Annotated in this window: 52 protein-coding genes and 7 tRNA genes (2 of these 59 running past the window's edge); 18 read left to right on the top strand and 41 right to left on the bottom strand. The window is 71.6% G+C overall.

What is annotated here, in order from left to right:
- A protein-coding gene (locus tag OG607_RS39105; protein ID WP_405734073.1) for a RelA/SpoT family protein crosses the window boundary here: on the bottom strand, positions 1-1,012 show its 5' portion. 1,430 nt of this gene lie to the left of the window's left edge; the window shows 1,012 of its 2,442 coding nt (coding positions 1-1,012); it begins with the start codon at positions 1,010-1,012; the stop codon falls past the left edge of the window.
- A gap of 351 nt (positions 1,013-1,363) precedes the next feature.
- Here OG607_RS39105 and OG607_RS39100 point away from each other — a divergent pair, with 351 nt between their 5' ends.
- Entirely contained in the window at positions 1,364-1,699 is a 336-nt protein-coding gene (locus OG607_RS39100) for a hypothetical protein (protein ID WP_405734071.1), read from the top strand.
- A gap of 113 nt (positions 1,700-1,812) precedes the next feature.
- On the opposite strand, the gene OG607_RS39095 is transcribed toward OG607_RS39100, so the two are convergent.
- The 14 genes from OG607_RS39095 to OG607_RS39030 form a co-directional block, all read right to left on the bottom strand.
- Positions 1,813-2,373: an adenine phosphoribosyltransferase gene (locus OG607_RS39095; RefSeq protein ID WP_405734070.1), complete on the bottom strand. Its 561-nt coding sequence runs from the start codon at positions 2,371-2,373 to the stop codon at positions 1,813-1,815.
- 34 nt (positions 2,374-2,407) lie between these two features.
- A complete protein-coding gene (secF, locus tag OG607_RS39090; RefSeq protein WP_405734069.1) occupies positions 2,408-3,529 on the bottom strand; it encodes a protein translocase subunit SecF in 1,122 nt (373 codons plus the stop codon).
- Positions 3,529-5,304: a protein translocase subunit SecD gene (secD, locus tag OG607_RS39085; RefSeq protein WP_405734068.1), complete on the bottom strand. Its 1,776-nt coding sequence runs from the start codon at positions 5,302-5,304 to the stop codon at positions 3,529-3,531. The genes secF and secD overlap by 1 nt, the downstream gene beginning before the upstream one ends.
- A 90-nt stretch (positions 5,305-5,394) precedes the next feature.
- Positions 5,395-5,844, bottom strand: a complete 450-nt coding sequence (gene yajC / locus OG607_RS39080) for a preprotein translocase subunit YajC (protein ID WP_405734066.1) — start codon at positions 5,842-5,844, stop codon at positions 5,395-5,397.
- A gap of 134 nt (positions 5,845-5,978) precedes the next feature.
- The gene (gene ruvB, locus OG607_RS39075) at positions 5,979-7,028 is read right to left on the bottom strand and encodes a Holliday junction branch migration DNA helicase RuvB (protein WP_405734064.1); all 1,050 of its coding nucleotides are present in this window, start codon (positions 7,026-7,028) and stop codon (positions 5,979-5,981) included.
- Between the two features lie 32 nt (positions 7,029-7,060).
- Positions 7,061-7,672, bottom strand: coding sequence for a Holliday junction branch migration protein RuvA (gene ruvA / locus OG607_RS39070; RefSeq protein WP_405734062.1), 612 nt, complete (start codon positions 7,670-7,672; stop codon positions 7,061-7,063).
- Complete coding sequence (gene ruvC, locus OG607_RS39065) at positions 7,669-8,274, bottom strand: crossover junction endodeoxyribonuclease RuvC (protein WP_405734060.1); 606 nt, start codon at positions 8,272-8,274, stop codon at positions 7,669-7,671. Before ruvC ends, ruvA begins: the two co-directional genes overlap by 4 nt.
- A 111-nt stretch (positions 8,275-8,385) precedes the next feature.
- Complete coding sequence (locus OG607_RS39060) at positions 8,386-9,144, bottom strand: YebC/PmpR family DNA-binding transcriptional regulator (RefSeq protein ID WP_405734058.1); 759 nt, start codon at positions 9,142-9,144, stop codon at positions 8,386-8,388.
- A 63-nt stretch (positions 9,145-9,207) separates the two neighbouring features.
- Positions 9,208-9,807, bottom strand: a complete 600-nt coding sequence (gene pdxT, locus OG607_RS39055; protein WP_405734056.1) for a pyridoxal 5'-phosphate synthase glutaminase subunit PdxT — start codon at positions 9,805-9,807, stop codon at positions 9,208-9,210.
- 105 nt (positions 9,808-9,912) lie between these two features.
- Complete coding sequence (pdxS, locus tag OG607_RS39050) at positions 9,913-10,860, bottom strand: pyridoxal 5'-phosphate synthase lyase subunit PdxS (RefSeq protein ID WP_405734054.1); 948 nt, start codon at positions 10,858-10,860, stop codon at positions 9,913-9,915.
- Between the two features lie 53 nt (positions 10,861-10,913).
- Positions 10,914-11,447: a hypothetical protein gene (locus tag OG607_RS39045; protein ID WP_405734052.1), complete on the bottom strand. Its 534-nt coding sequence runs from the start codon at positions 11,445-11,447 to the stop codon at positions 10,914-10,916.
- A 15-nt stretch (positions 11,448-11,462) separates the two neighbouring features.
- The gene (locus OG607_RS39040) at positions 11,463-13,433 is read right to left on the bottom strand and encodes a primary-amine oxidase (RefSeq protein WP_405734050.1); all 1,971 of its coding nucleotides are present in this window, start codon (positions 13,431-13,433) and stop codon (positions 11,463-11,465) included.
- Positions 13,430-14,992, bottom strand: coding sequence for an APC family permease (locus OG607_RS39035; RefSeq protein ID WP_405734049.1), 1,563 nt, complete (start codon positions 14,990-14,992; stop codon positions 13,430-13,432). The genes OG607_RS39040 and OG607_RS39035 overlap by 4 nt, the downstream gene beginning before the upstream one ends.
- Positions 14,993-15,054: 62 nt before the next feature.
- Complete coding sequence (locus OG607_RS39030) at positions 15,055-16,011, bottom strand: hypothetical protein (RefSeq protein WP_405734047.1); 957 nt, start codon at positions 16,009-16,011, stop codon at positions 15,055-15,057.
- A 217-nt stretch (positions 16,012-16,228) separates the two neighbouring features.
- Between OG607_RS39030 and OG607_RS39025 the strand changes: the two genes are divergently transcribed.
- Positions 16,229-17,623: a hypothetical protein gene (locus tag OG607_RS39025; RefSeq protein WP_405734045.1), complete on the top strand. Its 1,395-nt coding sequence runs from the start codon at positions 16,229-16,231 to the stop codon at positions 17,621-17,623.
- On the opposite strand, the gene OG607_RS39020 is transcribed toward OG607_RS39025, so the two are convergent.
- The 3 genes from OG607_RS39020 to pgsA are packed head-to-tail and all read right to left on the bottom strand — an operon-like array spanning position 17,586 to position 20,424.
- Positions 17,586-18,746 (bottom strand): glycosyltransferase family 4 protein, encoded by a 1,161-nt coding sequence (locus tag OG607_RS39020; protein ID WP_405734043.1) that lies wholly within the window; start codon positions 18,744-18,746, stop codon positions 17,586-17,588. The two genes, OG607_RS39025 and OG607_RS39020, sit on opposite strands and share 38 nt — an antisense overlap.
- Positions 18,743-19,702 (bottom strand): phosphatidylinositol mannoside acyltransferase, encoded by a 960-nt coding sequence (locus OG607_RS39015; RefSeq protein WP_405734041.1) that lies wholly within the window; start codon positions 19,700-19,702, stop codon positions 18,743-18,745. Before OG607_RS39015 ends, OG607_RS39020 begins: the two co-directional genes overlap by 4 nt.
- On the bottom strand, positions 19,699-20,424 hold the full coding sequence (gene pgsA, locus OG607_RS39010; RefSeq protein WP_405734039.1) for a phosphatidylinositol phosphate synthase: 726 nt from the start codon (positions 20,422-20,424) through the stop codon (positions 19,699-19,701). Before pgsA ends, OG607_RS39015 begins: the two co-directional genes overlap by 4 nt.
- Positions 20,425-20,618: 194 nt before the next feature.
- Between pgsA and OG607_RS39005 the strand changes: the two genes are divergently transcribed.
- Together OG607_RS39005 and OG607_RS39000 are read left to right on the top strand one after the other, a co-directional pair.
- Positions 20,619-22,847: an elongation factor G-like protein EF-G2 gene (locus OG607_RS39005; RefSeq protein ID WP_405734037.1), complete on the top strand. Its 2,229-nt coding sequence runs from the start codon at positions 20,619-20,621 to the stop codon at positions 22,845-22,847.
- Between the two features lie 199 nt (positions 22,848-23,046).
- Positions 23,047-24,771, top strand: coding sequence for a hypothetical protein (locus OG607_RS39000; RefSeq protein ID WP_405734035.1), 1,725 nt, complete (start codon positions 23,047-23,049; stop codon positions 24,769-24,771).
- Positions 24,772-24,874: 103 nt separating this feature from the next.
- On the opposite strand, the gene OG607_RS38995 is transcribed toward OG607_RS39000, so the two are convergent.
- From OG607_RS38995 to OG607_RS38980, 4 genes are all read right to left on the bottom strand, one after another.
- Positions 24,875-25,444, bottom strand: coding sequence for an HIT family protein (locus OG607_RS38995; RefSeq protein WP_405734033.1), 570 nt, complete (start codon positions 25,442-25,444; stop codon positions 24,875-24,877).
- A 59-nt stretch (positions 25,445-25,503) separates the two neighbouring features.
- A complete protein-coding gene (gene thrS, locus OG607_RS38990) occupies positions 25,504-27,486 on the bottom strand; it encodes a threonine--tRNA ligase (protein WP_405734031.1) in 1,983 nt (660 codons plus the stop codon).
- A 106-nt stretch (positions 27,487-27,592) separates the two neighbouring features.
- The gene (locus OG607_RS38985; RefSeq protein ID WP_405734029.1) at positions 27,593-28,792 is read right to left on the bottom strand and encodes a hypothetical protein; all 1,200 of its coding nucleotides are present in this window, start codon (positions 28,790-28,792) and stop codon (positions 27,593-27,595) included.
- Positions 28,789-29,352, bottom strand: coding sequence for a DUF4365 domain-containing protein (locus OG607_RS38980; protein WP_405734027.1), 564 nt, complete (start codon positions 29,350-29,352; stop codon positions 28,789-28,791). Before OG607_RS38980 ends, OG607_RS38985 begins: the two co-directional genes overlap by 4 nt.
- 206 nt (positions 29,353-29,558) lie before the next feature.
- On the opposite strand from OG607_RS38980, the gene OG607_RS38975 reads away from it, so the two are divergent.
- Complete coding sequence (locus OG607_RS38975) at positions 29,559-30,305, top strand: exonuclease domain-containing protein (protein WP_405734025.1); 747 nt, start codon at positions 29,559-29,561, stop codon at positions 30,303-30,305.
- Positions 30,306-30,366: 61 nt separating this feature from the next.
- Here the strand turns inward: OG607_RS38975 and OG607_RS38970 are convergent.
- Together OG607_RS38970 and OG607_RS38965 are read right to left on the bottom strand one after the other, a co-directional pair.
- Positions 30,367-30,438 (bottom strand) — tRNA-Val (locus OG607_RS38970).
- Between the two features lie 38 nt (positions 30,439-30,476).
- Positions 30,477-30,974, bottom strand: coding sequence for an SRPBCC family protein (locus OG607_RS38965; RefSeq protein WP_405737352.1), 498 nt, complete (start codon positions 30,972-30,974; stop codon positions 30,477-30,479).
- Positions 30,975-31,064: 90 nt separating this feature from the next.
- On the opposite strand from OG607_RS38965, the gene OG607_RS38960 reads away from it, so the two are divergent.
- Positions 31,065-33,413 (top strand): SCO7613 C-terminal domain-containing membrane protein, encoded by a 2,349-nt coding sequence (locus OG607_RS38960; protein WP_405734023.1) that lies wholly within the window; start codon positions 31,065-31,067, stop codon positions 33,411-33,413.
- 619 nt (positions 33,414-34,032) lie between these two features.
- Here OG607_RS38960 and OG607_RS38955 read toward each other — a convergent pair.
- The 8 genes from OG607_RS38955 to OG607_RS38920 form a co-directional block, all read right to left on the bottom strand.
- A complete protein-coding gene (locus tag OG607_RS38955) occupies positions 34,033-35,004 on the bottom strand; it encodes a LacI family DNA-binding transcriptional regulator (RefSeq protein ID WP_405734021.1) in 972 nt (323 codons plus the stop codon).
- A gap of 11 nt (positions 35,005-35,015) precedes the next feature.
- Positions 35,016-37,760 (bottom strand): Tat pathway signal sequence domain protein, encoded by a 2,745-nt coding sequence (locus OG607_RS38950; RefSeq protein ID WP_405734019.1) that lies wholly within the window; start codon positions 37,758-37,760, stop codon positions 35,016-35,018.
- 68 nt (positions 37,761-37,828) lie between these two features.
- Positions 37,829-38,389: a hypothetical protein gene (locus tag OG607_RS38945; protein ID WP_405734017.1), complete on the bottom strand. Its 561-nt coding sequence runs from the start codon at positions 38,387-38,389 to the stop codon at positions 37,829-37,831.
- Positions 38,390-38,393: 4 nt separating this feature from the next.
- A complete protein-coding gene (locus tag OG607_RS38940; RefSeq protein WP_405734015.1) occupies positions 38,394-39,254 on the bottom strand; it encodes a carbohydrate ABC transporter permease in 861 nt (286 codons plus the stop codon).
- Positions 39,251-40,240 carry a carbohydrate ABC transporter permease gene (locus tag OG607_RS38935; RefSeq protein WP_405734013.1) on the bottom strand — a complete coding sequence of 330 codons (990 nt, stop codon included), beginning with the start codon at positions 40,238-40,240 and terminating at the stop codon, positions 39,251-39,253. The genes OG607_RS38940 and OG607_RS38935 overlap by 4 nt, the downstream gene beginning before the upstream one ends.
- A 64-nt stretch (positions 40,241-40,304) precedes the next feature.
- Positions 40,305-41,549, bottom strand: a complete 1,245-nt coding sequence (locus tag OG607_RS38930) for an ABC transporter substrate-binding protein (protein WP_405737349.1) — start codon at positions 41,547-41,549, stop codon at positions 40,305-40,307.
- A gap of 280 nt (positions 41,550-41,829) precedes the next feature.
- Positions 41,830-41,901 (bottom strand) — tRNA-Val (locus OG607_RS38925).
- A 63-nt stretch (positions 41,902-41,964) separates the two neighbouring features.
- Positions 41,965-42,408: a TIGR02611 family protein gene (locus tag OG607_RS38920; RefSeq protein ID WP_405734011.1), complete on the bottom strand. Its 444-nt coding sequence runs from the start codon at positions 42,406-42,408 to the stop codon at positions 41,965-41,967.
- 190 nt (positions 42,409-42,598) lie between these two features.
- Here OG607_RS38920 and OG607_RS38915 point away from each other — a divergent pair, with 190 nt between their 5' ends.
- Together OG607_RS38915 and OG607_RS38910 are read left to right on the top strand one after the other, a co-directional pair.
- The gene (locus OG607_RS38915; protein WP_003959770.1) at positions 42,599-43,012 is read left to right on the top strand and encodes an SsgA family sporulation/cell division regulator; all 414 of its coding nucleotides are present in this window, start codon (positions 42,599-42,601) and stop codon (positions 43,010-43,012) included.
- A 170-nt stretch (positions 43,013-43,182) separates the two neighbouring features.
- On the top strand, positions 43,183-43,746 hold the full coding sequence (locus OG607_RS38910) for a CGNR zinc finger domain-containing protein (RefSeq protein WP_405734009.1): 564 nt from the start codon (positions 43,183-43,185) through the stop codon (positions 43,744-43,746).
- Between the two features lie 27 nt (positions 43,747-43,773).
- Here OG607_RS38910 and OG607_RS38905 read toward each other — a convergent pair whose 3' ends face one another.
- Together OG607_RS38905 and OG607_RS38900 are read right to left on the bottom strand one after the other, a co-directional pair.
- Positions 43,774-43,911: a hypothetical protein gene (locus OG607_RS38905; protein WP_329320213.1), complete on the bottom strand. Its 138-nt coding sequence runs from the start codon at positions 43,909-43,911 to the stop codon at positions 43,774-43,776.
- A 201-nt stretch (positions 43,912-44,112) separates the two neighbouring features.
- Positions 44,113-44,547, bottom strand: a complete 435-nt coding sequence (locus OG607_RS38900) for a hypothetical protein (RefSeq protein ID WP_405734007.1) — start codon at positions 44,545-44,547, stop codon at positions 44,113-44,115.
- A 101-nt stretch (positions 44,548-44,648) separates the two neighbouring features.
- On the opposite strand from OG607_RS38900, the gene OG607_RS38895 reads away from it, so the two are divergent.
- On the top strand, positions 44,649-45,149 hold the full coding sequence (locus OG607_RS38895; RefSeq protein ID WP_405734005.1) for a DsbA family protein: 501 nt from the start codon (positions 44,649-44,651) through the stop codon (positions 45,147-45,149).
- Positions 45,150-45,276: 127 nt separating this feature from the next.
- Here OG607_RS38895 and OG607_RS38890 read toward each other — a convergent pair whose 3' ends face one another.
- Genes OG607_RS38890 through OG607_RS38880 form a run of 3 tightly spaced genes read right to left on the bottom strand, consistent with a single transcriptional unit; the run spans position 45,277 to position 48,025 of the window.
- Complete coding sequence (locus OG607_RS38890; RefSeq protein WP_405734003.1) at positions 45,277-46,107, bottom strand: GNAT family N-acetyltransferase; 831 nt, start codon at positions 46,105-46,107, stop codon at positions 45,277-45,279.
- Positions 46,104-46,868, bottom strand: coding sequence for an aminotransferase class IV (locus OG607_RS38885; RefSeq protein WP_405737347.1), 765 nt, complete (start codon positions 46,866-46,868; stop codon positions 46,104-46,106). Before OG607_RS38885 ends, OG607_RS38890 begins: the two co-directional genes overlap by 4 nt.
- A 59-nt stretch (positions 46,869-46,927) precedes the next feature.
- Entirely contained in the window at positions 46,928-48,025 is a 1,098-nt protein-coding gene (locus OG607_RS38880) for a chorismate-binding protein (RefSeq protein WP_405734001.1), read from the bottom strand.
- Between the two features lie 176 nt (positions 48,026-48,201).
- Between OG607_RS38880 and OG607_RS38875 the strand changes: the two genes are divergently transcribed.
- From OG607_RS38875 to OG607_RS38855, 5 genes are all read left to right on the top strand, one after another.
- A tRNA-Gly gene (locus OG607_RS38875) sits at positions 48,202-48,274 on the top strand.
- Between the two features lie 33 nt (positions 48,275-48,307).
- Positions 48,308-48,378: transfer RNA gene (locus OG607_RS38870), tRNA-Cys, on the top strand.
- 4 nt (positions 48,379-48,382) lie between these two features.
- Positions 48,383-48,454, top strand: a tRNA-Val gene (locus OG607_RS38865).
- 31 nt (positions 48,455-48,485) lie between these two features.
- Positions 48,486-48,557: transfer RNA gene (locus tag OG607_RS38860), tRNA-Val, on the top strand.
- A 30-nt stretch (positions 48,558-48,587) separates the two neighbouring features.
- Positions 48,588-48,659, top strand: a tRNA-Val gene (locus tag OG607_RS38855).
- A 121-nt stretch (positions 48,660-48,780) separates the two neighbouring features.
- Here the strand turns inward: OG607_RS38855 and OG607_RS38850 are convergent.
- From OG607_RS38850 to OG607_RS38835, 4 genes are all read right to left on the bottom strand, one after another.
- On the bottom strand, positions 48,781-49,083 hold the full coding sequence (locus tag OG607_RS38850; RefSeq protein ID WP_405733999.1) for a zf-TFIIB domain-containing protein: 303 nt from the start codon (positions 49,081-49,083) through the stop codon (positions 48,781-48,783).
- A gap of 37 nt (positions 49,084-49,120) precedes the next feature.
- Positions 49,121-50,065 (bottom strand): phosphotransferase family protein, encoded by a 945-nt coding sequence (locus OG607_RS38845; protein WP_405733997.1) that lies wholly within the window; start codon positions 50,063-50,065, stop codon positions 49,121-49,123.
- Positions 50,066-50,242: 177 nt separating this feature from the next.
- Positions 50,243-50,446, bottom strand: coding sequence for a hypothetical protein (locus OG607_RS38840; protein WP_405733995.1), 204 nt, complete (start codon positions 50,444-50,446; stop codon positions 50,243-50,245).
- A gap of 480 nt (positions 50,447-50,926) precedes the next feature.
- A complete protein-coding gene (locus OG607_RS38835) occupies positions 50,927-51,169 on the bottom strand; it encodes a hypothetical protein (RefSeq protein ID WP_405733993.1) in 243 nt (80 codons plus the stop codon).
- Between the two features lie 206 nt (positions 51,170-51,375).
- Here OG607_RS38835 and OG607_RS38830 point away from each other — a divergent pair, with 206 nt between their 5' ends.
- The 4 genes from OG607_RS38830 to OG607_RS38815 form a co-directional block, all read left to right on the top strand.
- On the top strand, positions 51,376-52,587 hold the full coding sequence (locus OG607_RS38830) for a protein kinase domain-containing protein (protein ID WP_405737344.1): 1,212 nt from the start codon (positions 51,376-51,378) through the stop codon (positions 52,585-52,587).
- 125 nt (positions 52,588-52,712) lie between these two features.
- Complete coding sequence (locus tag OG607_RS38825) at positions 52,713-53,930, top strand: acyl-CoA dehydrogenase family protein (protein ID WP_405733991.1); 1,218 nt, start codon at positions 52,713-52,715, stop codon at positions 53,928-53,930.
- Complete coding sequence (locus OG607_RS38820; protein ID WP_405733989.1) at positions 53,927-55,057, top strand: acyl-CoA dehydrogenase family protein; 1,131 nt, start codon at positions 53,927-53,929, stop codon at positions 55,055-55,057. The genes OG607_RS38825 and OG607_RS38820 overlap by 4 nt, the downstream gene beginning before the upstream one ends.
- A 319-nt stretch (positions 55,058-55,376) precedes the next feature.
- Positions 55,377-55,832, top strand: the 5' portion of a protein-coding gene (locus tag OG607_RS38815) for a hypothetical protein (protein WP_405733987.1). It continues 1,956 nt past the right edge of the window; 456 of the gene's 2,412 nt are visible here — the first part of the coding sequence; the start codon lies at positions 55,377-55,379; the stop codon falls past the right edge of the window.

Genomic DNA, 55,832 nt, shown 5'->3' with positions numbered 1-55,832 from the left:
CGCGGATGCCCACCAGGTCGTAGATCTCGGCGAAGTCGCGGCCTCGCACGATCATCTTCTGGTAGACGCTGTAGTAGTGCTTCGGCCGTCCGGTGACCGTGGCCTTGATGCGGGCGCCGCGCAGGTCCTGCTGGACCTGGTCGGTCACGACGGCCAGGTACTCGTCGCGCTTGGGGGCGCGCTCGGCGACCAGGCGCACGATCTCGTCGTACATCTTGGGGTAGAGGATCGCGAAGGCGAGGTCCTCCAGCTCCCACTTGATGGTGTTCATGCCCAGCCGGTGCGCCAGCGGGGCGTAGATCTCCAGGGTCTCGCGGGCCTTCTTCTCCTGCTTCTCCCGCTTGAGGTAACGCATCGTGCGCATGTTGTGCAGGCGGTCGGCGAGCTTGATGACCAGGACGCGCGGGTCCTTGGCCATGGCGACGACCATCTTGCGCACGGTCTCGGCCTGGGCGGCCTCGCCGAACTTGACCTTGTCCAGCTTGGTGACGCCGTCGACCAGCAGGGCCACGGAGTCGCCGAAGTCGCGGCGGAGCGCGTCGAGGCCGTACTCGGTGTCCTCGACGGTGTCGTGCAGCAGGCCCGCCATCAGAGTGGCCGGATCCATACCCAGCTCGGCGAGGATGGTGGTGACGGCGAGCGGGTGGGTGATGTACGGGTCGCCGCTCTTGCGCTTCTGGCCGCGGTGCCAGCGCTCGGCGACCTGGTAGGCGCGCTCGATCTGGCGGAGCTGCGCGGTGTCGCCCTTGGGGTCGTTGCTGCGCACTATCCGCAGCAGGGGCTCCAGGACGGGGTTGTACGGGCTTGAGCGCTGCACGCCGAGGCGGGCGAGGCGGGCGCGGACACGGTTGGAGGAAGCCGCGGCGGGGCGTGCCGGGGCGGCGCCGCCAGGGGTGCGTACGGGCCGGGCAGCGGGCGCGGGCGGGTCGGCGGGGGCCGGTGCGGCGGGCGCCACCTGGTCGGCGGCGTCGGCGGCGATGCTCGGCTGGGCCGGCTGGGCCTCGTCGTGCAAGGGCACTCCTCAATGGGTCCGGAAAACCATGGTAGCGATCGACATGGACGAACCGCTTCCGCGCCCCCGCCCGCCCCTTCGCGGCAACGGAAGATCAACTGCGTCTCTTGTCCCGGCAATCGATTGGCAAACCCTGGCGATCCGGCAGGCCGGAGAAAAAGGAAAACACGGGCGGAATCCAGGGTTCCACAGGGTCGAAATCTCCGAAATTTTGCGAAATCACGAACACAAACCACACAAAGGGAAACCGCTTTGCCGGACCCTTCCGTGCCACATAGGATCCCGGAGGATTCAAATTGACCATGAATCCAGGAGAACTAGCTGGGGGATTCTTCCCCGGGGGAGAAAGAAATGAAGCGCATTTCCAAATTCGCGGCGGTCGCAGCCATTACGCTCGGCGCGTGCGGCACCCTGTCGATTCCGGCGCAGGCGGCGACCCCGAACACCGTGGTCGCGAAGTCCAAGCACACCGGCACCAGCGGCTGCTTCAACTGGAGCTGGGCAGACGGCACCTCGACGACCACCATCTACTACCACAACACCTGCAGCACCAAGAAAAGCCTGTGCGTGTGGTGGAAGAGCGGTAACACGGACACCCTGCACAAGCTGACCGCGGCAGGCGGGGCGAAGGGTCACCGCAAGGAAGACGGCTCCATCATCACCGCGGACATCGAGGACTGCTCGTAGCCCGCACAACGCGTACGCGACTCGCACGCGACTCGCACACATGAAATGGGTCTGCCGACCGCGCGTCCAGCGCGGTCGGCAGACCCATTTATGATTTACGAATTCAGCCGCCCTCAGGCCACCAGGATCGCCTCAAGAGGCGCTCCCGACAGCGTCGTCGCCAGCCGGTCCCGCCCGCCGAGGAAGGCGAGTTCCAGCAGAACGGCGACGCCGGCGACTTCGGCGCCCGCCCGGCGGATCAGCTGCAGCGACGCCTCGGCCGTGCCCCCGGTGGCGAGCACATCGTCGATGACCAGCACCCGGTCGCCCGCTGTGAAGGCGTCCTGGTGCACCTCGATCTCGGCGGTGCCGTACTCCAGCTCGTACGACTGCCCATGAGTGAGCCCGGGCAGCTTTCCGGCCTTGCGCACCGGCACGAAGCCCAGACCCGCCCGCGCCGCGGCCGGGGCGGCGAGTATGAACCCGCGCGCCTCCAGACCGCAGATCTTGTCCGCGCCGTGCCGCGCGGCGAGCGCGGCCAGAGCGTCCACCAGCGCGTTGAACGCGACGGGGTCGGCGAGCAGCGGGGTGATGTCCTTGAACATCACGCCCGGCTTCGGGTAGTCGGGCACGTCCCGGATGCGGCTGAGCAGCAGGCTGCGCAGTCCGTCCTGGGCTGCGTCCGTGGTGGTCATATCGGATTGTCCTTGTCGGTCACTGCTGCTGGCCTCAGCGGCGCTTGCCGGAGGGACGGTTCTTGCTCCGGCTGCGCGGGGCCGGCCGGCGCTGTCCGGCGACGGCGGCCGCCGCGTGCTCCTCCCCGTCCTCGTCGTCCTCGTCGGGCTCCTGAGCCGCGTCCTGCGGCTCCTCGGCCCGGCGGGCGTCGGCGGCCCTCTTGGCGAGCACGCGCTTGCGAAGCGCCTGCATCTGCGGGTCGCGCTCCTTGAGGTCCGCGACCAGCGGGGTCGCGATGAAGATCGAGGAGTACGCACCGGCCGCGAGGCCGACGAACAGCGAGAGGGCGATGTCGTTGAGCATGCCCGCGCCGAGCAGTCCGCCACCGACGAACAGCAGCCCGGCGACCGGCAGCAGGGCCACGACCGTGGTGTTGATGGAACGCACCAGGGTCTGGTTGAGGCTGCGGTTGGCGAGCTCGCTGTACGTGTAGCGGTTCTGCTTGGTGATGTCCTTGGTGGTCTCCTTCAGACCGTCGAAGACGACGACGGTGTCGTAGAGGGAGTAGCCGAGGACGGTGAGCAGACCGATGACCGTGCCGGGGGTGACCTCGAAGCCCACGATGGCGTAGACGCCGACGGTGATCGTGAGGTCGTGGATCAGGGCGATCAGGGCGGCGATGGCCTTGCGCCACTCGAAGGCGATGGCCAGGTAGATCGTCACGAGCACCATGAAGATCACCAGGCCCTGGATGGCCTTCTGGGAGATCTCCTTGCCCCAGCTGGGGCCGATGATCTGCTCGTCGACGTCTGCCTTCGGCATGCCGAGGTCTTCGGCGATGCTCGTCTGGATCCGCTTGGCCTCAGCGGTGCTGACGTTGCTGATCTGAATGCGCAGGCTGCCCTTGCCGAGCTTCTGGACCACCGGCTCGCTACCGCCGGTGTGGCCCTCGATCCGGTTCTGGGCGTCGCTGACCGAGATCGAGGTCTTGGGCGTGGTGAACACCGCGCCGCCGGAGAACTCGATGCCCAGCTTGAGCCCGTTCACCGCGAGGCCGACGACGGCCGCCAGGGTGATCAGGATCGAGACGCCGTACCAGATCCTCCGGTTGCCCACGAAGTCGTAGGCGACCTCGCCCCGGTGCAGGCGGTGCCCGAGATTACTGAGCCGGGACATCAGGCCTCCTTGACTTCGGCACGTGCCGGACGGCGGACGCGGCGCAGCGGCGGGGTGACGCCAAGGGACTCCGGGTTGAGCCCGGACCACTTGTGGCCGTCTGCGTAGAACTTGTTCCTCGCCAGGATCGTCATCAGCGGCTTGGTGAACAGGAACACCACGGCGACGTCGAGCAGGGTGGTGAGGCCCAGCGTGAAGGCGAAGCCTCGCACCTTGCCGACCGAGACGATGAACAGCACGGCCGCGGAGAGGAAGGACACGAAGTCCGACACCAGGATCGTGCGCCGGGCACGGGGCCAGCCACGGGCCACCGCGGGCTGCAGCGAACGGCCCTCCCGGAGTTCGTCCCGGATGCGTTCGAAGAACACGATGAACGAGTCCGCCGTGATGCCGATCGCCACGATGGCGCCGCAGACGGCCGGCAGGCTCAGCGCGAAGCCGAGTGCGGGGCCGAGCAGCGTCATGATCGTGTAGGTGAGCACCGCGGAGACGATGAGGCTGAGGATCGCGACGAAGCTCAGGCCCCGGTAGTACGCGAGGAGGTAGAGCACCACGAGCGCGAGCCCGACCGCGCCGGCGATGAGGCCGCCGTGCAGCTGCTCGCCGCCGATCGCCGGGGAGACCGTGGTCTTGTCGGAGATGTCGAAGGACAGCGGCAGCGAACCGTAGGACAGGACGTTGGCCAGGTCCTCGGCGCTCTGCTGGGTGAAGCTGCCGTAGATCTCGGCGCTGCTGCTGAGCGTGGTGTTGACCGAGGGGGCCGAGACGACCTCGTTGTCCAGGGTGATCGCGAACCGGTTGTTCGGGTCGGTCTGGCTGGACAGCTGCGAGGTGATCTTGGAGAAGGCCTTGGAGCCGGCGCCGTCGAAGTTCAGGGTGACGATCCAGCCGTTGCCCTGCGTGGTGTCGAAGCCGGAGCTGGCCTTGCTGACGTTCTTACCGTCGACCGCGGAGACGCCGAGGATGTACTTCTCGGTGCCGTCCTGGCTGCACGCGACGATCTTGTCGGTCGGCTTCGCGTTCAGATTGAGGTTCGCGCGCGCCTTGGCGTTCGAGCAGTCCAGCGCGGTGAACTTCGCCCCGAGGGCATCCGGGATCGTGGTGTCCAGCGTGCCCGTGCTCGCGGTGGCGCTCGCGCTCGGCGAGGCAGAGGCGGCGGCAGCGGCCGAGGCGGAGGCCGACGGGCTGGCGGAGGCGGAGGCCGCCTTCAGGCCCTGGGTGACGGCGCGGCCCTGATTGGTGGAGCTGGCCGAGGGCGAGCCGGACGCGGTGGCGGAGGCCGACGAGGAAGAGGAAGCCGAGGCGGAGGACGACGGCGAGGCCGAGCCCGACGCGCTGCCGGAGGGAGACGCGCTGGCCGAGGCCGAGACGTTCGTCGTCATGGCCAGCACCGGACGGAAGTACAGCTGGGCGGTCGTGCCGACCTGCTTCTCCGCCTGGTCCCCGTTGGTGCCCTTGGGGATGTTGACGACGATGTTCCTGTCGCCCTCGGTCACGACCTCGTTCTCGGACACGCCCAGACCATTGACCCGCTGACCGATGATCGACACGGCGGTGTTCATGTTGGTCTTGTTGATCGCGTTGGGCTGGTCGCTCTTGGCCGTCAGGGTGATGCTCGTACCACCGGCGAGGTCGATACCGAGCCTCGGCGTGGTGTGTCCGGAGAGGAACATCCCCCCGGTGAGCGCCACCATGGCCAGCAGGATCGCTGCCAGAGCCCGTCCCGGGTATCCCTGACTCCCCGAGGACCTGCGGCCCTTCTTGGGTGCTGCCACCTTCTCGTTTCTCCCTGTCCAACCGCCCCGGAGCCTGCGCGCACGGCGGGGCGGCAACGAAGTATGTAGACGGACTGCGGACCTGACTCCCTACTTGGAGTCGGTGCCGTCCGTCTTCGGGCCGTCCTCCGGCTGCTCGTCGTCCACATCCGCGGCGGCAGGCTTGGTGAGGTCGATGCCGTCCTCGGCCTCGTCGGCCTCGTGGGCCTCGGCTTCGGTGCCCTCTTCCTCGGCTTCCTCGGCTTCCTCGTCCGGCTCGATACCGTGCACGATGCGGTCGTACTCAGCCTCGTCCAGGACCGCGGCGATCGCGTTCTTGGCGAAGTACGCGTGCACGCCGTCGGCGAGCTCCAGAAGGACCGAGTCGTCGTTGACCTCCTTCACGATGGCGTACATGCCGCCGATCGTGCGAATACCCGACCCGGGTGCCATCTGGTTGCGCATCTCCAGGGCCTGCTTCTGCTTGTTCTTCGCAGAGCGGGTCATGAGGAACATGGCGCCGAACATGACGACGATGATGAAGAGAAACTGAATACTCACGGTCTGGACGATCCTTCGAGGGATGTGGTTGCCGTTCCGGAGGAAGGGCGTCGGCGGAGTCTAAGCGCTGGCTCGCCGCTGGAACAACGCCAAGCATTGCACTGTGGTTCCTGGCCCGGCGAGTCTCCCCGCCGTCAAGGGCCGAAGAGCCCCTGTTGCCCCGGCCCTCCGCCCTGTTGAGGAGGCACAAGGCCCAGGTGCGACCAGGCCGCGGGGGTCGCGATCCGGCCACGCGGCGTACGCGCCAGCAGCCCCTCGCGCACCAGGAAGGGCTCGGCCACCTCCTCGACCGTCTCCCGCTCCTCCCCCACCGCCACCGCCAGCGTCGACAGCCCCACCGGCCCGCCGCCGAACAGCTTCAGCAGCGCGTGCAGCACCGCCCGGTCCAGCCGGTCCAGGCCGCGTTCGTCGACCTCGTAGACCTCCAGGGCCTGGCGGGCGATCTCCCTGGTGATCCGGCCGTCGGCCCTGACCTGCGCGTAGTCCCGTACGCGGCGCAGCAGGCGGTTGGCGATGCGCGGGGTGCCGCGCGAGCGGCCGGCGATCTCGGCGCCGCCGTCCGGATCGATCTCGACGGCGAGCAGACGGGCGGAGCGGTGGATGACCCGCTCCAGCTCGGCGGGGGCGTAGAACTCCATGTGCCCGGTGAAGCCGAAGCGGTCGCGCAGCGGCGGGGGCAGCAGGCCGGCCCTGGTCGTGGCGCCGACGAGGGTGAAGGGCGGCAGTTCGAGCGGGATGGCGGTGGCGCCGGGGCCCTTGCCGACGATGACGTCGACCCGGAAGTCCTCCATTGCCATGTAGAGCATTTCCTCGGCGGGCCGGGACATCCGGTGGATCTCGTCGAGGAACAGCACCTCGCCCTCCGCGAGGGAGGACAGGATCGCGGCCAGGTCACCCGCGTGCTGGATGGCCGGACCGGAGGTGATCCGGATCGGAGCGCCCATCTCCGCCGCGATGATCATGGACAGCGTGGTCTTGCCGAGCCCCGGCGCCCCGGACAGCAGGACGTGATCGGCGGTCGCACCCCGCGCCCTGGCCGCCCTCAGCACCAGGTCGAGCTGCTGCCGGACCCGCTCCTGCCCGACGAACTCCCCCAGGTCCTTCGGCCGCAGCGCGGCCTCGACCGCCTGCTCCTCGCCGTCGGCGGCGGAGGCGACGATGCGGTCGGTGTCGTCCCAGTTCACGTGGAGGTGCCTTACGTCAGCGGGTCAGCAGGTCAGCGGGTGCGGTTCAGGGTCTGGAGGGCGGCGCGCAGCAGAGCGCCGACGTTCGGCTCGGCGGCAGCCTCGGCCTGCGGGGTGACCGCGGCGACGGCTTCCTCGGCCTCGCGGGGCTGGTAGCCCAGGCCGATCAGCGCCGCGTGCAGCTGCTCGCGCCAGGAGGCAGGGCCGGGGGCGGACCCGCGGGCGGGCGAGGCGGTACCGAGGGGGGCGCCGAGGCGGTCCTTGAGCTCGATCAGCAGCTTCTGGGCGCCCTTCTTGCCGATGCCGGGCACGGAGATGAGCGCCTTCTCGTCGCCGGTGGCGATCGCCATGCGAAGGCCGTCCGGGCTGTGCACGGCCAGCATCGCCTGCGCGAGCCGGGGTCCGACGCCGCTGGCGGTCTGGAGCAGTTCGAAGACCTGCCGCTCGTCGTCGTCCGCGAAGCCGTAGAGGGTGAGCGAGTCCTCCCGTACGACAAGGGAGGTGGCGAGCTTGGCCTGCTCGCCGATGCGGAGTGCGGCCAGCGTGTTGGGCGCGCACTGGACGGCCATGCCGATGCCGCCGACCTCGATGACGGCGGCGTCCGGGGCGAGGGCGGCGACGGGGCCGCTGACAAAGGCGATCATGCGGATCCTCTGCGAGGGCGGACTGGTGTGTGCGGGCTGGTGGACGGCTGCTCGCGCAGTTCCCCGCGCCCCTGCAGGGCGCGTCCCTTCAGGGCGTTGTCGGCTATGGCCTGCTGGAGGCGGTTCGTCGCGGTGCCGCGCCAGATGTGGCAGATGGCGAGCGCCAGCGCGTCAGCCGCGTCGGCCGGTTTGGGGGGTGCGTCGAGCCGCAGGATCCGGGTCACCATCGCGCCGACCTGGGCTTTCTCGGCGCGGCCACTGCCGGTTACGGCGGCCTTGACCTCGCTGGGGGTGTGCAGATGCACCGGCAGGCCGCGGCGGGAGGCGCAGAGCATCGCCACGGCGCTGGCCTGGGCGGTGCCCATGACGGTGCGGACGTTGTGCTGGCTGAACACCCGCTCCACGGCGACCGCTTCGGGGCGGTACTCGTCCAGCCAGGCCTCGATGCCCTGCTCGATCAGGACCAGTCTCGGCCCGATGTCCGCGTCCGCCGGAGTCCGTACGACTCCGACTCCCGCCATTTTCAAGGGCTTTCCGGGCGCGCCGTCGACGACCCCGATCCCGCACCGGGTCAGCCCCGGGTCAACGCCGAGTACGCGCACGGTCCCCCCTTCCAGCCTTCGAATGTCTGTGTCCCCGCAGGTTATCGGGTGCCACCGACAACGACGGCGGGCCGGTGGGGTGTGTCCCACCGGCCCGCCGTATGCCGACTGTCAGGCGTCGACTTTCTCCATGACCTCGTCGCTCACGTCGAAGTTGGCGAAGACGTTCTGCACGTCGTCGCTGTCCTCCAGCGCGTCGATCAGCTTGAAGATCTTGCGGGCGCCGTCCTCGTCGAGCTCCACCTGCATCGTGGGAACGAAGTTGGCGTCGGCCGAGTCGTAGTCGATGCCGGCGTCCTGGAGCGCGGTGCGCACCGGGACCATGTCGGTCGCCTCGCTGATCACCTCGAAGGACTCGCCGAGGTCGTTGACCTCCTCGGCGCCCGCGTCGAGGACCGCGCCGAGGACGTCGTCCTCGGAGAGGGAGTCGTCGCCCTTGGGGACGATGATGACGCCCTTGCGGTTGAAGAGGTACGAGACCGAGCCCGGGTCGGCCATGGAGCCGCCGTTGCGGGTCATGGCGACGCGGACGTCGGAGGCGGCGCGGTTGCGGTTGTCGGTGAGGCACTCGATGAGCACCGCGACGCCGTTGGGGCCGTAACCCTCGTACATGATGGTCTGGTAGTCGGCGCCGCCGGCTTCCAGACCAGCGCCGCGCTTGACCGCGCTGTCGATGTTCTTGTTGGGGACCGAGCTCTTCTTGGCCTTCTGGATGGCGTCGAAGAGGGTCGGGTTACCCGCCAGGTCGGCACCGCCGGCCCGAGCCGCGACCTCGATGTTCTTGATCAGCTTCGCGAAGAGCTTGCCGCGCTTGGCATCGACCACGGCCTTCTTGTGCTTCGTCGTAGCCCATTTAGAGTGGCCGGACATCCGCCTGTCTCCTTCACGTCACCAAATGCTGCACGAACGATTGCCGATCCTACCGGGATCGGATCAGAGTGCGGCGCGCACCATGTCGGTGAACAGCCGGTGCACCCGGTGGTCGCCGGTCAGCTCGGGGTGGAAGGACGTGGCGAGCAGATTGCCCTGCCGTACGGCCACCACCGTGCCGTCGGCGAGCCGGGCGAGGGTCTCGACGCCGCTGCCGGTGGACTCCACCCAGGGGGCGCGGATGAAGACGCCCTCGACAGGGCCGCCCTCGACGCCGGTGATGTCGACGGCCGCCTCGAAGGACTCGTTCTGCCGTCCGAAGGCGTTGCGGCGCACGATCATGTCGATGCCGCCGATGGTCTCCTGGTCGTCGCGGCCGCCGAGGATCTTGTCGGCGAGCATGATCATGCCGGCGCAGGAGCCGTAGGCGGGGAGCCCGCCGCGTATACGATCCCGCAGCGGTTCGAGCAGCCCGAAGATCACCGCGAGCTTGGACATGGTGGTGGACTCGCCGCCGGGGATCACCAGGCCGTCGATCTCGGCCAGTTCCTCCGCGCGGCGCACCGGGCGGGCCTGCGCCCCGGCGCCGGTGAGGGCCGCCAGGTGCTCGCGTACGTCGCCCTGGAGGGCGAGGACGCCGATGGTGGGGGTGCTGCTCGACACGGGCTCTCCGGACCTCTCGGGACTCTCGGGACTCTCGGAAGGGGCGATGGGCAGGCCGTGGCGGCCTGCCCATCATTGCGCCACACAGGGATTGCCGGCCGGGGACTACCAGCCGCGGTTGGCGTACCGCTCGGTCTCGGGCAGGGTGTCGCAGTTGATGCCGACCATGGCCTCGCCGAGGTTGCGGGAGGCGTCCGCGATGATCTTCGGGTCGTCGTAGAAGGTGGTGGCCTTCACGATGGCGGCGGCGCGCTTGGCCGGGTCGCCGGACTTGAAGATGCCGGAGCCGACGAAGACGCCCTCGGCGCCGAGCTGGCGCATCAGCGCGGCGTCGGCGGGGGTGGCCACACCGCCGGCGGAGAAGAGGACGACCGGGAGCTTTCCGAGCTCGGCGACCTCCTTGACGATCTCGTACGGGGCGCGCAGCTCCTTGGCGGCGGCGTACAGCTCGTTGTTGTCGTAGCCGCGCAGGCGGGCGATCTCGTTCTTGATCTGGCGGAGGTGGCGGACCGCCTCGACGACGTTGCCGGTGCCGGCCTCGCCCTTGGAGCGGATCATCGCCGCGCCCTCGGCGATGCGGCGCAGGGCCTCGCCCAGGTTGGTGGCGCCGCAGACGAAGGGGGTGGTGAAGGCCCACTTGTCGCTGTGGTTGACCTCGTCGGCCGGGGTGAGGACCTCGGACTCGTCGATGTAGTCCACGCCGAGCGCCTGGAGCACCTGGGCCTCGACGAAGTGGCCGATGCGGGACTTGGCCATGACGGGGATGGAGACCGCGTCGATGATCTCCTCGATCATGTTCGGGTCCGACATCCGGGCCACGCCGCCGTCCTTGCGGATGTCGGCGGGCACCCGCTCCAGGGCCATGACCGCCACGGCGCCGGCGTCCTCGGCGATCTTCGCCTGCTCTGCGTTGACGACGTCCATGATCACGCCGCCCTTGAGCTGCTCGGCCATACCGCGCTTCACGCGGGCGGTGCCGGTCTCGGGAGTCTGGGTGGTGCTGAAGGACGTGCTGGACACGGGGGACCTCACCGGTAGACGGGGATGCTGCATTGCTATCGCATGGTGACCCGCCGGAAGTGGACCGGAAAAGGGCCAATCCAACCTCAGTGGCCTGCGAACAGCGCGGGCGGCTCGTCGTCCATCTCGAACGTCATCGGCGACGGCGCGTGCCCGGCCAGCCGGAACCAGCGCACCTTGCGGTGCCGGCGCAGCGCGCGGGCCGCGCGTACGGAGTCGTTGTGGAAGCGGCGGGCCATCGGCACCCGGCGTACGGCCTGGGTCAGTTCGCGGGTGGCGTTCTCGCCGCCGGGGGCCTCGCGTACCGCCTCCACCGCGTCGGGCTCGGCGAAGACGGCGCGCAGGGCCTGGCTCAGCTCGCTCTCGGCCACCTCGCGCTGCTCGTCCTCGGCCTGGCGGGCGGCGTGGGCGGCCTCGTACAGGACGATGCTGGCGGCCGGATCCAGGACGCCCGCCGTCGCCAGCTCCTGCGCCACGGAGGCGCGGCGCAGGAGCTGGGCGTCCAGTGAGGCGCGGGACGCGTCGATGCGGGCGTGCAGGCGGTCCAGGCGGCCCGCCGTCCAGCTCAGGTAGAGGCCGACGGCGATGACCGCCACCGCGACCCAGATGAAGGTGGTCACGGGCGGAAGGCTACTTCAGACGGAGCAGTGCCCTTCCCGGGGCGTCTCGGCGGGCAGGTCCAGGGCCGGGTTGCGGTCGAAGAAGCCGGTCGGCTTGAAGGTGAAGCCGCTGTGGTCGACCGGCATCACGGGCCATTCCTCCAGCCTGGGCACATGGGTCGGGCCGAAGGTGTGCCACACCGTCAGCTCGGTGTCCTCCAGCGACTCCCCGCCGGCCGTCCACTCCGGCAGCCCGGCGCCGCCCAGGTGCTGGTTGGGGTAGTCGCCGGCCGGGTAGCGGCGCTCGGGGCTGTGCCGGGTGACCCAGAAGTGCTTGCTGCCGTACCCGAGGCGGCGGGCCACCGCGGAGTCCGGCTGGGCCAGGATCAGCGGTCCGGGCTGCGGGACGAGGGTGTACGCCACCGGCTCGCCCATGCGGTTGCGCGAGGCGGGGTTGGTGATCCGCCAGCGGCGCCCCGTGGCCGGGTCGGCGAGGCGGCCGCCGTCGGCGCTGTCGGTGATCGGGGTGGTCCGTACGGTGAAGGCGTTGCCGTTCGGGTTGTCCGGGCCGGACGGCACGGGGACGACGTCCACCTCCTCCACCGTGTTGGTGAGGCCGTCCACCGCCACGTCCAGGCGTACGCAGAACATGTGCTGGTGGTAGGGCCCGAGCAGCCCGGGGGCCAGCTCGGTGCCGTAGGGCGAGCCCTGCCCGGCCGGGATGGCGGAGGTTTGCACCAGGCCGGTGGACTTGGCCTCGAAGGCGATGGTGCCGTCCTGGTGGAAGTACCAGTAGAAGCCGTAGTCGTAGTTGCCGACGGTGGCGATGTACGAGACGACCAGGCGGCGGGCGCGGCGGCTCTCGGCCTTCATGCCGTCGAACTGGTTGGTGTGCTTCCAGAGCAGGCCGAAGTCCTCCTCGTGGATGCAGATGGCGTTGGGCAGAGTCTCCGGGCGGCCGAAGTCGTCGGACAGGACGGCGTCGAGGTAGCGGATCTCGCCGAGGCAGTCGCAGCCGAGCTTGAGCGCGTTGGCGTTGCGGCCGAGCGCGTACTCGCCCGCGTCGAGGAAGGCCACCCAGTTGCGGTCGGCGCCGGGTTCGGCGTAGCTGACGGCCATCTCGCCCAGGGAGGCGCGGTGCAGGACCGGGCGGTCGCGGTCGCCGTCGCGGTGGCTGATCTGGTGCAGGACCAGGCCCTCGCGGCCGTTGAAGTCGATCCGGAAGCGCCAGTTCTGCCAGGTGAGGAGGTTGCCGGTGAGCTCGAAGGAGGGGCCTTCGGGCTGGATGATCTCCAGCGGGCGCAGGTCGGTGCGGGCCGGGCCGTTGAACTCGGCCTCGTAGCGCGCGCATTCGGCCGGGACCGGCACGGTCCCGGTGTCGATGAGGCGTACGACCTGGCGCTCGACGACGTCGACGTCGGCGACCAGCCCGGCCACCGGGTGGGCGAAGGCGTTGTCGGAGGCGTCGCAGCGCAGCCAGGTCAGCGAGCGCATCAGCCGCCGGCCGCGGGGCCGGTCCTCCAGGCGCAGCGGCCCGGCCCCCATCGGGCCGACGACCGCGAGGTCGAGGTTGTCGATGCCGCGGTCGGCCATGGCCTTGCGCCAGCCGGGGTCGGCCTTGACGATCCGGTCGACGAGCTCCCACTCCTCGAAGGTCACCGGCGGCTGGCCCTCGCGGTCGGTGTCCAGGAGCCGGTACGCCACGACGGCGGCGGCCTGGAGATCCACCACGGCCTCGGCGGCCTCACCGGTGGCCGAGTCGAGGAGGGTGACCCGGACCCGGCGCACCACCGGGTCGCCGTCGCGGTGGGCGGCGGCGGTGTGCCGGGCGGGCTCGTCGAGCAGGACCAGGGGGAATCGGGTGGTGCCGGTGACCTTGCCGTCGGCCTCCAGGATGGTGCGTACGGCGTCGATCTCCGCGGCGGAGAGCGGGTCGAGGGGATGCGGGGCGACGGCCTTCGCCACCTGCTCGGCCTGTTCGCCGTGTTCGTCGTGGCAGCAGCTCATGAGACGCTCCCGGCCCCGGCACCGGCCCCCGCCTCCGCGCCGGCACCGGCGTTGCGGGCCTGCTCGATCTGGTAGACCTCGTTGCCCATCCCGATGCCGGAGTGCACCTCCGGGCGCGCGGCGCGCAGGTAGAGCCCGTATGCCAGGCCGATGACGGCCGTGGCGCCGACGATGCCGGGCAGGATCCACAGCAGCGGCGAGTTCGGGTCGGAGCCGAGCAGTACGTCGAAGTCCCTGACCGTGATGAAGATGATGACCAGCAGCGCGGCCGCCGCCAGCGCCGAGCACGCGATCCGCACCGCCTGGGCACGGGCGGCCCCGCGGCGTACGAAGAAGGCGATGACGGCCACGGAGGCGGTGGCCAGCAGCACGATGATGCCGAGCGCGCCGACCTGGCCACCCCAGGTGAACAGCCGCAGCACGGGAGCAGTCGGGTCGCCCACCGGGCCCTTGTCGGTGACGGCGAACAGCAGCACGGCGGCGAGCGAGACCGCGCTCTGGAGCAGCGAGCCGTACGCGGGGGCACCGCTGGTGGGGTTGGTGCGGCCGAAGGCGGCGGGCAGCAGGCGCTCGCGGCCCATGGCGAAGGCGTAGCGGGCGACGACGTTGTGGAAGCTGAGCAGGCAGGCGAACATGCCGGTCACGAAGAAGACGTGCAGCACATCGGCGAAGCCCGCGCCGAGCCGGTCCTGGGCGAGGACGAAGAGCAGGTCGGTGGCGTGCTTCTGGGACAGGCCCACCACCTGGTCCGGCCCGGCGGCGATGCTCAGCGCCCAGGCGCCCAGCGCGTAGAACACCGCGATGAAGCCGACGGCGAGGAAGGTGACCCGGGCGACTACCAGGTGCGGGCGGCTGGTCTCCTCGGCGTAGACCGCCGACTGCTCGAAGCCGACGAAGCCGGCGATGCAGAAGCACAGCGCGGCGCCGAGCCCCGCGCCGGACAGGGTGGAGGGGTTGAAGGCGTGGAAGGAGACACCCGCCTGGGCGGGGTCGGCAATGGCGGAGATGTCGAAGACCACGACGATGGCGACCTCGATGAGCAGAAGCAGGCCGAGCACCTTGGCGTTGAGGTCGATCTTCAGCCAGCCCAGCGTGCCGACGAGCAGCACGCCCACGACGGCCGGCACCCACCAGGAGACGCTGACGTCGAAGCGCGCCTGGAGCTGGGTGGAGACCTCGAAGCCGAGGAGGCCGTAGGGGGCGAACTGCAGGGCGCTGTACGACAGCAGCGCCAGGAACGACGCCGCGGAGCCGGCGGTACCGCCGAGGCCGCGCGCGATGTACGCGTAGAAGGCGCCCGCGTTGTGCACATGGCGGCTCATCTCGGCGTAACCGACGCTGAACAGCGCCAGCACCACGCCGAGGATCACGAAGATCAGCGGCTGGCCGACAATGCCCATGACAGCCCAGGTGGTCGGCATGACACCGGCCACGACCATGAGCGGGGCGCTCGCGGCGACCACCGAGAAGAGCAGCCCGGGCAGGCCGATCCGGTCCGCGCGCAGGGCTCTCGCACCGCCCTTGAAGGTACTGATGTCCGTGCTTCTGCCGATCGCCATGGCTGGTCGGTCCTTCCTTCGGGGGCATTTCGAGGGGCACTGCGGGTGGTCGTTACGGGTGGCTATGAGAAGCCGGTGCCGAGCGCTTCCTGACGGGCCGCGAGGAACGTCCGGCTCGGGTCGCGGTCGGGATGGCACCAGGGTTCGCGGGTGGCGTGGGTGCCGATCCGGTTGAACAGGGCGGCGGCCTCGGCCGTCCGCCCGAGTACGGACTGGGCGTGCACCAGGTGATTGAGGTCGAGGAAGAGCCGGGGGTGGTCGCGGCCGTCCCATTCGAGCCACCAGTCGAATGCCTGGGCGAGTCCGCGGCGGGCCCGCCAGGTACGCCAGAACTCGGACTGCGCCGGGTCGGCGGCCTCCTTGCCGGCCCGGGCGAGCACCCGGTGCCGTTCGGTGTGCGCGACCAGCGGGAGTACGGCGAGCGGGGAGCCGGGCGAGGCGTCGGCGGAGGCCCATTCGGCGAACTCGTAGACCTCGTGGTGCAGCCGGTCGCTGTCGGATCCCTGGCGTTCGGCGAGGCAGGCGGTCATGAGGTGGTGGGCGTGGTGGTGGCTGCGGTGGCGGGCGCGTACCTGGTCGAAGGCGCGTTCCTGCTCGTCGGGGGTGCCGGTGTGGCGGGCCAGGATCTGGAGGGCGAGCCAGGGAGTGGGGTCGGCGGGGGCCAGCCGGGCGGCGGCGCGGCAGAGTTCGGCGGCCCGCTCGGGGGCGGCCTTGCCCGCGACGGCGCGGAAGGCGGTGGCACAGGCGAGCAGGGCCGCTGCGTCCGCGCTGTCCGGCTCGGCGAGCTGCCAGTCCTCGGCCCAGGCGACGGTGGACGGGGCCTCGCCGAGGACGGTCAGCCGGTGGCCGCGGCGTTCCCAGTCGTCGCCGGTCGCGGCGAGCAGGTCCCGGGTGTCGGTCCAGCGGCCCTGGGACAGGGCGGTGCGGGCGGCGGCGAGTCCGATGTCGTCGAGTGCCGGATCGAAGGCGATCCTGCCCCTTGAACGGCTCAGGCCGAAGGGAGGCGGAGGTGGCGTCATGCTCGGGCTGCCTCCACGGCGCACATCACTTTTCTGAAGAGGGTGGGGGGTGTGTCACAGCACGTCGGGTGCGGTTTCCCGGGACTCGCTGTGATCAGGCACAGCCAACCGGTAGGGAAGGCTCCGCCTCAAGAGCAGAGCTGTTGTCTCGCTGTTGTCCCGCACAAATGTCCGAGTGTCGCTGCGGGGGCGCCGCTTCGGCTGATATCAGGTACCTGTGCCGCACGAGATTCCGAACACGCCGACCCACCCGCTGAGCTACTTACGGCACCGCCATGGCTGGAGCTACCAGGACCTCGCCCGCCTGATCGCCGACAACGCCCGCGCGCTGGGGGTGCCCATGGCCGCGCGGCGGGAGAAGATCTGGCGCTGGGAGCACTGGGGCGTCGTCCCCGAGCGCGACAGCCAGCGCGCCCTCGCCAGGGCCCTGAGGGTGCCGCCGCACGAAATGCGGGCCCGGCCCTGGCCCGGCTGGCTGCCCGCGTACGAGGGCCTGCCCACCGGACTGCCCTGGACCCCGGCCGGGACCGGGGCGGCGCTGCACACGCTGCTGGAGGAGGCCACCCGGGACAACCGGGGCTACCCGATCGCCAGCGGCCCCGGGCTGGGCGAAGCGGCGCGGGAATGGGCCGACGCCGCACTCGGCGCGGCGCGACCCGTGATCCCCCCGCAGCGGCGTCCGGCCGACCCGGCGGAGACCAGCCCGGCGGAGACCGCCGGCCAGACCGTCGAGTGGCTGGAATCCGGTGTCCACGGCCTGCGCAGGCTGGACGACCGGCTGGGCGGCGGCGCGGTGCGCAAGCGGGTCGAGGCCGATCTGTCGATCGCCGCCGGCCTGCTGGCCCTGGGACCGTACGGCAGGGGGCTCGACGCACGGCTGTTCCGCGTCGCCGCCGACCTGGCGCAGCTCGGCGGCTGGGCGGCGGCCGACTGCGGCCACCACAGCGCCGCGCAACGGCACTTCCTGACCGCCCTGCGGCTCGCCCACGACGCCGGGGACGTGCCGCTGGCCACGGGCATCTGGGCCGGGCTGAGCCTTCAGGCGGTCTTCACCGGGCACCCCGGCGACGCCCTGGCCGCCGTCGACGCGGCCGACTCCGCCGCCGGCCGCGCCACCCGCAGGACCCGCGCCATGCTGGCCACCCGCCGGGCCCGGGCGCTGGCCGGGACCGGCGACGAGGCCGCCTGCCGCCGCGCCCTGGACGACGCCCGCGACCTGCTCGCCGACTGCGCCGGGGACACCGGCCACCCGGGCGGGGCCGGTGCCGGCGATCCCGGCTGGCTCTACTGGTTCGACGGCGCCGAACTCGACGCCCAGGCCGGCACCGCCCTGCTCGACCTCGGCCGATCCGCCGAGGCCCTGGAGTTACTGGAGGGCGCCCTCGCGGCCCAGGACCCGTCCCACCTGCGCGACCGCGCCATCTACGCGGCCCGCGCCGCCACCGCCCGCCTGCGCGTCGGCGATCACGACGGCGCGCTCGCCCGGCGGCAGGACGCCGCCCGGTTCGCCACCGGCCTGGCCTCGCCGCGTACGACGGCCGTCCTGGACACCCTCGCGGTCGAACTGCGGGCGGTCAGTCCCGCGCCAGCCCGAAGCGCGCCCGCAGGCTGAGCCGTTCGTCCGCCGCCACATGCGCGGCGCCGGCCGCCACCGTCTCGTACACCGCCAGGATGTCCGCCCCGACCGTGGACCAGTCGAACCGCCGCACATGGCTGCTGCCCAGCTCCCGCAGTTCCGCCAGCCGCTCCGGGTCGCCCAGCAGGCGCAGCGCCGACGCCGCGAGCGCGTCGGCGTCCTCGACGGGGAACAGCTCGCCCGCCGAACCGCCGTCCAGCACCTGCCGGAAGGCGTCCAGGTCGCTGGCGAGGACGGGCGCGCCCGCCGACATCGCCTCGACGAGGATGATGCCGAAGGACTCGCCACCGGTGTTGGGGGCGACGTAGAGGTCGACGCTGCGCAGCAGCCGCGCCTTGTCCTCGTCGCTGACCATGCCGAGGAACTCGACCCGGTCGCGCATCGGGGCCGGGAGGTCCTCGACGGCCTCCTCCTCGTCGCCGCGCCCGGCCACGAGAAGCCGTACGTCCGGCCGCTCGGCGAGGATCTTCGGCAGGGCCCGCATCAGGGTGGGCAGGCCCTTGCGGGGCTCGTCGATGCGGCCTATGAAGCCGATGGTGGCGCCCTGCCAGTCCGGATTGGGCTCGGCGTCGGCGAAGAAGCCGACATCGACGCCGTTGGGGATGACCACGGCGTCACCGCCCAGATGCTCGACCAGGGTCCGGCGGGCGTACTCGCTCACCGCGATCCGCGCGCTGATCTTCTCCAGGGCCGGCTGGAGGATCGGATACGCGGCGATCATGGCCCTGGAGCGGGGGTTGGAGGTGTGGAAGGTCGCCACGATCGGTCCCTGCGCCGCCCAGCAGGCGAGCAGGCCCAGCGACGGGGAGGCGGGCTCGTGGATGTGGATGACGTCGAAGGCGCCGTCGGCCAGCCAGCGCCGGACCCGGGCGGCGGACAGGAAGCCGAAGTTGAGGCGGGCGACGGACCCGTTGTACGGGACGGGGACGGCGCGGCCGGCGGAGACGGCGTAGGGCGGCAGCGGGGTGTCGTCGTCGGAGGGCGCCAGGACGGAGACCTCGTGGCCGAGCGTGATGAGGTGCTCGGCGAGGTCGCGGATGTGGAACTGGACGCCTCCGGGGACGTCCCACGCGTACGGGCAGACGATCCCGATTTTCAAGAAGTCTCCCTTGTACGGGGCTCACGGGGCTCGCTGGGCTCACGGGGCTCGCTGGTCTCACGAGGCTCGCGGGTCTCAAGGTCCGAGAGCCACAGCCGCTGGAGCATGTGCCAGTCCTCGGGGTGCTCGGCGATGCCGGCGGCGAAGACATCGGCGAGCGCCTGCGTCATGACGGAGGTCTTCTCCGCCCGGGTGCCCTCCGCCGGTGCCTCGATGGGCGCGTGGACCTGCCCGCGCATGACGGGCGAGTCGTCGTACCAGAGGGTGACCGGCAGCAGCAGCGCGCCGGTCTGCTGGGCGAGCAGGGCGGGGCCGGCCGGCATGCGCGTGCGGTCGCCGAAGAAGTCGACCTCGACGCCGGACGCGGACAGGTCGCGTTCGGCCACCAGGCAGACCAGGCCGCCGGCCCGCAGCCGCCGGGCCAGGGTGCCGAAGGCCTCGCCGCCGCTGTGCGGCAGGACCTCCATGCCCAGGCCCTCGCGGTAGGCGACGAAGCGGTCGTAGAGGGTCTCGGGCTTCAGCCGCTCGGCCACCGTCGTGAAGGGCGTCTCCAGCTTGGTGGTGACCCAGGCGCCGGCCAGGTCCCAGTTGCCCATGTGCGGCAGGGCGAGTATCACGCCGCGGGGGGAGGCGAGGCCGTCGATCAGGTGGTGGACGTCCTTGGGTTCGAAGCCGCCGCGGATCCGGTCCTTACTCCAGGCCGGGAGCCGGAAGGACTCCATCCAGTAGCGCAGGTAGGAGCGCATGCCGGCCCTGGACAGCTCGCGCAGGCGCGTTTCGTCCGCGTCGGGGACCACCCTGCGCAGGTTGGATTCCAGCCGGGCCACGCTCTTGCCGCGCCGCCGCCAGGCCAGGTCGGCGATGTCCCGCCCGAGCCGGTTCGCCACCGGCTCCGGGAGGCGCTTGACCGCGCCCCAGCCGGCTCCGTAGAGGGCGTCGGTCAGCCGTTCCTTCACGCCGCCCCGCTCCCTTCCGGGTTCCGGGCGGCCGCGGCGTCGGCCTCGAAGGACTCCCGGCGTACGGTGACGACCCGCTGGCCGAGGGTGACCAGGCTGCCGACGGCCACGATCCACAGGGCGACAGGCAGCAGGTACTGGATGCCGGGGACGCCGAACTTGTGCAGCCCGGCGAGGCCGCAGGCGACCAGCGAGATCACCAGCCGCTCGGCCCGCTCGATCAGCCCGTTGACGTTGACCGGCAGGCCGATGCTCTCGCCGCGCGCCTTGGTGTACGACACGACCTGGCCGCTGGCCAGGCAGAAGATGGTGACCGCGCACAGCACCAGGTCGTCGCCGCCGCCCGCGTACCAGAGCGCGAGGCCGCCGAAGATCGCGGCGTCGGCGACCCGGTCCAGGGTGGAGTCCAGGAAGGCGCCCCAGCGGCTGGAGACCCCGGCCTGGCGGGCCATGTTGCCGTCCACCAGGTCGGAGAAGACGAACAGGGTGATCACGATCGTGCCCCAGAAGAACTCCCCCCTGGGGTAGAAGACCAGCGCGCCCGCGATCACGCCCCCGGTACCGATGAGGGTCACCGCGTCCGGGCTCACGCCCACGCGGAGGAGGAACGCGGCGAACGGCGTGAGAACACGCGTGAAGAAAGCACGCGCGTACTTGTTCAGCATGGCCTTCCCGGAGGTCGGTGGGTGCCGCGCGGCCCCGTCGGCCACCGGCTGGCCCATCGTAGCCAGCCGCGCTGCGCGCCCACGCGTGAGGGGACGTCCCGCCGGCACGTGTACGACGTATGGACGCGACCGGACCGGCGTGGGAAGGTCGAATTACCGCGGGCGTCGACGAGGCCGCCCCGAGCGGTCTCCCGTGGCGTCCTTGAAGTGCCCGTACGCACGCGTGCGACAACCGCCGGGAGGCGAGGACCGTGGGCAGTTCAGCCGACAGGACAAATCCAGGAGCCGCCGGAAGGGCACCGACGGCCGGCCAGGCCAGCAGGCCAGAGCAGATTCGAAACGTGGTGCTGGTCGGCCACAGCGGCTCCGGAAAGACAACGCTGGTCGAGGCGCTGGCCCTGGCCACCGGGGCGGTGAACCGCGCCGGGCATGTCGCCGAGGGGACCACGGTCTCCGACCACGACGACATCGAGCACCGCCAGCAGCGCTCGGTACAGCTCTCGCTCGTACCGGTGGAATGGGGCGGTATCAAGGTCAATCTGCTGGACACTCCCGGATACGCCGATTTCGTCGGGGAGCTCAGGGCCGGTCTGCGGGCAGCGGACGCGGCCCTTTTCGTCGTCTCGGCCTCCGACGGCCCCGAGACGCTGTCCGGGGCGACCCGCATGGTGTGGGACGAGTGCGCGGCGGTCGGCATGCCCCGCGCGGTCGTCATCACCCACCTGGAGTCGGCGCGGGCCGACTTCGACGAACTGACGCAGGTCTGCCGCGAGATCTTCGGCGGCGACTCCCCCGAGTCCGTACTCCCCCTCTACCTGCCCCTGCACGGCCCCGAGGGCCCCGACGGCCACGCGCCCGTCACCGGCCTGACCGGCCTGCTCACCCAGCGCGTCTACGACTACTCCTCCGGCGAGCGCGCCGACCGCGACCCCGACGCCGCGCAGCAGCCCCGGCTGGCGGAGGCCCGCAACCGGCTCATCGAGGGGATCATCGCCGAGAGCGAGGACGAGACCCTCATGGACCGCTACCTCAGCGGCGAGGAACTCGACCTCAAGACCCTCGTCCAGGACCTTGAACGAGCGGTCGCGCGCGGCTCCTTCCATCCCGTCCTCGCCGCCGCCCCGCCCGCCGAGGGCTGCAAGCAGGGCATCGGCACCGTGGAGCTGCTGGAGCTGATCACCGGCGGCTTCCCCACCCCCCTGGAGCGCGAGGTGCCGCCGGTCACCACCCCCCAGGGCAAACCCCGGCCCGCGCTCACCTGCGACCCGGCCGGGCCGCTCGCCGCCGAGGTCGTCAAGACCGCCTCGGACCCGTACGTCGGCCGGATCAGCCTGGTCCGGGTCTTCTCCGGCACCCTGCGCCCCGACGAGACCGTGCACGTCTCCGGGCACGGTCTGGAGGACCGGGGCCACGAGGACCACGACGTGGACGAGCGGGTCGGCGCCCTGTCCTCGCCCTTCGGCAAGCAGCAGCGCGGCGTCCCGCACGCCATCGCCGGCGACCTGGTCTGTGTGGCCAAGCTCAGCCGGGCCGAGACCGGCGACACCCTGTCCGCCAAGGACGACCCGCTGCTGATGGAGCCCTGGGTGATGCCCGACCCGCTGCTGCCGGTCGCCATCGAGGCCCACAGCAAGGCGGACGAGGACAAGCTGTCGGTCGGCCTGTCCCGGCTGGTCGCCGAGGACCCGACCATGCGGCTGGAGCAGAACCCGGACACCCGCCAGGTCGTGCTGTGGTGCCTGGGCGAGGCCCATGTCGACGTGGCCCTGGACCGGCTGCGCAGCCGCTACGGCGTCCAGGTGGACGCCGTACCGTACAAGGTCTCGCTCCGGGAGACCTTCGGCGACCGGACCGCCGCACGCGGCCGGCACGTCAAACAGTCCGGCGGGCACGGCCAGTTCGCGATCTGCGAGATCGCGGTCGAGCCACTGCCGGTCGGCTCCGGCATCGAGTTCGTCGACAAGGTCGTCGGCGGCGCGGTGCCCCGGCAGTTCATCCCCTCGGTGGAGAAGGGCGTACGCGCCCAGGCCGCGCGCGGGGTCGCGCTCGGCTTCCCCGTGGTCGACATCCGCGTCACCCTCACCGACGGCAAGGCCCACTCGGTGGACTCCTCCGACGCCGCCTTCCAGACGGCCGGCGCCCTCGCCCTGCGGGAGGCGGCCGCGGACTGCCACATCCACCTCCTGGAGCCGGTCTCCGAGATCAGGGTGCTGGTCTCCGACGCATACGTCGGCCCCGTGATGAGCGATCTGTCCAGCCGGCGCGGCCGCGTCCTCGGCACCGAGCCCGCGACTCCCGGACGCACCCTGGTGCGGGCCGAGGTCCCCGAGATCGAGATCGGCCGCTACGCCGTGGACCTGCGGTCCCTGTCCCACGGCACCGGGCGCTACAGCCGCGAGTACGCCCGGCACGAGCCGATGCCGCCGCAGCTCGCGGTGAAGCTGCGCGAACAGCACCAGCAGGAGGCCGGAGCCAAGTAGCAGCGCTCCCGGATCCGTTGACGACCCGGCGCGGGAAACAGGCTTGAACAGGCCTGATGCGCCGGGTCGCTGACGCGCCGCCCGCCGCCGCTATACGCTGTGTGGGCGATCAGGAGCGGATCGCGAGCAGATCGGAAAGTGTGCCGTTTCCCCCGGCGGGGAATGGGCCGGGGGACAACTCGCCTGTCGGCGTGCATGGATGGGGGCGGTAGTGTCACTCTCAGGGTTCGCCAGCTCGGAATTCGACTTCCTGACGCCCGGGGCCCAGGTCCCGCTGAGCGGCGCGGACGGGCAGACCGCCGCGACCCAGGCGCTCGCGTCCGCCGCGTACCGCGACGAGAAGGACCAGACGGTCGAGAAGTTCGTCGCCCTCGACGCGGACAAGCCGGAGGCCGACCGGACCGCGGCCACCGTCACCACGTTCAGCAAGGGCAAGCTCACCCTCTTCCAGCCCCGGCTCGGTGAAGCCTTCGCCCGGGCCGTGCAGTTGCGGATGCTGGGCGGCGGGCGCAACGAGATCATCCAGTCCTTCGGCGCCGAGCCGCAGACCGTCGTCGAGCACTGCCTCGCCGCCAACCGCATACGCCAGGAACGCGACGCCCGGCTCACCGTCGTCGCCGCGATCTTCGGACTCCTCTTCCTGCCCGGCGTCCTGATCTGGCTCGGCGCCTTCCAGCTGCGTGCCCTCATCGCCAAGCAGGACAGCAAGGGCAACCGGGCGGGCATGCTGGGCTCGGCCATCCTGCTGGTCGTCGGCTTCCTCGCGGTCCTGTTCGTCGTCAGGCCGCCCCTGCACGGCTTCCTGGCGCAGTACCTGCGGTTCATGATGATCGCCCCGATCCTCGGCTGGTTCTGGGCCAAGCGCATCTGCCTGAAGACCGCCGCCGACCTCCGCGACCGCTGGGCCGGCCTGGTCTCCGGCTCCGGCGTCGGCGCCAAGATCCCCGAGGCCGTGCCCCGCAACCCCAACGAGACCCGCGCCGAGCAGCTGCGCCAGAACCTCGCCAAGCTCTCCCAGGAGCAGCAGAGCAACGTCGTCTTCTACGCCGGGCCCAAGGGAATACTGGGCATGGGCACCCGCTGGGGCAGCTGGCAGCTGGCCGAGGAGCTCACCCCGCGCGAGGGCATGGCCGAGATCCACGGCTTCCGCAGCTGGGACGTCATCAAGGCCATCCACGGCCGCCTGCGCGAGCTGGAGCGCGGCCCCCTGCACACCGGCGGCTTCCCCAAGGCCTCCATACGGCACTGGGTGGTCGCCCCCATCGGCCCCGGCGCGAAAAAGGTCGTCCGGCCCACCGGCGCGGACGTCGAGGGCTACACCGTCAAGGACTTCGAGATACAGCGGATCTGCAACGAGCAGCAGTTCGGCAAGGGCAACCGCCACTATCTGGGCATCCAGTTCACCCTCTGGGACGGCCAGCTCGTCATAACCCTCCTGGTCACCGTCACCGTCCTCGCCAGCACCCTGCGCGTCGAGGTCACCGGGCACGCCCTCGGTCCCGTCGATCCCATGTTCACCAGCCCGCCCGACCCCAAGGAAAAGGAAATCCCCAAGACCGTCCGCTTCTGGGAGACCAGGAAGGTCGCCCTCCCCCTGCTCGAGACCGACGAGATCGTCCGCGTCTCGGTCCGCGCGCCCTTCAGCTGGTATCCCCCGCTCCTGGACTGGCTCGGCGGCAAACTCGTCCTCCCCGAGCCCTTCGGCCTCCGCCACACCTGGGCCGACAAGCCCTGGAAGCACCGCTTCATGGCCGACGACGCGCTGCGCGCCGCCACGCCCGTGCTGCGCGCCGTGCACGCCGCCGCCATCCAGGTCATGCAGGACAACGGCGTCGACACCGAGAAGTTCACCGGCCGTTCCGGCCTGCTCAGCAACCTCGTCCAGGGCCACGACCCGGGACGGGCCGACATGTACGACGCGTAACGCTCCGCGGGGAGGCCGATCGTGATCTGCGGGTCCTGGTCGGCCGGTCGCGCAGTTCCCCGCGCCCCCAGGGCCTGTCCGGCGGATCAGGGTCGGACAGGCCCTAGCGGTGCTGGGGAGCGGGCCAGGTGTCGGCGAGCATCTTGCGGGTGTCGGCAAGGAGCTGGGGGAGGACTTTGGTGTGTCCGACGACGGGCATGAAGTTGGTGTCCCCACCCCAACGGGGCACGACGTGCTGGTGGAGATGTGCGGCGATCCCCGCGCCGGCGGCGAGGCCCTGGTTCATCCCGATGTTGAACCCGTGCGCGCCGGACGCGGCGCGCAGCGCAGCCATCGCCTGCTTGGTGAGCTCGGCCAGCTCGGCCGTCTCGGCCTCGTCCAGGTCCGTGTAGTCCGCGACATGGCGGTACGGGACCACCATGAGGTGGCCGCCGTTGTAGGGGTACAGATTCAGGACGGCGTAGACGCTCTCGCCGCGCACGACGACCAGGCCGTCCTCATCGCTCTTCGCCGGAATCGTGCAGAACGGACAGCCGTCCTCGGCCCCCGGACCGCTCGGCTTGTTCTCCCCCTGGATGTACGCCATCCGATGGGGCGTCCACAGGCGCTGAAAGGCGTCCGGGGACCCGACTCCGATCTGCTGCTCCGGCTCAGTCGTCATGCGTGCCAGCATATTCTCCTGGGCCGGGCAGGAGCCGGGCGGGGAGGAAGTGCCCCTCCCCGCCCGCCGCCTCAGACCTGCACGCGCCGCTCGACGGCGTCGACGATCTCCTGGAGCGCGAGCTCACGCGGAACGCCGTTCTTCTGGGAGCCGTCCCGGTAGCGGAAGCTGACCGCTCCGGCCGCCACGTCGTCGTCCCCGACGATGATCATGAAGGGGACCTTGTTCTTCTGGGCGTTGCGGATCTTCTTCTGCATGCGGTCCGAGGACGCGTCGACCTCGACGCGCAGCCCCTTCGCCTTCGCCTCGGCGGCGAAGTCCTGCAGGTAGGACACATGCGCGTCACCGATCGGGATGCCGGTCGCCTGCACGGGGGCGAGCCACACCGGGAAGGCGCCCGCGTAGTGCTCCAGCAGGACCGCGAAGAACCGCTCGATACTGCCGAACAGCGCCCGGTGGATCATGACGGGACGCTGCTTGGAGCCGTCGGCCGAGGTGTACTCCAGCTCGAAGCGCTTGGGCTGCTGGAAGTCGACCTGAATGGTCGACATCTGCCAGGACCGGCCGATGGCATCGCGCACCTGGACCGAGATCTTCGGCCCGTAGTACGCGGCGCCGCCCGGGTCGGGGACCAGCGGGAGTCCCTGCTTCTCGGCGGCCTGGCGGAGCGCGTCGGTGGCCTCCTCCCACTCCTCGTCCTCGCCGATGAACTTCGGGGAGTCGTCGCGGGTGGACAGCTCCAGCTCGAACTCGCTGAGGCCGTAGTCGCGCAGCAGGTCGAGGACGAAGGTGAGCAGGGAGTCCAGCTCGCCCGCCATCTGCTCCTTGGTGCAGTAGATGTGCGAGTCGTCCTGGGTGAAGCCGCGGGCGCGGGTGAGGCCGTGCACCACGCCGGACTTCTCGTAGCGGTAGACCGTGCCGAACTCGAAGAGCCGCATCGGCAGCTCGCGGTAGGAGCGGCCGCGGGCGTCGAAGATCAGGTTGTGCATGGGGCAGTTCATCGCCTTGAGGCGGTAGTTCTGCCCGTCGAACTCCAGGGGCGGGAACATCGCCTCGCCGTAGTTCGGCAGGTGCCCCGAGGTGACGAAGAGCTCTTCCTTCGAGATGTGCGGGGTGTTGACGAACTCGTAGCCCGCGTCCTGGTGGCGCAGGCGCGAGTAGTTCTCCATCTCGCGGCGGATGATGCCGCCCTTGGGGTGGAAGACCGCGAGGCCGGAGCCCAGCGCCTCGGGGATGGAGAACAGGTCCAGCTCGCTGCCGAGCTTGCGGTGGTCTCGCTTCTCGGCCTCGACGAGAAAGTCCAGGTGGGCCTTGAGCTCTTCCCTGGTCGGCCAGGCGGTGCCGTAGATGCGCTGCAGCATCGGGTTCTTCTCGCTGCCGCGCCAGTACGCGCCGGCGGACCGCATCAGCTTGAAGGCCGGGATGTTGCGGGTGGTGGGCAGGTGCGGACCCCGGCAGAGGTCCTTCCAGCACAGCTCGTCGGTCTTCGCGTCGATGTTGTCGTAGATGGTCAGCTCGCCCGCGCCGACCTCTGCCGACGCGCCCTCGGCGGCGTCGCCGGCGGAGCCCTTGAGGCCGATGAGCTCCAGCTTGTACGGCTCGGCGGCCAGCTCCTCACGGGCGGCCTCGTCGGTCACGACACGCCGGGAGAAGCGCTGGCCGCGCTTCTGGATCTCCTGCATCTTCTTCTCGATGCGCTTGAGGTCGTCCGGGTGGAAGGGCTTCTCGACGTCGAAGTCGTAGTAGAAGCCGTCCTTGATCGGCGGGCCGATGCCGAGCTTGGCCTCGGGGAACAGCTCCTGGACGGCCTGGGCCATGACGTGCGCGGTGGAGTGGCGCAGGATGTCGAGGCCGTCCTTGCTGGTGATCTCGACCGGCTCGACCTCGTCGCCGTCGGCGACGGCGTACGCGAGGTCCTTGAGCTGACCGGCGACGCGGGCGGCGACGACGGCGCGGTCGCCGTCGAAGAGCTCACCGGCGGTCGTACCCGTCGTGACCACGCGCTCTTCCCGCTCATCGGAATCGCGTTTGATGATCACACGGACGTCTGACACCGGTTCTCTCCTGACGTATGCACTGCTGTGTTCGCACCGGACGGTGCACCACGGCTGAATCGTACCGACCCGGCCGAGTGCCACGCGAAGCGATAAGCATTGGCCGTCAGCCGCCGCAGGCGTCCTCGAAGGTCTCGATGCCGCCCTGGAGGGATTTGAGCAGGCGGTCTCGCTCGGCCTCGTCGACGTGGACCGGGGTGATGGAGGTGGGCCGGGTGATCCGGCGGAAGCCGCTGCGGGCGTCGAGGTGGCCGCTGACGCGGACGGGGAGGCCGACGAGGTGGGCGTGGGCGGCGATGCGGTAGGCGTCGCCGTCGAGGTGGACGCGGACCTGGCGGACGTCGGCGCCGGCGAGCACCCGCAGCCGGATGGTGCCGCCGCCGGAGGGGCGGGGGCGGCGCAGGCGGACCACGGTGCCGGTGACCCGGACGGGGAGGGAGGGCTCCTCGCGTACGTAACGGTGACTGGCGGCCTCCAGGGCCGGGAGGTCGCCAGGTGAGAACTCGACGGGCTCGGGTCGGGCCGCGAAGCCGGCCGGCGGTCCGGCGGCGGGCGACCAGGCGATGGCGACGGCCGTTCCCTCGGCTCCGCGCACCAGGCGGATCAGCGACTCGGTGAGCTCGTGGCAGACGCCGAGGCCGACGGCGTTGTCGAACGCTTCCATGCCGCCGGTCGTGCGCTGGTAGTCCACGGCGTCGCGGGTCGCCTGCAACGCGCGTAGCAGGGTCGTCACGACCGCCCGGTCGCCGTGCAGTGGCGCGTACGCGGTGAGGAGGTGGCCGCCGGGCGAGGGGCCGACGAGGACCTGCTCCAGGAAGGCGGCGGCGAAGCGGCCGTGCCGTTCGCCGTAGTAGCCGGCGGGGCCGCGTTCGGCGCGGGCGGCGGCCATGAGCATGGCGCGGGCGGCGGAGCGGAGCTGTCCGGCGGCGGGCCAGGGGACGGCGTCGGCGACGCGGGGCATGTCGCGGATCCAGCGGATCTCGTCGCCGGGGACGGTGAGGGCGGTGAGTACGTCGCGCGCGGAGGGCGCGCCGCTGCGGGCGAGGGCGGTGAGGGCCTCGGCCAGGAGATCGGTGTGGTCGGCGTACTGGCCGCCCCGCTGCCGCTCGGGCACCAGCAGGCTGGTGCCGGCGTCCCCCGGCGGGGTCCAGCGGGTGTAGCGGCCGGGAGCGCCGCCGCGTCGCTGCCAGCCGTGCCGGGCGAGCAGCGCGGTGAGGACCGCGGGGTCGACCCGCTCCGGGGCGGGCAGCGCGAAGTCGCCCGCCGAGGGGTCCGGCCGGTGAAGTGGGCTGAGCCGGTCCGTCATGGCTTCCCTCCCGCCCCGACCCGCGTCATGATCTCGCAGAGCGCGCGGTCGTCGAATATCCGCGCGGTGGGTATCCGCACGGTCGTCCTGTTCCGGCCGGTCACCGGGTGTCCGGCCAGGTTGATCCAGTAGCAGCAGTGCCGCAGTTCGAGGCGGTCGTGGCTGGCGCGCAGCCACTCCTCGGGCGTGCGGGGCACGAGCATCACGACCAGGATCTTGTGAACCGACACCGGTGTCCGGGCCAGTTTCACCAGGTGTTCGTTGTCGAGGGTGAAGGCGAAGGTGGGTCCCGGTGGTCTCGGGGCCACCTGGTAGGTGCACTTGAGCTGGACCTTTATGGTCACCTCGTCATCGATGGCATGGCCGCCGCCGCGTGCGCTGTGGCTGATGTGCCAGTCGATGCCGTAGTCCGGGAAGGGCTGGGCGAGCGAGCAGCCCGCCGCGGCCGCTACAGCATGCAGATACCCCACCTGAAGTGTCTCCATGCAACTGGTGGTGGCGAGCGCCCCGCGCAAAGGCGCAGGAGACAGCCCGCCCGGCTCGGGCTGCGTGATCGCCATTGCTCTTCGTACCTTCCCCGTTGTGGCCCGCTGTGGTCCGCTGTGGCTCAATGTGCGTTCTTGTGTCCCCGTGTCTCTTGCGTCATCCCCGCCAGCTGTGTACCGTAAACCGTTTTGGTTCAGTGACGGCATGTCACGGGTACGTACTGAGAAGGGCGGTGTCCGCCGGCCTCCTCAATCCCCCTTCACCTGTACGGGAGTACGCCATGCCGCGCTGGTACGACGGGCCGTTGGCCGCCTTCGACACGGAGACCACCGGAGTTGACGTGGAGTCGGACCGCATAGTCTCGGCCGCCCTGGTCGTTCAGGACGGCCCCGGAACCCAACCGCGTGCCGAGCAGTGGCTGGTGGACCCGGGCGTCCCGGTCCCGGACGCCGCTCGCGCCGTGCACGGTCTGTCCGACGCCTACCTGCGGCAGCACGGCAGGCGGCCGGGACCGGTGGTGGAGGAGCTGGCCAGGGCGCTGGGCGCACAGGCGGCGGCCGGGATCCCACTGGTGATCATGAACGCGCCGTTCGACCTCACCCTGCTCGACCGGGAGTTGCGGCGCCATCGCGGTACGACGCTGGCCGCCCACCTGGTGCGGGCACCGCTGTATGTCATCGACCCCCGGGTCCTGGACAAGCACCTGGACCGCTACCGCAAGGGCCGCCGGACCCTGAGCGACCTGTGCGCCCACTACGGCGTGCCGCTGACCGACGCCCATGACGCGGCCGCCGACGCGGCAGCCTCGCTGGCCCTGGTCCGGGCGGTGGGGCTGCGCTTCGAGGGCCGGGTGGGCGCGATGCCCCCGGCCGAGCTGCACACGCGGCAGGCGGTGTGGCACGCGGCCCAGGCGCGGGGCCTGCAGACCTGGTTCTCGCGCAACGGTACGGACGAGAGCGTGGACCCGGCGTGGCCGCTGCGGCGGGAGCCGGTGCCGGTTCCGGTGCCGGACGAGCCGGCGGCGTGACGCACCCATGGCATACGTGAGAGGCCGGTCCGTCGGTGACGGACCGGCCTCTCACGATCTGTGGGCGATACTGGGATCGAACCAGTGACCCCTTCGGTGTGAACGAAGTGCTCTCCCGCTGAGCTAATCGCCCGGGACGACCTGAACAATACAGGGCACGGGGCGGTGCGTTCAAACGCCATTGCCGCCACCGTTGCCGCCACCGTTGCCGCCGTCATCGCCGCAGCCGTCGAGCCGGGACCGCAGCCCGCGGCGCCCCTCGCGCATCATCAGCGCGTGGTTGGCACGGAACAGCGGCCTGCAGGGGACGGCCAGGCGGCGCATCAGGGGCTTGTTGACGATCACGTCCTCCTCGAAGAGCAGGTGGGTGCCCCCGCCGCCGTTCTCCCGGATCGTCCAGCGGACCCAGCCTTCGAGGTCCCCGTACATGGCCACTTCGAGGACCCCGGCCCGTGGGTCCTGGCGGGTGGCGTGGGCGGTGACATAGAGGTCGTACGGCAGCGCCGACCGGAAGCGCAGGGTGCCGGTGGTGTCGCCGGTGCGGCGGACCTCGCGGACCTGGGGCCACCAGGAGGGGTACTCGTCCGGGCGCTCCAGGACGCGGTAGACGGCGGCGGGCGCGGCTGTGACATCCCAGGAGCTGCGGAAGCGGTAACGGCACCAGTCCATGGGCCAAGTGTCCATCGGAAGTGGGTACTCAGGCGGGATCTGAGTACCAGGCCCCATGTGACGCGGCATGTCCCGCGCCACACTCCGGTCATGGAAACCATGCCACCGCCACCGGACCGCTGCCCCGCCTGCGGGTGGGCCCTGACCGGCCCCGGGGCCGCCGCCGTGTGCCCGCGCTGCGCGCTGCCGCTCACCGGTGCGCCGGTGGAGGAGCTGCGGGAGGTCAACCGGGCGCTCCTGGCACTGGACGCCGAGCGCGCACGGCTGCTGGACCGGCGGGGGCGGCTGCTGGCGCTGCTGCGGCCCGCCCCCGCATCCGCGCCCGCCGGCTGGGGGACGCCGGCCGGTCACCGTCCGCCGCGGCGCGAGGCCTCGCCCCGGGCGGCGCAGAATCTGCTGCTGTCGCTGGGCGGCGTGCTGCTCGCGGTCGCGGCGGTCGCCTTCACCCTCGTCAGCTGGGGGCATCTCGGCATCGGCGGCCGGGCCCTCGTGCTGGGCGCGCTCACCGCCGCCGTGGTGGCCGTCCCGGCGCTGCTGGTGCGGCGGGCCCTCAACGCCACCGGCGAGGTCATCGCCTGCCTCGGGCTGGTCCTGCTGCTGCTCGACGCGTACGCGGTCCGGCGGGTCGCCTTCGCGGACACCGACGGGCTTCGGTACGCGGCGGTGTCGATCGGCCTGATCTGCGCCCTCTGGGCGGCGTACGGACGGCTGCCGCTGACCCGGCGGCTCCTCCTGCCCGGTCCCGGGGCGCTGCTGCTGGCGCAACTCCCGCTTCCGCTGCTGGCGCTCGCGTCGGGGTCGGCGTACTGGACGGGCGCGGCGCTGCTGGGGACGGCGGCGCTCGACGCGGCGGTGCGCGGCAGGCTCCGGCTGCTGGCCGCGGTCCTCGGCTCGGTGACCGGGCTCGCCGGTCTGGGCGTGGCGCTGGTGCTATCCCTCGACGCGCACGGCCTCGGTGACGCGGCCCGGGCCTCGGCGCTGCTGCTGGCGGGCGCGGGCATCGCCCTCGCGTCCGGCCTGCGGGCGCCGGGCGGGGCGGTGGCCGGACTGGCCGCGGTGGCCGCGTTCGGCGGGACGGTGCGGGTGGAGGTCGCGGCGGACTGGGCGGTGCCGGGGTATCTGGCGTGCGCGGTCGCGGTGTTGTACGTGGTGCTGGTGGTGCCCCGGCCGTCCATCGAGGGCGTCGCCATCGGGGCCGGGGCGGTGCACGGGCTGGCTCTGCTGTGGGCGCTGCCCGCGCTGGCCGCCGGGGTGTTCGGGCCCTCGGCGGCGCACGGACCGGCTTCGGCCGTCGTGGTTCCGGCGGTGCTGGCCGTCCTGGCGGCCTTCGGCCCGGTGCCGGACCGGCTGCGCACGGCCGCCCACTGCGGGGCCGTGGTCCTGGGGGCGGTCGCGGCCGCCGTACTGCCGGTGGCCTCCGGGCTGCCGTACGTGGTGGCGGTGCTGCTGAGGGTGGCCGTGGTGGCGCTGCTTCTCGTGGCCGCCCAGACGACCGGCGGGCGGGCGATACGCCGGACCGCGCTCGGCAGCGCGGTCGTACTCGCCGCGACCGCCGCGGCCTGGGGGCTCGACGACTGGTCCGTGAGCATGGCCGTGTTCGGCGTCCTGCTCGTGGCCTTCGCCGGCACCGCCGCCGGGCCCGGGGCGGACGCCCGAGCCGTCGGCGGGCCGGCGGCCGTCGCCTGCGCGGCGGGCCTCGCCTGGGTCGGACCCTCGTACGGGGCCGCGTACGCGGTGCTCGGTGTCGCGGCGGCGGCCGTCGGGCTCGCCTTTCTGGTGCGGGCTTTGGCCATGGAATGCGCCGGGTACGTGACGGCACTGCCGGCCGTGGTCATCGCCGCGGCCGACGGCGACCTCCCGGTTCTGGCGCTCGTCCTCGCCCTCGCCGGCGTCCTGGCCGGCGCGGTCGCCCTGCGCGCCGACCGCCGGCCCGCCGCCGGGTATGCCGGCGCCGCGCTCATGGTGGCCGCCACCTGGGTGCGGCTGTCCGCCTCCGACATCACGATGCCCGAGGCCTACACCCTGCCCGTCACCCTCGCCGCCCTCTCCATCGGCCTCCTCCGGCGCCGCCGCGACCCGGCCTCCTCCTCCTGGACCGCCTACGGCGCCGGGCTCCTGGCCACGCTCCTGCCGAGCCTCATCGCCGCCTGGACCGACCCGGACTGGCTCCGGCCCCTCCTCCTGGGCGCCGGCGCCCTCGCCGTCACCCTGACCGGGGCCCGGTACCGGCTGCGGGCACCCCTCGTTCTCGGCGGCTCGGCTCTCGTACTCGACGCGCTCCATGAGCTCGCGCCGTTCGTCGTACAGGCCGTGGGCGCGCTGCCGCGCTGGCTGCCGCTCGCCCTTGCGGGGGTGCTGCTGCTGGCGGTCGGCGCGACGTACGAGCAGCGGTTGCGGGATGTGCGGCGCGTGCGGGACCTGCTGGGGCGCCTCCGGTAAACCGCGCTCCACCCGGACCCGCCGGACAGGCTGGGGCCCCTCTTGTCTGCGTCCCTCGCGGGCGCTGCGCTTGCTTCGGGCCGCTGCGCCGGCCTCCGGCCGTCGGACGGTGGCCGAAGGCGTGCCGATGGCCGTGGTTGCCGGTTCCGTCCTCAAACGCCGGACGGGCTGGGTTGGCCTGGGGGTCGGTGCCACCACCGGGGCCTCTCTCCTCGGCGCTCGCGACTCGGGCACCTTGCTTGTCCGTGCCCGGGATCCTCGCTCGTCGCCTGCGGGAGAACCCCGGCGTGTCCCCTCCCGGCCGGACGGAGAGTCAGCCCGCCCGGGCTTGAGAACCTGTACCCCTACCGGCCGGTGGCCGCCAACCGGCCGAAGGGGACGGTGGAGGGATGCGCCCGGAAGCGACGAGCGAGGATCCCGGGCACGAACAAGGCCGACCCAAGTCGCGAGCGCTGAGGACGCAGTCCCGGCAGGCGGCCCCGACCAGACCACAACAGCAGGCGCACACCGGCCAACCCAGCCCGTCCGGCGCTTGAGGACACGCCCGAAGGGCGTTCAGGGGTCCGGGGGCGAAGCCCCTGGCAGGGCCGGGCGGAGCCCGGGGGCGGAGCCCGGGCCGTCAGCCGGGGCCGCTGCTGCGGCGGATGGTGAGGTGGGGTGGGAAGACGACACGCTCGTGGACGTGGTCGGGGTCGGCCTCCGACAGGAGGAGACGGACGGCGCGGCGGCCCATCAGGAAGGCGGGCTGACGGACCGACGTCAGCGGAACGGCCGCCGCGGCGGCGAATTCGATGTCGTCGTAGCCGACGAGGGCGAGGTCGTCGGGGACTCGGAGGCCGGCCGTGTGGAGGGTCTGGAGGACGCCGAGGGCGATGAGGTCGTTGGCGCAGAAGACGGCGGTGGGGCGGGGCGTGAGCCCGAGGAGGCGGGCGCCGGCGTCGCGGCCGGCGGCGACGTCGAGGCGGGGGACGTCGAGGACGTGGAGGTGGGGGGCGACGGACAGGGCGCCGGTGAGGCGGTCGCGGCACTGGGTCAGATGCAGGGGGCCGTTGACGTAGGCGACGCGGCGGTGGCCCCGGGCCACGAGGTGGCCGACGGCCAGCGCCGCGCCGGCGTGGTCGTCGACGGAGACGGAGCAGGCGGCCTCGCCGGGCCCGGCGAGGCGGTCGACGCAGACGTAGGGGATGCCCTGGCGCCGCAGCGGGGCGAGGCTGAGCCCCGTCGCGTCGACCGGGGTCACCAGGACGCCCCGGACGCGGTGTTCGGCGAACATGCCCGCGTACTCGGCCTCCTCCGCCGCGCTCTGCGCGCTGTGGCAGACCATGACGCCGAGCCCAGCCTCCCTCGCCGCCGCCGAGGCGCCCTTGGCGACGGCGACGAAGAAGGGGTTGGCCAGGTCCAGCACGAGCAGAGCGAGCATGCGGCTGCGCCCGGCCCGCAACTGCCGGGCCGATTCGCTCCGTACGTAGCCGAGCCGCTCGATCGCGGCCAGGACCCGTGAACGCGTGGCGGGGGCCACGCGCTCGGGCCGGTTGAGCACGTTGGACACGGTTCCCACGGACACGCCCGCGTCCTGGGCGACGTCCTTCATGCCCGAAGGGCTCACATCTTGTCGCCGACGAGCGCGAGGTTCTGGATCGCCGCCAGGCCGTACTGGGCGGTGCTGTTGGTGGAGACCCAGGCCGCCTCGCCGCCGGGGACGAGCACGTCCGGGCCCGCCAGAGCGGTGGTCTTCCAGGTGGTGGCGGTCTCGACGTAGCCGTCGCTGTTGTAGAACTTGCTCCAGGCGCGCGCGGCCAGCGTGTCGTCCCCGGTCTGCACGGCGGCGTAGGCGTCGAGCCGCGCGTGGCCCTGGAAGAGCAGCAGGGTGCCGAAGTTGGAGCCGTAGCGGGCGGCCTGCTGGGTCTTGGTGGCGTTGAAGTAGCGGCAGTAGTCGAGCCAGGCGGCCTTGAAGCCGTCGACCTCGACCAGGTCGATGACCTCGGCGCAGATCTCGACGAGGCCGAAGACCGCCGAGAGGTGGGAGACGCCGACCACGGGCGCGGAGGCGATCGCGAAGCGGCCGGTGTCGAGGTCGTAGAGCCCGCTGCCCTGGACGAAGCCGTTGGGCTGGGCGGCGATGGTCTCCATGGTGCCCAGGAGGCGGGCCTTGGCCTTCTCGGCCTTGGGCCCGTTGCGTTCCCATTCGGTTAGCCAGGCGGAGGCGAGGCCGGACCAGTCGGTGCCGAAGCCGATGGAGAGGGCGTGGCGGTCAGGGGTGTAGGGCTCGGTGCGGATCTTGCGGATGGGGTCGAGGACGAGGAAGGTCTCGTCGGAGTCGACGTTGGCGTGCATCAGGTCGCCGACCCGCTCGTCCGCCGTCAGGAAGTAGTAGTAGCGGCGGTAGGTGGTGTTGCTGATGCGCTGCTGCTTGGCGCTGTCCGCGTAGTGCTGTACGCCGTGCCGGGTGCCCAGGCCGGCCCACTGGCCGAGGTGGTAGACGTCGACCTCGCCGGTGTGGCGGGTCATGGCCTCGGCGAAGCGGAAGATGTCGGCGCGGCCGGAGCGCAGGTAGGCGTACCAGAGCCAGAGGTCGGGCGAGAGCTCGGAGTTGTCCCAGGCGTAGCCGCCGACGTCGTAGCACCACTGGTGCCGGGACGGGTCGTAGGTGTGCATGATGTCGCCGTAGTCCCAGAATCCGTACCAGCGGCGCTGTTCGACCTGGTCCTTGTAATACGTGAAGAGGAAGTCGAGGTGGTCCTCGATGGCCGCCTTCGCGGCGGTGGAGCGGTCGACGGGGGTGAAGAGGCCGCCGAAGACCCCGGCGCGGTGCAGGACGGCGGGCGCGGCGGCGAGCTGGGCGGGGGTGCGGACGACGGCGGCCTGTCCGGCGAGCACGGCGGCGGTGGGGGTGGCGGCGTTGGCCCAGAAGTACAGCTCGCTGGTGCGGGCGATGCCGTAGGGGGTGCCGAATTCGGGCTCGTAGTCCTCGTAGGTGATGTTGAGGCCTTCGAGCTGTTCGGCGTACGTGTCCTGGCCCATGCCGTCGTGGTAGAAGCGCAGGTCCATGGGCTGGGCCTCGGGCGACCAGAGCCAGACGGTGACCTCGGCCTCGTCGGTGTGGGCGTCGCGGATGTCGAGCTGGGCCGGGTGCTTCTGCCAGAAGTCGCGCAGGCCGAAGGACAGGCCGCCGCCCGCCCCGCCGACGTAGCCGAATCCGGTGGCGCGGCCGCCGCCTCCGGCGCCGATCCAGCCGTGGCCGGGGGTGGTGCGCTTGCGCAGGGTGAAGCCGTCGGCGGAGAGCTGGCTGAGGGTGTAGTCGCCCCACTGGGGGATGTACTGGAGCCGGGTGGTGACCCGTTGGTCCCAGGTGGCGGGGTCGGCCAGCTTCTCGCCCGCGACCTGGGCGGCGCGGACGGTGGCGCCGGGGTCGCGGCGGAGCCCCGTGATGCCCTGCACGGCCTCGGTGAGGAAGCCGGTCTTCCCGCTGATCGTCTCGCCCGCGAGGCGGACGTGGCGGTCGTACGCGGCGTCGCGCATGGGGACGGTGAAGCGGACGCCCAGGCCCCGGATGAAGTCGCCGGAGTTCTGCCCGGGTTCCTGGGTGCCGTCGTAGGTGATGGTGTGCACCATGCGGAAGGAGTCCGCGCCCGCGTAGAAGTACAGCCTGATGGAGAAGGGGAGCCACTGGCGGCTGCCCTTGCGGTGCTTGCCGTCGATGCGGACCACGGCCCTGACCGGGCCGTCCTGTTCGACGGCCACCTCGCCGATGACGCTCTCGAAGCGCTCCCACTTGTCGCTGCCCTGGTCGCCCTCGCTGATCTCGGGCTGCCTGATGAGGACGAGCCTGCCGTCCTTGGCGATCTCGGTGCCGCCGCGGAGCACGGACTTGATGAGGGTGCTGCCGCTCTTGCCGATCCTGGTGACCACCACTCCGGTGTCCACGTCGATGGTCCCGCCCGCGCGGTCCACGGTGACCGGCTTCGCGGGCGCCTCCGCCACCGATCCGGGCGTGAGGGTGTACTTCGCCGCCGGCCCGGCATCCGGACCGACCGCGTGCGCGGTCCATTTCAGCGTCCCGTCGGGCCAGTAGGCGGTGGGCCAGGTCTGTACGGGGATGTCCGTGCCGTCCTCCGCGGCGAGCGCGAACGCGGTGCCGGCGGCGTACCGGCCCTTGGGCCACGGGACGCCGAAGGTGCTGCCGGGGGCCTGGCCGAGGCCGCCGTCCTCCAGCCAGACCACTTCGGCAGGGGTGTCGTCGGCGGCCGTCGCGGTGGGCGCGTTCGCGCCGAGCGCCCAGCTGAACTGGGTGGCGGCTCCGGCGATCGCGGCCGCCTTGATCACGGTGCGCCTGGGAATCGGGGACATGTTTCTTCCCTTCCTTGACTGCGTAAGAAGACATAAGTCAGGTGCATGACATACACAGGGACGGCCCCTCAGCCGCCGATACGCCGTTCCACCGCCACCGCGGCCCCCGCCAGACAACCCAGCGCCGGCACCGCCAGCGGCAGCAGCATCCAGCCCGCCACCGCGACCACCGCCAGCCCGCCCAGCAGCAGCATCGAGCCCCCGGGGTCGGAGGCCACCGCCCGCCGGGCGACCGCCGCCGGGGCCTGCGGCCAGCAGGCCGCCGCACGGAGCCCCACGACGACCAGCGCCGACCCGCCCACCACGCTGACGGCGGCCATCACCCGCTCGCCCGGGAGCAGTCCGGACCCCGCCACCGCCCAGTCGAAGGCCAGCAGCCCGAGCCCGGCCCACCACGCCAGCGACCAGCGCCACCCGGTCCGGGTCGCGGCCACCACCCCGGCGGCGAACTCCCGCCATCCGGCCCGCTCGCCGTCCAGGTACCGCCGCAGATGGCCGCACGCGGCGGCGAACGCGGGCAGCAGCGTCACCAGCGGCAGCGCGGCGACCACCAGCCATGCCCCGGTGAGCATGCACTCGGCGAAGAGCGCGAACCGCGAGTAGCGCGCGTACCGCTGCCTCACGACCACCGGCTCAGCCCTTCAGCCCGGAGGTCGCCGCGCCCTCGACCAGATAGCGCTGGAAGGCGAGGAAGAACAGCAGCACCGGCACCAGCGCGGCCAGCGACATCGCCACCATGCCGCCGTAGTCGGCGATGCTGTCCTGGTCGATGAACATCTTCAGGCCCAGCGAGACGGTGTATTTCTCCGGCTCGTTGAGATAGAGCAGCGGCCCGAGGAAGTCGTTCCACGACCAGATGAAGGTGAAGATCGCGCTGGTGATCAGCGCCGGCCGGCACAGCGGCAGCACGATGCTCCAGTAGATCCGCAGATGCCCGCAGCCGTCCAGGCGCGCCGCCTCGTCCAGCTCCCTCGGCAGATTCCGCATGAACTGCACCATCAGGAAGACGAAGAAGGCGTCCACCGCCAGGTACTTGCCGAGCAGCAGGGGCACATAGGTGTTGATGAGCCCCAGCTTCTGGAACAGCACGTACTGCGGAATGATCAGTACGTGGTACGGCAGCAGCAGCGTGCCGATCATCAGCGTGAACAGCAGATTCCGCCCCGCGAAACGGATCCGCGCGAACGCGTACGCCGCCAGGGAGCAGGAGAAGAGCACCCCCACCACCGAACCCAGCGCCACGAAGAGCGAGTTCACGAAGAACGAGTAGATCGGGATGTCGGCGATGCCCTCGGTGAGCCGCCGGTAGTTCGCGGCGATCGGGTGGCCGGGCAGCAACTGCAGGCTGCCGATGATCTGGTCGCCGGGCTTGAGCGAGGCGCCGATGACCCAGACCACGGGGTAGAGGACCACGGCCAGCAGAGCCAGCGCCCCGAGGTGCCAGGCGACGGAGCGCGCGTTGCGACGGCCGGAAGCGGTGAGCGTGGTGGTCATCGGGCCCCCGTCCCCTCTTCCTCGTAGTGCACCCACAGCTTCTGGGTGCGGAACAGTACGGCCGTCACCAGGGCGATGCCGAGCAGCAGCATCCAGGCCATCGCGGAGGCGTAGCCCATCCGGAGCTGCTGGAAGCCCTGGTCGTAGAGGTACCAGGTGTAGACGAGCAGCGAGCCGCCCGGACCGCCCGCCTGGCCGCCGCCGGGGCCGGCGATGACCAGGGCGGAGGTGAAGACCTGGAAGGAGTGGATGATCTCCAGAAGCAGATTGAAGAAGAGCACCGGCGAGATCATCGGCAGCGTGATGGAACGGAACCGCCGCCAGGAGCTCGCGCCGTCCACCTCCGCCGCCTCGTACAGCTCGCGCGGCACCTGTTTCAGCCCGGCCAGGAAGATCACCATCGGCGCGCCGAACTGCCACACGGACAGGGCGACCAGGGTCGGCATCGACCAGTCCGGGTCGCCGATCCAGCCGTCGGTGTGCAGGCCGAACAGCCTGCCCGCCTGGTCCACGACCGCGTCCTTGCTGAACAGCGCCCGCCAGACGATGCCGACGCTGACGCTGGCCCCGATCAGCGAGGGGGCGTAGAAGGCCGAGCGGTAGAAGGCCTGTCCCTTGCGGGGTCTGACCAGCAGCAGGGCGACGCCGAGCGCCACGGCCAGCTTGAGCGGGGTGGCGACCAGCACGAAGACCGAGGTCACCCGCACCGACTTCCACCAGCGCTCGTCGGCGAACATGTCCTGGAAGTTCTGCAGCCCGACCCACTTCGGGGAGTCGAAGAGGTTGTACGAGGTGAAGGACAGGTAGAGCGAGACCAGCATCGGACCCAGCGTCAGCAGCAGTATCCCGATGCACCACGGGGTCAGGAACAGGTAGCCGGCCAGGGTCTCCCGGCCGCTGCCCCGCCGCCGCGCGGTGGCGGCGGGGCGGCCGGGCGCGGCGTCGCGCGGGGCGACGGCGCGAGCGGGCGTCTGGGTGTGTGACACGGGGATCCCCCTCAGGACCTCAGGAGTCTCAGGAGTCTCGGGAGTCGCGGGAGTCGCGGGACCTTCAGGAACCGAGCGCGGTCTTCGCCTCGCTGAAGAAGGTGCTCACGCCCTTGTCCACCGAGGTGGTGCCCTGCGCGATCTCGCCGTAGATCCGCAGCAGCGACGCCTCGCAGACATCCGCGCCCGCCGGGTGCGGGGTGATCGGCTCGATGACCCCGGCGGCGGCGACCTCCTTCTCGTACGCGGCGACCTGGGCGTCCACCCCGGTCGGGGTGTACGCGTCGAACTGCGCGTTGGTCGGCAGGACGCCGCGGTTGTAGCCCATGATCTTGCCGACCCCGGGGTCGTGGGTCATGAAGTCGATGAACTGGGCGACCTCCTTGGGGTGCTTGGTGCGGGCCGAGCCGCTCAGCATCAGCGAGGAGATGTACTGCCCGGTCTTCTTCCCGTCCGTGGTCGGGATCGGCGCCAGTGCCAGCGCGGTCTTGGTCTCCGCCCCGTAGCGGACCAGGAAGTTGTCCCAGGTGAACTCCGACGCCGACAGATCGGCGCTGACCGAGGACTTGGGCTTGACCTGCTCGCTCTTCTTCGCCGGGACCAGATCGCCGGCCTTGTTGGCGGCGAGGTGGTCGCCCCACCACAGCCTGAGGTCGTCCTCGGTGAAGCCGAGCGTCTTGTCGGCGGTGAAGAAGGCCTTGCCGTGCTGGCGCAGGTAGAGGTCGTACAGATACATCACGCCGCCGTTGTCGCTGGCGCCGTAGAGGCCGTCCTTGGCCTCGCTGATCTTCTTGACGGCGGTGTTGTACTCGTCCCAGGTCCAGCCGAGCTTGGGCGTGACGCCGACCTTCTTGAACTCGGCGGGGTTGTAGACCAGGGCGAAGGTGTTGCCGCCGACGGGCACGCCGAGCAGCTTGCCGTCGATGTCGCCGGCCTTCTCCAGGCCCGCACGGAAGTCCTTGAGGCTCAGATTCCCGGCCTTGACCTGCGAGTTGAGATCCAGCAGAAGATTCTTTTCACCGTACTTACGCAAGAATGCGACGGAGTTCTGGAAGACGTCCGGCGCATTTCCGCCGGCCGCCTGCGTGTTGAACTTCGTCCAGAAATCACCGTATTCCTGGAAGTCCGTCTTGACGGTGATGTTCGGATGCTTCTTCTCGAAGAGCGTGATCGTCTTCTTGATCAGCTCGGCCCGGTCCGCGGCGCCCCACCATGAGTAACGGATCGTCACCTTTCCATCCGCCGAACTCCCGCTGCCGCCGCCGCAGCCGACCGCCAGTAACCCGAGGGCGACGACCCCGACCCCCATCGTCCTCAGTGCGCGCACACTCCGTCGAACGTTCACGACACGCCCCCTTCGGGCAGTTGAAACGTTTAAGGCAAGCGCTTGCCGTGAAACGTTAAAGAGCGCCTCACAGGACGTCAATGGTTCTGACACAGGAATCTGCAGGCGCATGACAACCGCACACGAGAGGCCGCAGGCCGGAACGCCGAAGGGCCCGGAAGCCTCTCGGCTTCCGGGCCCTCGGTCCGGGAATCAAACGGTGTGCGCGCCAGCGCCCCTTGGAAGGGCGGTGGCGGGCGACGGGTGGGCGATACTGGGATCGAACCAGTGACCCCTTCGGTGTGAACGAAGTGCTCTCCCGCTGAGCTAATCGCCCCGGTGCGCGCACAACATTACCGCACCTCAGCGGCCGCTCCGACCATGGCGGCGACCTGCCGGTTCAGCTGGCGTTCCACGGCATGACGAAGCCGTAGCGCTCCAGGTAGACCGCCGCCAGCACCCCGATGATCACCAGGCCGACCGTGGTCAGGATGATGTTCCGGCGCCGCACCGCCGGGTCCAGCGCCCGCTGCGCGGCCTCGGTCACCTTGCGCCGGGTCCAGCGCAGCACGAGCTGCGCCCACACGAACTCGGTCGCCCAGATCGCCATGCCGGCGAAGATCACCACCCAGCCCGGCCCCGGCAGCGGCAGCAGCACCACCCCGAGGGCCACCACCGCCAGGCCGACCAGGAACACCACGACCTGCCAGCTCAGATGCAGCGCCCGCGACCGCCTGATGAAGTGCGGCGCCCTCGAACCCAGGGGCCGTTCGGAGCCCTCGCCCCCGGGTTCGCCCTCATCGTTACCCACAGCCACCTCACGCTCGTCACTCTCCGCAGTCACATGTACAAACGTACCCGACCGACGACGATCACCGGAATGGCCTTCCGGGCGATATCGGAACTCCGCCGGATGAGGTACCAGAAGCCTCACAAACCAGTCAGAGGGGTTTACAACGTCCCCGCTGGTGGCATGTCGATTTCGCCGACGTGCGAATCCCCGAGCGCACACTGAGCGAAAGGCCCTGGCGCTTATGAACACCACGGTCAGCTGCGAGCTGCACCTGCGCCTCGTTGTGTCGAGCGAATCGTCACTGCCCGTCCCGGCGGGCCTGCGGTACGACACGGCCGATCCGTATGCCGTGCACGCCACCTTCCACACCGGTGCCGAGGAAACGGTCGAATGGGTATTCGCCCGCGACCTGCTCGCCGAGGGGCTGCACAGGCCCACCGGCACCGGAGACGTCCGTGTCTGGCCGTCCCGCAGCCACGGCCAGGGCGTCGTGTGCATCGCCCTGAGCTCCCCCGAGGGGGAGGCCCTGCTCGAAGCCCCCGCGCGGGCCCTGGAGTCGTTCCTGAAGCGGACCGACGCCGCCGTGCCACCGGGCACCGAGCACCGTCACTTCGACCTGGACACGGAGCTCTCCCACATCCTCGCGGAGAGCTGAGGTTCCACCCGCCCGTCCGTGGCCGTACTGATCTCGGGGGTACGGCGCGGACACGAGCCCGAGCACGAGCACAAGCACGAGAGCCGCTGTTCCGGAGCACAGCTCCGAGGCAGCGGCTCTCGCGCTAAAGTCACCGGAACGCCCGCCATATCCGGCCAGGGAGCGATTCCGTGCTGATCAACCATGACACCAAGTGCGCCCTCGACTCCGTCGTGGATCTGATCAACACCGGCCCCGAGTACGACGGCCACGAGGGCCTGCCGGACGTCGCCGCGCTCCAGGCCTTTGTCGAGCGCAACGACGTCAGCGAGGTCGGCCCGCTCCTTGAGCCGGACCTCAAGGCGGTACGGGAGGTACGCGACCGCTTCGCCCAGGTCTTCGCGGCCACCACCACCCCCGAGGCCGCCGCACTGATCAACACCCTGGTCGCCGAGGCCGGCACCACCCCCCGGCTCACCGACCACGACGGCTACGACTGGCACGTCCACTACTTCGCCCCCGGCGCCTCCCTCGCCGACCACCTCGCCGCCGACGGCGGCATGGCGCTCGCCTTCCTCCTCGTCGGCGACGAGCGCGAGCGCCTTCGGCGCTGCGACGCACCGGACTGCCGGCGCGCCTTCGTCGACCTGTCCCGCAACCGCTCCCGCCGCTACTGCGACAGCCGCACCTGCGGCAACCGGCTCCATGTGGCGGCGTACCGGGCCCGGCGGCGCGAGGCGGAAACGGCGAGCTGACGCCGCCCGGAGGTCAGCGGGCGGAGGTCAGAAGAACGGCCGGATGTCGCACAGCGCCCCGATGCCGATGAGCCCGCCGATCACGGTCAGGAACAGCATCAGCGGCGGCTGGGACAGGGCGAACAGGCAACCCCGGGGCTCGTTGTTCTCTGCTTCTGCTTCCATGGCCCCAGGGATGATCGTGAGTCGCTCGGCGGGGGAAGCGAACTCGCACAACCGTACGCCCCTGGGCATGCCAAATACCGCTCAGGGGGCGGCAGTTGAGGTCGCCACGGCGATGATCGCGCAGGCCGGGGCGGGCGCGCGACCAACACGCGCACCCTCAGGGATGATCTCAGTATGTGGACCTGTGAGTCTCAGATCCGTTCAGATTCCGCGCCGTTTGAGGATTTCTTCGACATCACTGAAGTCGGACAGATCGGACGTGGCCTGCGCTCGCTTCGACTTCGGCAGCGCGGGGGCGGCCGAGGCCGGGGCCACCGCCGCCGCGCCCCGCCCCCTGCCCTTCTCCTTGCGGCGGCCGGCCGCGAACCGGCTCCCCGCGTAGAGCACCACCGACACCGCCAGCACGCCGAAGCCCGCCCACACGGACGGCTTGAAGACCAGGTCGGACGCCCAGCTGCCGACCGCCTTCCCCACCTTGCTCCCCAGGGTGACCAGCCCCGTCATGTACAGGCCGACCGGCAGCAGGGCGAACGCGGCGGTCCGTACCGCGGCCAGATAGCGCTTGCGGTAAGCCGTGAGCAGGGCGATGGCCAGACCCGCCGCCGACAGCGCGACACACACGGTCGAAGTGAGCATGCCTCCATCGTGCACCCGGCCCCGCCGTCCGGGCCACGGTGCCGAGGCGGGATCAGGGTCATCTCCGGGGCGCCTCCTCCGCGAGTGGGAGACTGTCCGTCATGAACGACGCTTCCTCCCCTGTGCTCGAATACTGGTGCGAGCTGCAGTGCCCCGACTGCGCCACCGCCCTGGACGACCTGCGCGCCCTGCGGGCCAAATACGGCGACGCGCTGGTCATCCAGCTCCGCCACTTCCCCCTGGAGAAGAACAAGCACGCCTACGCCGCGGCCCAGGCCGCCGAGGAGGCCTTCGTCCAGGGCAACGGCTGGGCCTACACCGAGGCCGTCCTCGCCCGCGCCGGCGAACTCGGCACCCGAGGCGAGAAGCTGCTCGTCGAGATCGCCGCCGAGGTCGGCCTCGACGCCGACGAGGTCGACACCGCACTCGTCGACGGCCGCCACCTGCTCGTCGTCGACGCCGACCAGGCCGAGGGCAAGGCCATCGGCGTCACCGGCACGCCCACGTACGTCATCGGCGGCGAGCGGCTCGACGGCGGCAAGAGCCAGGACGGCCTGCGCCTGCGCATCGAGGCCATCGCCGACCGCCTGCTCGTGCGGTGACCGGAATGCGTTCGCCGGGTTGCGCAGCCCGCCGGCTGCGCTTTGTCCTCAATCGCCGGACGGGCTGAACAGCCCGTCCGGCGATTGAGGACGGAACCGGCCACCCGGACAGGCCCGAACGCCAGGCTCAGAGCAGCGGCTTGCTGAAGTGGTGCTCGGTCGGCTGGTAGCCCAGGGAGTCGTAGAGCCGCACGGCAGGCGTGTTGGCGGTGTAGACGTTGAGGCCGAGGGTGGGGACGCCGGCGACGGCGCATTCGCGTTCGGCGGCGAGCATGAGGGAGCGGCCGTGGCCGTGGCCCCGGTGGGCGGGGTCGATGGTGATGAGGAAGACCCAGGCGGGGACTGCGAGGCGGAGCCAGAGATGGCCGACGTCGGCGCCGTGGTGGGAGAGGACGCGCAGGGCCGTGTGAGGGGTGGCGGGGCCGTCGGGGAGAGCGGCGCGGTAGTCGGCGTCGGCGAGCGCGGCGGCCCGGGCCGGGGTCAGGCCCCGGTCGATCCAGCTCTGGACGTAGGCGGCGCGTTCGCGCTCGTCCCAGGCGGCGTATTCGGCCCCGTTCATGGGGCGGACGGCGCTGCCCTCCGGAAGGCCGGCAGGCGAGGCCGCCACCGGCTTGGCCATGGCCCGGTTGCACTCGACGTAGCCGAGTGCGGCGGCGAGCCGGAGCGCGACGGGGGCGTCCGGGGTGTCGGCGGGGACGCTGACGTCGATCCGGCGGCAGCCCCAGCCGCGCAGGACCTCCTCGGCGGCGAGAGCGGCCACCGTGCCCCGGCCGCGCCGCCGGTCTGCGGGCTCGATGCTCAGGCCCTTGATCCGGCCGACTTCCGGTCCGAAGCGGGCGTCCGTGCCGACGGTGATCTCGCCCACCGGGCGGCTGTTGACGCACACGGTGAAACGGCGGGAGCGCACTCCGTCGGCCCCCCGCCGCTCCGGCTCGGCGGGGCGCAGCGTCGTGGTCATGGGTTCACGTCGGCGGCGGCGCGCTCGGCGAAGATGCGCATCGCCTTGGCGGTGACAGGGCCCGGGGCGGCGGCGACGGGGCGGCCGTCGACGGAGTGCACGCTCTGGACGTCGCGCAGGGTGGAGGTCAGGAAGACCTCCTCGGCCTCCTGAAGCGCGTCCAGCGGGAGGTCGGCCTCCTCGGCGCCGCTCCAGTCGGCGACCAGCTCGCGGGTGATGCCGGCCAGGCAGCCGGAGGCGAGCGGCGGGGTGAGGAGCTTGCCGCCGATGACGACGAAGACGTTGGAGCCGGTGCCCTCGCAGAGCCGGCCCCGGGTGTTGGCGAAGAGGGCCTCGGAGGCGCCGTGCCGGTGTGCCTGGGCGAGGGCGACGACGTTCTCGCCGTACGAGGTGGTCTTGAGCCCGGCCAGGGCGCCCTTCTCGTTGCGGGTCCAGGGCACCGTGACGACGGCGGTGGTATCGGGCCGTGCGGCGGCGGTGCCGAGGGCCACGACGAGTGTCGGGCCGGTGTCGCCGCGCTCGGAGCCGAGCGGGGAGGTGCCGCCGGTGTAGGTGACGCGGAGCCGGCCGAGCGGCATGGGGTTGGCCTCCAGGACCGCGGCGCAGGCGTCGCGGACCTCTTCGAGGTCGGGCTCGGGCAGCCCGAGGCCGCGCGCGGAGCGGGCGAGGCGCCGCAGGTGGCGGTCGAGGGCGAAGGCGGTGCCGTCCACGGCCTTGAGTGTCTCGAAGACGCCGTCGCCGACGGTCAGCCCGTGGTCCATGACGGACACGGTGGCCGCGTCCGCGTCCCGGAGCCCCCCGCCGACCCAGATGCTGCTGCTCACTGCGTCTCCTCGTAAGTCGTCTCGTACTGCGCCGGGTACTGCGCCCCGTACTCCCCCGACGCTACCGCCAGCAGCCGGGCCGCCTTCAGCTCGGTCTCGTCCCACTCCCGCTCCGGGTCCGAGCCCCAGGTGATGCCTGCTCCGGTCCCGAAGCGCAGAAACGGTTCGCCGGGCTGCGTACGGTCGATCCAGAAGGTACGGATGCCCACCGCCAACTCGCCCGTGCCCCGGTCGGCGTCAACCCAGCCGATGCCGCCGCAGTAGGGGCCACGCGGGGCGGGCTCCAGTTCCTCGATGATGCGCAGGGCGCTGGACTTGGGGGCGCCGGTCACCGAGCCGGGCGGGAAGGCCGCCGCGAACAGCTCCGCCCAGCCGGCGCCCTGGCGCAGCTCGCCGCGCACGGTGGACACCAGGTGGACCAGCCCCGGGTGCTTCTCCACCACGCACAGCTCGGGGACGGTGACACTGCCGGTGACGCAGACCCGGCCGAGGTCGTTGCGGACCAGGTCCACGATCATCACGTTCTCGGCATGGTCCTTGGGCAGCAGGTCCGCCTCCGTCCGTCCGGTGCCCTTGATGGGCCCGGACTCGACCTCGGAGCCCCGGCGGCGCAGGAACAGCTCCGGAGAGGCGGTGGCGATCTCGACCCCGTGCCCGGGCAGCCGGATCGTTCCCGCGTACGGGGCGGGGTTGCCGTGCGCCAGCAGCGCGGTGAGGGCGTCCACGTCCGCGTCGGGCGCGATCGGCGCCGACAGCACCCGGCACAGGTTGGCCTGGTAGACCTCGCCGGCCGCGATGTACTCGCGTATGCGGCGTACGCCCGCGGTGTACGCCTCCCGGTCGAGGGAGGAGGTCCAGTCGGCCTGAGCCGGCCCGCGCCAGCGACCGGCCGGCACATCCCGCACACCCCGCGTGGGCCTCGCGGCCGGTTCCGGACGTACGTCCCCGAAGCGCGCGCACACCGTCCGCCCCTCGAAACCGGCGGCCACCGCCCAGAAGCCGGCGGAGTCCAGAGCGGCGGGGTCGGTGGTGACATCGCGCAGGTCGGAGGCGACAAGGCCGCCGAACCTGGCCATGGGAGCGAGGTCGGGCACGGGGGTTCCTGGATCGGTCGGGAGGGTCTGCTGCGAGTGTAGAACCGGGGCGGACGAGGAGATGCCCTGGTCACCTGCCCGGCACGCTGCGGAAACGCGTTTTGGAGGCGGCGCGGGAATCCGCTAGAGTTCAACACGTCGCCGGGACGCGGAAGCGCCCCGGGCAAACGGCACCTGCGGACGTAGCTCAGTTGGTAGAGCGCAACCTTGCCAAGGTTGAGGTCGCCAGTTCGAACCTGGTCGTCCGCTCGGAGTGGGGGATTCTTCCCGAGCCCCTGCGTTGGTGGAGTGGCCGAGAGGCGAGGCAACGGCCTGCAAAGCCGTCTACACGGGTTCAAATCCCGTCTCCACCTCTACGGACGATTAGCTCAGCGGGAGAGCGCTTCCCTGACACGGAAGAGGTCACTGGTTCAATCCCAGTATCGTCCACTGGGCCCGCGAGGGCCCTTGTTGTATCCCCGCGCGATTAGCTCAGCGGGAGAGCGCTTCCCTGACACGGAAGAGGTCACTGGTTCAATCCCAGTATCGCGCACGCAGTACGCGGCACCACCCGCAGCACCGAGGACGATTAGCTCAGCGGGAGAGCGCTTCCCTGACACGGAAGAGGTCACTGGTTCAATCCCAGTATCGTCCACAGTCGATCCCCAGGTCAGCCTTCACGGCAGGCCTGGGGATCTTGTCGTTTCCGGCACCACCGCACCGCAGTCGGCACGGATGAGACCGACTCGTCGCCTCATCCGTGCCGACGGCACGCGTCAGGACGAGAACAGCATGTGCCCCAGGCTGCGGTGCTTGTGGTGGCCGTAGTGGCCGCCGTGGCCGCCGTGCTGCGGGGCGCCCCAGGCGGGAGCGTGCTGCTGGGGGTACGCCTGCGGCGGGGCGGCCGGGTAGGCCTGCGGCGGCGGGGCGGGCTGGGCGGCGTACTGGCCCTCGATGCGGGTCAGCGCCTCGAGCTCGCCATAGTCCAGGAAGATCCCCCGGCAGTTGCCGCACTGCTCGATCTGGACGCCGTTGCGGTTGAACGTCTGCATCGGGCCATGGCACTTGGGACAGTGCATCGTCGGCTCAACTCCTTGCTCAGCTGGGTCGGTCGGTTCACGATACTTCCGCGATGCGGCGGCAGGTATCGAGGACGGCTTGTTCTGTTTCGTCGAGTACGCGGCCTTCCTCCGCGCACTTGGCCACCGCGATCGCCGCGGTCTGCGCGGCCAACGCGCGGGCCGGCACATCGAGATACGGCCACGGGTCACCGTCCGCCGGCACGGCGGCCCCGCCCGCGGCCCGGTACGCGCCCAGGAAACGGGCCCACACCTCGGGCTCCAGCACCCCGGCGGCGAACCACATCGCCGGGCGGGCCAGATCCCAGGCGGGCTCGCCCACACCGAGGTCGTCCACATCGATCAGCCGCCAGGGGCCGTACGGCGCGGGGTGCCGGACGAGTTGGCCCAGGTGCAGGTCGCCGTGGCAGAGGGTGCGGGTGCGGGGCGTGTCCGGCGGCGGGGCCTCGTCGCGGGCCCAGGCCGGCAGGGCGGCCCAGACCCGCAGTACGGCGGGGTCGGGCCGCCCTGCCGCGCGCATCCTCGCCAGGGCCGCGGCCGCCTTCGCCGGGCCGCGCATCGGCGGCAGGGCCCGGCCCCCGGCCGGCCCGGCGGGCGGAATCGCGTGCAGCCGGGCGAGGAGCACGGCGGCCTCCTCCCACGGCGCGGCGTCGGGGTCGGTGTGCCGGGCCACCGGCTCTCCGTACGGCCAGGCCGTCACGGGCCGGCCGTCCGCGACCGCGTTCAGCGACAGGGGCAGCGGGGCGAGCAGGATCCCGGCCAGCAGCGGGTGAGCGGCCACGCCGACGCGCTGGGCCAGGGCCTCGCGGTCGGTGCCGGGGGCGTGCGCCTTGAACACGGTGTCGCCGAAGCGGACGACGGTGCTGTCGCTGCGCTCGGCCAGCACCTCGATGTCCTGCACCAGGCCGGTCACCAGCCCGCGCAGAGCCCGGTCCACGGCCGGCGGCGCCGGCTCGGCCGCGCTCACTGTTCGCTCCCGCATACGTTTTCGTCCCTCCCCCGCCAGTCAAACACGCCGCGAACCCGCGAACCGGCGATGCCCAGGTACCCGTTGCTGGGTACCTGGGCATCACATGCCGTCCGCCGGACCCCCGTCCCCACGGGGTTTCGTCACCGGTATCCCCGACCCGGACCGCTCTTCCGGGTCTGGGGCGATCTGTCAGCGCCCCATAAGACCGGCCACGGACGACGCTTGAGTGACCACCGCCTGCCAGCCGCCGAAGACCACGACGAGCAGCACCGCGAGCGGCAGCACCATCGCCACCGCCACCAGCGGATGCCGGGTGCCCGACGGACGTATCCCGATCGCGGCGATCCTGCTGCCGCGAGTCGGACGCACCGTACGGCTCACCGTGTTCGCCATGGCCCTCTCCTGCTCACTGGTGGTCCGGGGCGGCGGGCGTTGACCTCGGGGGACGAGTACTCCGCCCGCCGCTTGACCTAAAGACTAGGGACGCGCGCCGCCCCGGTCGTCATGCCGTCGTACCGACTCCCGGGCCTCCATGAGGATGACTCCAGGAGGTCGCACATACTCCGCTGGGTGGAGGCGACCCCGACGGTTGCAGTAGCCACCCCGGCCACGGCCCGGCGGATGGAATCCGACGCAGCCGCCCCGAAGCCAGCGAAGCGCCCGCGAGGGCGGCACGAAAAAGGGGCCCGCTGGGTGGAGGCGACCCCGACGGTTGCGGTAGCCACCCCGGCCACGGCCCGGCGGATGGAATCCGACGCAGCCGCCCCGAAGCCAGCGAAGCGCCCGCGAGGGCGGCACGAAAAAGGGGCCCGCTGGGTGGAGGCGACCCTGACGGTTGCAGTAGCCACCCCTGACGGTTGTAGTAGCCACCCGTCACGCCGGGGCGCCTTCGTCCGGCTGGTCCCTGGGTACGGGCTGCTCGACCAGGGCCAGTACGCGGGTGGCCATGAAGCGGGCGGTGCGGACCACGGAGCCGCTGCGAGTGACCTCGCTCACTTCGACGACCCCGCGGCGGACCGCTGTCTCTACCCGGCGCCCGGCCCTGGTGGCGATCACCTCATAGGTCCGGGTGGTGTCCCCGGCGTCCACGACTATCTCCACACGATCACCTTTCACGGCGTCAATCCCCCTAGCGCGACAGTCCGTTGATGGTGAGAACCCGGTCCTCCGGCCGCAGCCGGCGGACCTTTTCCCGTACAACCAGGATCTCACCCGGCACTGACAATCCCCCGTCCGGCGCATGCGCGGCCTATCAGCACACCGGGCGCTCTATCCGTAAGCTGTGGGCGTCAGAACTGGGCAGCCAGGCAGCGGGGATGGACATGACGATGATGCGGCTCCGGCGCGAGGATCCGCGTGTCGTCGGCTCGTTCCGGCTGCACAGGCGGCTGGGCGCCGGCGGCATGGGCGTGGTCTACCTCGGCGCGGACAAGCGCGGGCAGCGGGTGGCCCTGAAGGTGATCCGTCCTGAGCTGGCCGAGGACCAGGAGTTCCGGTCCCGGTTCGCCCGTGAGGTGTCGGCGGCGCGGCGGATCCGGGGCGGCTGTACGGCCCGGCTGGTGGCGGCCGATCTGGACGCGGACCGGCCGTGGTTCGCCACGCAGTATGTACCCGGGCCCTCGCTGCACGACAAGGTCGGCCAGCAGGGCACGCTGAGCGCGGCCGAAGTCGCCTCGATCGGCGCGGCCCTGGCGGAGGGTCTGGTGGCGGTCCATGAGGCGGGCGTCGTGCACCGGGATCTGAAGCCGTCGAACATCCTGCTGTCGCCCAAGGGCCCCCGGATCATCGACTTCGGCATCGCCTGGTCGACGGGCGCGAGCACGCTCACCCATGTCGGCACCGCCGTCGGCTCGCCCGGCTTCCTCGCGCCCGAGCAGGTGCGGGGCGCGGCGGTCACCCCGGCCACCGACGTCTTCGCGTTCGGGGCGACGCTGGCGTACGCGGCGACCGCGGACTCGCCGTTCGGGCAGGGCAGTTCCGAGGTGATGCTCTACCGCGTCGTGCACGAGGAGCCGGATCTGAGCGGGGTGCCGGATTCGCTGGCGCCGCTGGTCTACGCGTGTCTCGCGAAGGATCCCGGGGACCGGCCCAGCACGGTCCAACTGTCCGAGCGGCTCTCGGAGATCGCGGCCCGGGAGGCCCGCGGGCTGAGCACGCCGCCCGCCGCGCGGGGCCCGGAACGGCCGACCGGGGCCCGGGCCCAGGCGTACGTGGAGCAGCGCACGGAGCGGCGTACGGCGGCGGACGGCACGTCCTCCTCGGCGGGGGCCGGTTCCGCCGCGCGGCATACGCCGCGGCCGACGGTGCGGGCGACGGGCCCGGGTGCCGGCACGGGCCGTACGCCGGTGCCGGCCCCGCGGACCCCGGCGGGACGGCGTCCCGTGCCGCCGCGGGGCGACCGGCGGCTGCTGCGGCAGCGGCTCATCGTGTTCGTCGTGGTGACCCTTCTGGTCGCGCTCGGCATCGCCGCGGCCCAGGGGTGCCAGGGCCCCCCGCGCGGCATCGGCCGCGTCGCGGCTCCGCCGCAGCACTGACGGGCCCGAACAGGCCCTGAGCCCGGACCCCACCAACGCCGGACAGCCCGCGCGGCTTGTCCGGAGGCTCAGCGGCGGGTACGTTACTAAGCGCTTGCTTAGACGGGACAAGGAAGGCGCGGCGTATGACGACAGCGGAAGAGTTGCGCGACGGGGTACGGACGCTGGTCGCGGCGCACGACCCGGGGACGACGGGACGACTGGAGTTCCTGCGGGCGCGGTTCGACGCGGGGCTGGCGTGGGTGCACTACCCGGAGGGCCTCGGGGGGCTGGGCGCGCCGCGTGGGCTGCAGGACGTCGTGGAGGCCGAGCTGGCGGCCGCCGGAGCGCCGGACAACGACCCGAAGCGGATCGGGATCGGGCTGGGGATGGCCGCGCCGACCGTCCTGCGGTTCGGGACGGACGAGCAGAAGGCACGCTGGCTGCGCCCACTGTGGACCGGCGAGGAGGTGTGGTGCCAGCTGTTCAGTGAGCCGGGCGCCGGCTCCGACCTGGCGGGGCTCCGCACCAGGGCGGTCCGGGACGATGGGGGTACCTCCCGCTCGAGCGAAGCCGAGAGTGGGGGAGACTGGATCGTCACCGGCCAGAAGGTCTGGACGTCGAACGCGCACAACGCGCGCTGGGCCATCCTGATCGCCCGCACCGACCCGGACGTGCCGAAGCACCAGGGCATCACGTACTTCGTGTGCGACATGACCGACCCCGGCGTCGAGGTGCGGCCGCTGCGGCAGATCACCGGCGAGGCCGAGTTCAACGAGGTGTTCCTCACCGGCGTACGGATCCCGGACGCGCACCGCCTCGGCGCGGTCGGCGACGGCTGGCGGGTCGCGCAGACGACGCTGAACAACGAGCGGGTCGCGATCGGCGGCCAGGCCATCCCCCGCGAGGGCGGCATGATCGGCAATGTCGCGGCGACCTGGCGTTCGCGCCCCGAGCTGCGCACCCCGGACACGCACGACCGGCTGCTGCGGCTGTGGGTGGACTCCGAGGTGGCCCGCCTCACCGCCGAAAGGCTGCGCCAGCAGCTCGCCGTCGGAGCGCCCGGCCCGGAGGGGGCGGGCATCAAGCTGGCCTTCGCCCGCCTGAACCAGCAGCTCAGCGGGCTGGAGGTGGAGCTGCTCGGCGAGGACGGGCTGCGCTACAGCGACTGGACGATGACCCGCCCCGAGATCGTCGACTTCTACGGACGGGACGCGGGCTACCGCTATCTGCGGGCCAAGGGCAACTCGATCGAGGGCGGTACGTCGGAGATCCTCCGCAACATCGTCTCCGAGCGCGTGCTCGGCCTGCCCTCGGAGCCCCGTACGGACAAGGACGTCGCCTGGAAGGACCTGCCCCGATGAGCTCGACCGTCGATCTGCTGTACACCGAGGTCGAGGACGACCTCCGCTCCGCCGTGCGCGCCCTGCTGGCCGACCGCTGCCCGCATTCCGCCGTGCTCGCCCGGATCGAGAGCGACACCCCGTACGACCCGGCGCTGTGGCGGACCCTGGGCCAGGAGCTCGGCCTGGCCGGGCTGCTGGTGCCCGGGAAGCTGGGCGGCCAGGATGCTTCGGCGCGCGAGGTGGCCGTGGTGCTGGAGGAGCTGGGGGCGGCCGTGGCGCCGGTGCCGTTCCTGGGCAGCGCGGTGCTCGCGACCTCGGCCCTGCTGGCGGCGGGCACCGAGGCCGCCGACGCGCTCGTGACCCGGCTGGCCTCGGGCGAGGCCGTCGCGGCGCTGGCCGTGCCGCTGCCCACCGCCCCCGGCGCGGCCTTCCCGGGCGGCGTACGGGTGGAGGCGGACGGCACCCTCACCGGCCGCGTGACCAGCGTCGCGGACGCCCAAGCCGCCGGCGTACTCGTCGTGCCGGCCGTCGGCCCGGACGGGCAGCCCGGCCTGTACGAGGTCGCCGCCGACGCCCCCGGCGTACGGATCTCCGCCCCCGTGTCGCTGGACCTCACCCGCCCGGTCGCCGACATCGAGTTCTTCGCGGCGCCCGCCCGTCTCCTCGCCGGCCCCACCAGTGCGGCGCTCGCCCTGAACCGGGCGCTCCTCACCGGCGCGGGACTGCTGGCCTCGGAGCAGCTGGGCGTGGCCCAGTGGTGCCTGGACGAGACGGTGCGCTACCTGGGTGAGCGGCACCAGTTCGGGCGCGTCGTCGGCTCCTTCCAGGCCATCAAGCACCGCCTGGCCGACCTCTGGCTGGAGGTCGTCTCCGCCCGCGCCGCCGCCCGCAACGCCGCCGACGCGCTCGCCACGAACACCCCGGACGCGCCCATCGCGGTCGCCGTCGCCCAGGCGTACTGCTCGTCGGTCGCGGTGCACGCCGCCGAGGAGGCCGTCCAGCTGCATGCCGGCATCGGCATGACCTGGGAGCACCCGGCCCACCTCTACCTCAAGCGCGCCAAGGCCGACGAGATCGCACTGGGCACCCCGGGCCGCCACCGGGCTGCGCTCGCCGGGCTGGTCGATCTGCCGCCGGCCGGCTGATCCGGGCTTCAGGGCCGGACAGTCCCTAGGGCCTGTCCGGCGGATCTCCTCGGGAGAAGGAGCGGCCCGCCGCGCCAGCGGCTGATGTCTCTGTGGCGCCTGAGATCGCAAGGCGGAGGAGGGAAGCGACGTGGTGGGGGCACCTCCCAGCGTCTAGCTGGGGGACGTCGTTGACCGACGACAACGCCGCGAGCGCTGGTGCCAGGGCAAGCGACGCCGCGGCCACGCCGCGCCAGCGGCACATGGACCGCAGTCGCCGGACAGGCCCTGACCCGTTCGGCGTATGGCATTGGAGCCCCCGGGCCCGAATGCTGAGGACATGCCGGATGTGACGGAGATTCGCGTACACGGCGTCAGCGGTACGCCGCCGGAGGACCTGCTGCAGATCCAGCCGCTGCGGCAGGTCGACGGCGATGACACCGCCCGCTTCCTGCGGCGCTCCCGGGCGCCGCAGGAACCGCCGGTGCGGGAGGCGTTCCACTGGGGGTCGATGACCTCCGGGTCGGTGTCGAAGGCGCTGTGGCTGCTGCTCGCGCCGTTCGGGGTGCTCAATCTCTCGCGGTACACGCTGCCGATGGCGCCGGGCGACACATCGCACAGGGCGGCCCGCCGCACCGCCGACGCCGCCCTGCGGCTGCTCGGCCTGGTGCTGACGGTGCTGCTCACCACGGCCGTCGCCTTCGTCGCCATCGACCTCGTCGCCTGGCAGTGCGGCGGCAGTGCCCGCTGTACGAGCGCGAACGCCTGGCTGCCGTTCTCCGGCCGCACCACCTGG

Origin of the sequence: Streptomyces sp. NBC_01537, assembly GCF_045040445.1 — a bacterium.
Lineage (GTDB): Bacteria > Actinomycetota > Actinomycetes > Streptomycetales > Streptomycetaceae > Actinacidiphila.
The sequence above is the reverse complement of the archived record's forward strand: the minus strand, read 5'-3'. Positions and strand labels throughout refer to the sequence as shown.

Bases quoted from the DNA above. Each gene is read 5' to 3' on its own strand.
- OG607_RS39100 (WP_405734071.1), top strand. From the start codon at position 1,364: ATGAAGCGCATTTCCAAATTCGCGGCGGTCGCAGCCATTACGCTCGGC.
- OG607_RS39095 (WP_405734070.1), bottom strand. From the start codon at position 2,373: ATGACCACCACGGACGCAGCCCAGGACGGACTGCGCAGCCTGCTGCTC.
- secF (WP_405734069.1), bottom strand. From the start codon at position 3,529: ATGTCCCGGCTCAGTAATCTCGGGCACCGCCTGCACCGGGGCGAGGTC.
- ruvA (WP_405734062.1), bottom strand. From the start codon at position 7,672: ATGATCGCCTTTGTCAGCGGCCCCGTCGCCGCCCTCGCCCCGGACGCC.
- OG607_RS39060 (WP_405734058.1), bottom strand. From the start codon at position 9,144: ATGTCCGGCCACTCTAAATGGGCTACGACGAAGCACAAGAAGGCCGTG.
- pdxS (WP_405734054.1), bottom strand. From the start codon at position 10,860: ATGCAGCATCCCCGTCTACCGGTGAGGTCCCCCGTGTCCAGCACGTCC.
- OG607_RS39040 (WP_405734050.1), bottom strand. From the start codon at position 13,433: ATGAGCTGCTGCCACGACGAACACGGCGAACAGGCCGAGCAGGTGGCG.
- OG607_RS39035 (WP_405734049.1), bottom strand. From the start codon at position 14,992: ATGGCGATCGGCAGAAGCACGGACATCAGTACCTTCAAGGGCGGTGCG.
- OG607_RS39030 (WP_405734047.1), bottom strand. From the start codon at position 16,011: ATGACGCCACCTCCGCCTCCCTTCGGCCTGAGCCGTTCAAGGGGCAGG.
- pgsA (WP_405734039.1), bottom strand. From the start codon at position 20,424: ATGGGCCAGCCGGTGGCCGACGGGGCCGCGCGGCACCCACCGACCTCC.
- OG607_RS39000 (WP_405734035.1), top strand. From the start codon at position 23,047: ATGGGGGCGGTAGTGTCACTCTCAGGGTTCGCCAGCTCGGAATTCGAC.
- OG607_RS38995 (WP_405734033.1), bottom strand. From the start codon at position 25,444: ATGCTGGCACGCATGACGACTGAGCCGGAGCAGCAGATCGGAGTCGGG.
- OG607_RS38985 (WP_405734029.1), bottom strand. From the start codon at position 28,792: ATGACGGACCGGCTCAGCCCACTTCACCGGCCGGACCCCTCGGCGGGC.
- OG607_RS38980 (WP_405734027.1), bottom strand. From the start codon at position 29,352: ATGGCGATCACGCAGCCCGAGCCGGGCGGGCTGTCTCCTGCGCCTTTG.
- OG607_RS38975 (WP_405734025.1), top strand. From the start codon at position 29,559: ATGCCGCGCTGGTACGACGGGCCGTTGGCCGCCTTCGACACGGAGACC.
- OG607_RS38965 (WP_405737352.1), bottom strand. From the start codon at position 30,974: ATGGACTGGTGCCGTTACCGCTTCCGCAGCTCCTGGGATGTCACAGCC.
- OG607_RS38960 (WP_405734023.1), top strand. From the start codon at position 31,065: ATGGAAACCATGCCACCGCCACCGGACCGCTGCCCCGCCTGCGGGTGG.
- OG607_RS38955 (WP_405734021.1), bottom strand. From the start codon at position 35,004: ATGAAGGACGTCGCCCAGGACGCGGGCGTGTCCGTGGGAACCGTGTCC.
- OG607_RS38950 (WP_405734019.1), bottom strand. From the start codon at position 37,760: ATGTCCCCGATTCCCAGGCGCACCGTGATCAAGGCGGCCGCGATCGCC.
- OG607_RS38940 (WP_405734015.1), bottom strand. From the start codon at position 39,254: ATGACCACCACGCTCACCGCTTCCGGCCGTCGCAACGCGCGCTCCGTC.
- OG607_RS38930 (WP_405737349.1), bottom strand. From the start codon at position 41,549: ATGGGGGTCGGGGTCGTCGCCCTCGGGTTACTGGCGGTCGGCTGCGGC.
- OG607_RS38915 (WP_003959770.1), top strand. From the start codon at position 42,599: ATGAACACCACGGTCAGCTGCGAGCTGCACCTGCGCCTCGTTGTGTCG.
- OG607_RS38905 (WP_329320213.1), bottom strand. From the start codon at position 43,911: ATGGAAGCAGAAGCAGAGAACAACGAGCCCCGGGGTTGCCTGTTCGCC.
- OG607_RS38900 (WP_405734007.1), bottom strand. From the start codon at position 44,547: ATGCTCACTTCGACCGTGTGTGTCGCGCTGTCGGCGGCGGGTCTGGCC.
- OG607_RS38895 (WP_405734005.1), top strand. From the start codon at position 44,649: ATGAACGACGCTTCCTCCCCTGTGCTCGAATACTGGTGCGAGCTGCAG.
- OG607_RS38890 (WP_405734003.1), bottom strand. From the start codon at position 46,107: ATGACCACGACGCTGCGCCCCGCCGAGCCGGAGCGGCGGGGGGCCGAC.
- OG607_RS38885 (WP_405737347.1), bottom strand. From the start codon at position 46,868: ATGGACCACGGGCTGACCGTCGGCGACGGCGTCTTCGAGACACTCAAG.
- OG607_RS38850 (WP_405733999.1), bottom strand. From the start codon at position 49,083: ATGCACTGTCCCAAGTGCCATGGCCCGATGCAGACGTTCAACCGCAAC.
- OG607_RS38845 (WP_405733997.1), bottom strand. From the start codon at position 50,065: ATGCGGGAGCGAACAGTGAGCGCGGCCGAGCCGGCGCCGCCGGCCGTG.
- OG607_RS38840 (WP_405733995.1), bottom strand. From the start codon at position 50,446: ATGGCGAACACGGTGAGCCGTACGGTGCGTCCGACTCGCGGCAGCAGG.
- OG607_RS38830 (WP_405737344.1), top strand. From the start codon at position 51,376: ATGACGATGATGCGGCTCCGGCGCGAGGATCCGCGTGTCGTCGGCTCG.
- OG607_RS38825 (WP_405733991.1), top strand. From the start codon at position 52,713: ATGACGACAGCGGAAGAGTTGCGCGACGGGGTACGGACGCTGGTCGCG.
- OG607_RS38820 (WP_405733989.1), top strand. From the start codon at position 53,927: ATGAGCTCGACCGTCGATCTGCTGTACACCGAGGTCGAGGACGACCTC.